Raw genomic sequence first — 55,587 nt, forward strand, 5'->3', positions numbered from 1 at the left:
GGTGGACGGCATCCGGCCCTCGGGCAGCAGGTGGACGAAGGGCTCGTCGGCGTAGGCCTTCTCGTACGCGGCGCGCAGCGATTCGGCGGTGGTGCCGGGGAGCGCCTTGGCCGAGCACGTGGCGAGGATGCCGCGCGCCATGGGCACGAGGGTCGGCGTGAAGGAGACCGAGACGCGCTCCCCCGCGAGCGGGCTGAGGTTCTGCACCATCTCGGGCGTGTGGCGGTGTCCGCCGCCCACGCCGTACGGGGTCACCGAGCCCATCACCTCGGCGCCGAGGAGGTGCGGCTTGAGGGCCTTGCCCGCGCCGGAGGTTCCGGTGGCGGCGACGATCACGGCCTCCGGCTCGGCGAAGTTCCCCTGGTAGGCGGGGAAGAGCGCGAGGGAGACGGCGGTGGGGAAGCAGCCGGGGACCGCGATGCGCCTGGTCCCGGTCAGTGCCTCGCGGGCGCCGGGCAGTTCGGGAAGCCCGTAGGGCCAGGTTCCGGCGTGCGGGGCGCCGTAGAAGGCGTCCCAGTCGGCGGAGTCCTTGAGCCGGTGGTCGGCGCCCATGTCGACGACGAGGACGTCCTCGCCGAGCTGGGCGGCGACGGCGGCGGACTGGCCGTGCGGCAGGGCGAGGAATACGACGTCGTGGCCGGCGAGGACCTCGGAGGTGGTCGCCTCCAGGGTGCGTCCCGCGAGCGGCACGAGGTGCGGTTGCAGCGAGCCGAGGAGCTGTCCGGCGTTGGAGTTGCCGGTGAGGGCGCCGATCTCCACCTCGGGGTGCGAGAGCAGGAGGCGCAGGACTTCTCCGCCCGCGTACCCGCTCGCTCCGGCCACCGCTACACGTACCACCATCGGACCCTCCTCATCGATGGCATGACTATACGTACTTACGCACGTTTATGCAATGCTCTTGATCGCGGCGGGGAGGGGCGCGCCGAAGGACCGGGCGCTCGCGGCACCCTCAGGAAGATATGTAGCAGGAAAGGGTGCGCTCCGACGCCGTTTCCGCCGGTTGCGGCGGCCTCGGCTACGCCGGGGCCTGGAGGCAGAGGTGCCAGTCGCCGGACCAGCCCGTGAGGGTCATCGTGGACAGCGGGCGGACGTCCACGTTCCAGTAGGTCAGCGGGGGCGCCTTCAGCGCGTACACCAGGGCCGCCCGGACCACCGAGGGCTCCGCCACCGCCACGATCGCGCCGCCGTCGTCGGCCGGCCGGGTGTCGAGCCAGCCGCCGATGCGGGAGATGAAGGCGAGCAGGGACTCGCCCCCGTGCGGGGCGGACCGCGGATCACTGAGCCACAGCTCCACCGCCCCGGGTTCGTGGGCGGCCACCTCGGCCAGGGTCAGCCCCCGCCAGCGGCCCATGTCGCACTCGCGCAGCGCGGGCTGGGCGAGGGGCGCGTATCCGAGGGCCTCGCCCGTGGCACGGCTGCGCGGGGTCGGCGAGCAGTAGCGCAGTTCGGCCGCGCCCAGGGGTACGAGGCCCTGCGCGGCGGACTCCACCGACCGCCAGCCGGGTCCGTCCAGCGGGCGGTCGTCGTCGAAGCGCTCGGTTAGCAGGGAGGAACTGCGGGCTGCGGCGACGAGCGAAACCCGAACATGCATGCGGTGATGGTGATCCGCATACCGCGGCGGGTCAAGCGTTCGGACCGAGGCCGTCCGCGAGGCCGGTACGCAGCCGCTGGACCGCCTCGACCAGTTCGCCGGGGCCCGCGACCCCGGCGAAGCTCAGCCGGACGTGCGGGCCCGGCGGCTCCGCGCAGAAGTACGGGCGGCCCGGAGCCACCGCCACCCCGGCGCGCAGGGCGGCCGCCGCGAAGGCAGCGTCGTCGCCGTACCCGGTCGGCCGGACCCACAACTGGTATCCGCCGTAGGGCAGGTGCGGCAGCTCCAGGGAGGGCAGCTCCCGGCGCAGGGCACCCGCGAGCACATCCCGCCGGTGGCGCAGCTCGGCGGCCACGGTCCGCAGGTGGCGCGGCCAGGCGGGCGCGCCGACCAGCTCCAGGGCGGCCTCCTGGAGCGGCCGGGACACGAAGAAGGAGTCCACGATCTGGATCGCGCGCAGCCGGTCGACCACCGGGCCGCGGGCGGCCACCGCGCCGACCCGCAGGCTGGGCGAGGTGACCTTGGTCAGCGACCGGACGTGCACCACGACCCCGTCCGTGTCCTCGGCGGCCAGGGTCGCGGGCAGCGGACCCGCGCCCTCGTGGGCCAGGGACCGGGCGTAGTCGTCCTCGACCACGAAGGCCCCGGCGGCCCGCGCGATGCGCAGCACCTCGGCCCGCCGCCCCGGAGCCAGCACCGCTCCGGTCGGGTTCTGGAACAGGGGCTGGCATACGAACACCCGTGCGCCGGTCGCTTCGAAGGCGGCGGCCAGCAGCTCCGGACGGACCCCCTCGGCGTCCACCGGGACGGGCACGGGCCGGCATCCGGAGGCCCGGGCGATCGCCAGCAGCCCGGGGTAGGTCGGGGACTCCACCAGGATCGGCGCCCCGGGCGGGGCGAGCGCCCGCAGGGCGGTGGCCAGCGCGCTCTGCCCGCCCGCGGTGACCAGTACGTCGGCGGCGACGACCGCGCCGCCGATCTCCCGGGCGAACCAGTCGCGCAGCTCGGGCAGCCCTTCCAGGGGTGGCCGCCCCCAGGCGCCGGGCCGCCGCCCGGCCCGGGCCAGCGCGGCCGCCATGGCCCGCTCGGGCTGGAGGGAGCGGTGCAGGTAGCCGCTGTTGAGCTCGATCACCCCGGACGGCGGCACGGCCAGGCAGCCCAGCACTCCGGTGGCGTCGACGGACCGCGGGACGATCTCCCCGGCGCCCTCCGCGCTGAGGGCGACCTCCTGCCAGGAAGTGTCCCCGGGCGCGGGGGCCGCCGTACGCGGTGCGGCGCGGAAGACCCCCGCGCCGGGCCGGGTGACGACCAGGCCCTCGGCGGCGAGCTGCGCGAGAGCCCGGGAGACGGTGACCGGGCTGACCCGGTAGCGCTCAACCAAGACGCGGCTCGACGGGAGCTTTCCACCTATCGAGTAGCGGTTGAGTTCGGCCCGCAGGGATTCGGCCAGCTCTGCCACACTGCTACGCTCGTACATGACAGCACAGAATAGCGCTACTCTCCCGACCACGATAGCGGTCACGAACCCGGTGCGCCGGGGTACCGCCCTCGCCCTGCTCGGCGTCGTCGCCTTCTCGCTGACCTTCCCCGCGACCGCCTGGGGACTGGAGAGCTTCGGCCCGTGGTCGCTGGTCGCGCTGCGCAGCGTCCTCGCCGCCGCCATCGCCGGGGCCTTCCTGCTGGCCCGGCGGGTCCGACTGCCCGCCCGCGAGCACTGGGCGGGGCTCGCCGTCGTCGCCGCCGGGGTGGTCGTCGGCTTCCCGATGCTCACCACCCTCGCGCTGACGACCTCCACCACCTCGCACGCCGCCGTGGTGGTCGGCCTCCTGCCGCTCACCACCGCCGCGCTGTCCGCGCTGCGCACCGGAGCCCGCCCCTCGCGCGCCTTCTGGGCCGCGGCCCTCGCCGGGGCCGCGGTCGTGATCGCCTTCACGCTCACGCAGAGCGGCGGCGCCCTCTCGGCGGGCGACGCGTACCTGTTCGGCGCACTGCTGGTGTGCGCCGCCGGGTACACCGAGGGCGGCCGCCTCGCCCGGCTGCTGCCCGGCTGGCAGGTGATCGGCTGGGCGCTGGTCCTGTGCCTGCCGCTCAGCCTGGCCGGCTCCGCGGCCGGGCTCGCGTACGAGCCGGTGCACCTCGGCTTCCACGGGCTCGCCGGGCTGGTCTGGGCGGCCGCCGGCTCCACCTTCCTCGGCCTGTACGTCTGGTACCGCGGCATGGCCGAGATCGGCGCGCCGCGGGCCAGCCAGCTGCAACTCGCCCAGCCGCTGCTGACCCTCGTCTGGTCGGTGGCCCTGCTGGGCGAGCACCTCTCCCCCGCCGCGCCGGCCGCCGCCTGCGCGGTCCTGGTCTGCATCGCGGTGACCCAACGGGTCAAATAGCCGCATGACGACCTAAACTGCAAGCACCGGATCGGACCGCCACCGAGGAGGTCAGTTATGCGCGCGACCGAGGGCGACCAGCTGGTGCAGCACGGCAGGATCGTCGGACAGCACGACAAGGTGGGCGAGATCACCCAGGTCCTGGGCGAGAACGGAACCCCCCCGTACCGGGTCCGCTTCCAGGACGGACACGAGGCACTGATGGCTCCCGGACCCGACTGCACGGTCCGCCACCCCTCAGAGCCCACTCACTGAATCAGCGCCGGGACGCCGCCGGGCCGTAGTGGTCGGCGACCACCCGGGCCATCGCTCCGTTGGGATCCGCGGCCACCTGCTTCGCCGAGAAGTACGCGTGGCCGCGGACCTCCGGGTACCCGCGGGCGAACGTCAGGTGCTTCGACAGCTCCCCGGGGTCGCGCCAGGCCTCGGTGGAGCTGTCCTCGTCGCAGCGGTACAGGGCCTCCCCCACGTACAGGTCCACCTTCGTACCGGCGACGGTCCGCGCCCACCAGGGCACGATGTCGGCGTAGTCCGCGGTCGGGTGCCCGATGTGCCAGTAGGCCTGCGGCACGATGTAGTCGATCCAGCCCTCCCGGACCCACTTGCGGGTGTCCGCGTAGAGGTCGTCGTACGTCCCGAGGCCCGCCCGGGTCGGCGAACCGGCCGGGTCGCGGTCGGAGTTGCGCCAGACGGCGAACGGGCTGATCCCGAAGCGGAGCGCCGGCCTCAGCGCCCGCAGCCGTGCGGACATCTCGCGGACCAGGGTGTCGATGTTGCCCCGGCGCCAGGCGGCGCGCGAGGCGAAGCCCGCCCCGTACTCCTCGAAGGCCTCGTCGTCGTCGAAGTACTCCTCCGCCACCGGGTACGGGTAGAAGTAGTCGTCCCAGTGCACGGCGTCCAGCGGGTAGCGGGAGACGGCGTCGAACATGGCGTCCTGGACGAAGCGCCGCACCTCGGGCAGGCCCGGGTTGTAGAAGAGCTTGCCGCCGTACTCCACCGTCCAGCCGGGATTGCGCCGCGCCGGGTGCGTGGACGCCAGCCGGTCGAGGTCGGTGTGGTTGGCCACGCGGAACGGGTTGAACCAGGCGTGCAGCTGCAGCCCGCGGGCGTGCGCCTCCTTGACGGCCGTGCCCAGCGGGTCCCAGCCGGGATCGACCCCCTGCTGCCCGGTCAGCCACTGCGACCAGGGCTCCAGCTTCGAAGGCCAGAGGGCGTCCGCCGCCGGCCGGACCTGGAGGATCACCGCGTTCAGGCGGCGCTCGACGGCGGAGTCGAGGAGGGCGAGCAGCTCCGCGCGCTGCCGCGCCGCGGAGAGTCCGCTCTCGGAGGGCCAGTCCACATTGGACACGGAAGCGATCCACATCCCCCGGAAGTCGGCGCCGGCCCGCCGCTCGGGGAGCTCCGCGGACGTCCGCGGCGCCGCGGCCGCCGACCCGGCCGTGGCGGCGGCGATCACCCCCACGGCTCCGGCCAGCAGTGCCCGTCGGCCGATGTACGTCATGTGACATCTCCGTTTCGCTGAGTGACATTGCACGGTGTCCGCTCAGCATGCCCGCCCCGGCCCGCCGCCCGCCGCAAGGTCGGGAGTAACGTCGGGGGGCGTGGCGGGCGCCGGAATCGTACGGGGGACCCGCCGACGGATGAGCTGCGAAAGGCACGAAGTGACTGACCTCCCTTCCGACATCACACGGGTCGGCGTAGTGGGCTGTGGCCAGATGGGTGCGGGTATCGCCGAGGTGTGCGCCCGCAGTGGCCTTGAGGTCAAGGTCGCCGAGACCACCGGCGAAGCCCTGGAGATCGGCCGTACCCGGCTGCACAACTCCCTGACCAAGGCCGCCGAACGCGGCAAGATCACCGAAGAGGAGCGGGACGCCACCCTGGCCCGCCTCACCTTCACCACCGACCTCGGCGAGTTCGCCGACCGCGACCTCGTCATCGAGGCCGTCGTCGAGAACGAGCAGGTCAAGACGGAGATCTTCCAGGTCCTCGACCAGGTGATCACCCGCCCGGACGCGATCCTGGCCTCCAACACCTCCTCCATCCCGCTGGTCAAGCTGGCCGTCGCGACCTCGCGGCCGGACCAGGTCATCGGCATCCACTTCTTCAACCCGGCCCCGGTGCAGAAGCTCGTCGAGCTGATCCCGGCGCTGACCACGGGCGAGGAGACGGTCAAGCGGGCCGAGGCCCTGGTGCGGGACGTGCTGGGCAAGCACGCGGTCCGCGCCCAGGACCGGTCCGGGTTCGTCGTCAACGCGCTCCTCGTCCCGTACCTGCTGTCCGCGATCCGGATGTTCGAGTCGGGCATCGCCAGCCGCGAGGACATCGACAACGGCATGGAGCTGGGCTGCGCCCACCCGATGGGCCCGCTCAAGCTGTCCGACCTGATCGGCCTCGACACCATCGCGTCGATCGCCGACTCGATGTACGCGGAGTACAAGGAGCCGCTGTACGCCGCTCCCCCGCTGCTCCAGCGCATGGTCGACGCCGGCCGCCTGGGCCGCAAGACGGGCGCGGGCTTCTACCCCTACGGCTGATCCGTCCGGCCGGCGCTACGGCCGGCCGAGCCGCAGGTGGTGCAGCAGGAGCAGCCCGGCCGCCATGTTGGCGGCCGGGATCTCCCCGCGGGAGATCATGTCCGGCACGAACTTGAGCGGGACCCACTCCCGGCGCGAGGACTCGAAATCGTCCTCGGGATGCCCGGTGTAAGTGGCCCCGTCCGCCCAGTAGAGGTGGTGCCGGGCATCGGTCAGCCCGCTGGACGGCTCGACGGTCATCAGGTGGTGGAGCGGGCCTGGCCGCCAGCCCGACTCCTCCTCCATCTCACGGGCCGCCGCGACCGCGATGTCCTCGCCGTCCTCGACCACCCCGGCGGGCAGTTCCCAGCCCCAGCTGTCGGTGATGAAGCGGTGCCGCCAGAGCAGCAGCACCTCGTCGGCCTCGTTGACGGCCGTGGCGACGGCGACCGGGCGCAGCCGGATCACGAAGTGGTCCAGGTGCCGGCCGTCGGGAAGTTCCACATCGGCGAGGTTCACGTCGAACCAGCGGTTCTTGTACACGGTCTGCTCACTCAGGTTCGTCCACTGCACGGTTGTGCCACCTTCTTCCGTTCGAGTAGGTGGCAACATGGCAGCACCCCGGCCCGTCACAGCGGAACGCGCAGCGCCCCGTCGATGAGCCGCGCGGTCTCCTCCGCGCCCGTACAACCGCTGGTCAGAAGCTGTTCGCGGACCGCCCGCAGCCGGTCGCGCAGCCGCAGCGACTCCATGCCCTTGGCCCGCTCGGCCATCTCGGCCGCGGACGCCGCGGCCCGGTCCGCCTCCCCCTGGCGCAGCTGGATCTCGCACAGCATCGCCAGCCGGTGCACCCGGCCGCGGTCGTGCGCCGGCGTGCCGACAGCGGCGGTCGCCTGGACCCGGGCGGCTTCCAGATCGCCCAGGCTGAGCAGCGCCTCGGCGACCTGGACGTTGACCAGCCCCGGCTGTACGTAGCCGGTCTCGTCCGGTTCGCTGCCCGGGCGGATCCGCTCGGCGGCCGCCTCCGCCTTGCGGATGCAGGCCAGTGCGGCCGGGGTGTCGCCGAGCTGGGCGTACGCCTTGGCCTGCATCGCGTACAGGTCGGCGGCCAGCGCCGGGGTGGTGTGCCGCCCGGCGGCCCGCAGCGCGGCCTCGGCGAAGGCGACGGCCTGGCGGTACTCCCGCAGGTGCAGGGACTGGTTGACGATCAGTGCGATGACGTACGCCCCGAGCCCCCGGTCCCCGCTCGCCTTGGCCAGGCGCAGGGCCTGGTGGAAGTAGCGCTGGGCCAGGCCGTGGGCGTCCGAGTCGTACGCGCAGATCCCCGCCACCGCCACCAGGGACCCCGTGGCCCGGTGCAGCCGGCGGCCGAGGTCGTCGGAGTAGCTCCCGCGCAGCATCGGCGCGGTCTCACTGCCCAGGAAGCGCACGATCCGGTCCCGTGTGGCGAGACCGCCGGCCCGGCGGTACATCAGCTCGTAGTGGGCGCGGGCCGACTTCAGGATCTCGATGTGCTCGGGACCGATCGGGTTCGGACCCTCGCGGGAGACGTCGGCGTCCTCGGGCGGATTCTCCCACTCCCACACCGGTATGACGGCGGGCGTCCCGGTGACCGCCCCGGCGGCCAGCAGCTGGGGCCGGGCCTGGACGTCGGAACGCCACAGGGCGGCGGCCCGGTCCACGAACCCGTTGAGCGGCGAGGCGTGCAGCGGAACGGGCTGGTCGGCCGCGCCGAGCCCGATGTCGTCCAGCCCGAGGGGACGCCGCAGCCGCCCGCCGAGCACCTCGCAGATCAGGTCGGGAACCTGGCCCCGGGGCCGCTGACCCTTCAACCACCGCGTCACGGCGGTGTGTTCGTAGCGCAGGGCGAGTCCGCGGGTGCGGCCTGCCTGGTTCACGTACGCGGCGAGTCCGGCATGGGACATGCCCGCCTCGGCGAGGAGGGCGTCGAGCAGGACATTGGGCTGCATGGGCCCCTCCAAGGGCTCGTCGGTCTCAGGCTAGTGGGTGCGCGGTTCACACGGGGTGTGAACCGTGTACGCGCATAAATGCGATGCGCACTCTGCCGCACGGACCCGTGGAGGCGCTTCACTGAAGAGCCTCGCCAAGAGGTAGCTCGGGTCGTCGGCTCCCCCTCGTACAGTGCGACGACCCGTCACCGCGCCGCCCGTTCTGCTGTCTGCCCGACACTCCATGGCAGGCGGGCGGCGCGTTCCGGCCCCGCCGGCGCCCGGTTGGTCGCCGCGCCCCGGCAGGGGCCGGGCCGAGAGCGCGCGCCGGGCTCATCCACCGGGCCCGGCGCGCGTGTCCGGGGCCGGTGGTCAAGGCCGGTCGTCGCCGAGCACCGGCAGAGCGGCGTGCCCGCCCGCCACCAGCCGCGCGGGCGTGGCCGCCGCCTCCTGTGCCAGGACGCCCGCCGGTACGGGCACCAGCCCGAGCGGCGGCAGCAGCTGCGCGGGGATCCCCCAGGCCACCGCCGCGGCCCGGGAGGTGCCCCCTGGACGGGCCGGAAGAACTCCACGCGTGATTGTGCCGACCGACCGGCACCCCGGGCACGGGCCATCGGGGTTCTCACCCGAACGGGTGAGGGGCACGTCCGGTGGTCCGGACGTGCCCCTCACGCGTGTACGAAGCGGCTACGCGCCCCGGAGCACCGCCCCGGTCCGCTCGCCCGCCAGGGCCACCGCCGCGTCGCGCGCGGCCGTGGACTCCTCGGCGGTCAGCGTCCGGTCGGCCGCGCGGAAGCGCAGCGCGTAGGCGAGGGACTTCTTGCCCTCGCCGACCTGCTCACCGGTGAACACGTCGAACAGCCGCAGCGATTCGAGGAGTTCGCCCGCGCCCTTGCGCAGCGCGGCCTCCACCGAGGACGCCGGGACCGACGCGTCGACGATCAGCGCCACGTCCTGGGTCGCCACCGGGAAGGAGGAGATCCGCGGCGCCTGGAGGGCCTCGCCACCGGCCGCCGCGAGGCGGTCCAGGTCGATCTCCATCGCGCTGGTGCGGGCCGGCAGGCCCATCGCCTTGACCACGCGCGGGTGCAGTTCACCGGCGTGGCCGATGACCTGCTCGACCCCGCCGAGGGTGACGACCAGCTCGGCGCAGCGGCCCGGGTGCCAGGGGCCGTACTGGCCCTGGCGGACCACCAGCTCGGCGCCGGCCTCGACGGCCAGCGCGCGGGCGGCCTGGACGGCGTCCGCCCAGTCGGCCGGACGGCCCTTGCCCCACCAGCCGGCCTGCTCGCGCGCACCGGCCAGCACGACCGCGGCGTACCGCGGCTGCGCGGGCAGGGCCGCGTTCAGGGTGGCGATCTCCTCGTCCGTGGGACGCCGGTCGACGGGCAGCCGTACGGCGACACCCGGCTGCGCGGCGGCCCGGAAGACCGAACCGGTCTCGAACAGCGCGAGGTCGTGGCTGCCCCGGCTGTCGTTGCGGCGCAGCGCGCCGAGCAGACCCGGCAGCAGCGTGGTGCGCAGCGCCGGCTCCTCGTCGGAGATCGGGTTGACCAGCTTGACGACCTGGCGGGCCACGTCGTGCGCGGGGAGCTGGAGCTGGTCGAAGACGCCCTCACCGATGAACGGGTAGCTCAGCGCCTCGACGTAGCCCGCGCCGGCCAGCGCGCGGCCGACCCGGCGGTGCAGCTGCTGCCGGGCGGTCAGACCGCGGCCGGAGGGCACCTGCGGGAGGGTCGACGGGAGGTTCCCGTAGCCCTCCAGCCGGATGACCTCTTCGGCGAGGTCGTTGGGCGCGGCGAGGTCGGGCCGCCACGAGGGGACGGTGACGACGAGCTCGTCCTGGCCGTAGACGTCGCAGCCGATCTCCTGGAGGCGGCGCACGACGGTCTCGCGGCCGTACTCCATGCCCGCCACCCGGTCCGGGTGGTCCGCGGGCATGGCGATGGTGCGCGGCGCGCCCGGGGCGACGACCTCGGTGACGCCCGCCTCGGCGGTGCCGCCCGCGAGGAGCACGAGCAGGTCGACGGTCCGCTGCGCGGCCGCGGCGGCGGCCTGCGGGTCGACGCCCCGCTCGAAGCGCTTGGAGGCCTCGGAGGACAGCTTCAGGCGGCGGGCGGTGCGCGAGATCGACACGGAGTCGAAGTGCGCGGCCTCGATGACGACGTCCGTGGTCCCCGTGACCTGGCCGGTCCCGGGGTCGGTGACGGAGTCGGCGATCTCGGTGTTGGCGCCGCCCATGACACCGGCGAGGCCGATCGGCCCGCTGTTGTCGGTGATCACCAGGTCCTCGGCGTCGAGCGTGCGCTTGACCCCGTCGAGGGTGGTGAACTTCTCGCCCTGCTCGGCGCGGCGGACACCGATGGTGCCCTCGACGCTGGCGCGGTCGTACGCGTGCAGCGGCTGGCCGAGCTCCAGCATCACGTAGTTGGTGATGTCCACGGCGAGCGAGATCGGGCGCATGCCCGCCTTCTGCAGGCGGCGGGTCAGCCAGATCGGGGAGCGCGCGTCGGGGTCGAGACCGGTCACCGTGCGGGCGGTGAAGCGGTCGCAGCCGGCCGGGTCGTCGACCTTGACCGGGTAGCCGTACGAGTTCGGCGCGGGCACGTCGAGCAGCGCCGGGTCGCGCAGCGGCAGGCCGTAGGCGGTGGCCGCCTCACGGGCGACACCGCGCATGGACATGCAGTAGCCGCGGTCCGGGGTGATGTCGATGTCGAGGACCTCGTCGACGAGCTGGAGCAGCTCGATCGCGTCGGTGCCGACCTCGTGCTCGGGCGGCAGCACGATGATGCCGTGCGTGCCGTCGTCGCCCATGCCCAGCTCGTCGCCGGAGCAGATCATGCCGTGCGAGGTGCGGCCGTAGGTCTTGCGCGAGGCGATCGCGAAGTCGCCGGGCAGGACCGCGCCGGGCAGCACCACGACGACCTTGTCGCCGACGGCGAAGTTCCGGGCGCCGCAGACGATCTCCTGCGGCTCGCCGGTGCCGTTGGCCTGGCCGACGTCGACCGTGCAGAAGCGGATCGGCTTGCGGAAGCCCTCCAGCTCCTCGATGGTCAGCACCTGGCCGACGACGAGCGGGCCCTTGAGGCCGCCGCCGAGCTGCTCGACGGTCTCGACCTCGAGGCCGGCGTCGACCAGCTTGGCCGCCACGTCACGGGCGGTTTCACCCGCGGGGAGATCGACGTACTCCCGCAGCCAGGAAAGCGGGACGCGCATCAGATCTCACTCCCGAACGGCCGGGTGAAACGCACGTCACCCTCGACCATGTCTCGCATGTCTTCGACGTTGTGGCGGAACATCAGCATCCGTTCGATGCCGAACCCGAAGGCGAATCCGCTGTACTTCTCGGGGTCCACACCGCAGGCGACGAGCACCTTGGGGTTGACCATGCCGCAGCCGCCGAGCTCGATCCAGCCCTCGCTGGAGCAGGTACGGCACGGACGGTCGGGGTTGCCCACCGACTCGCCGCGGCACACGTAGCACTGCATGTCCATCTCGGCGGACGGCTCGGTGAAGGGGAAGAAGTGCGGGCGCAGGCGCGTCGTGGTGCCCGCACCGAAGAGCTCCTGGACCATGTGGTCCATGGTGCCCTTGAGGTCCGCCATGGTCAGGCCCTCGTCCACGGCGAGCAGCTCGACCTGGTGGAAGACCGGGGTGTGCGTCGCGTCGAGCTCGTCGGTGCGGTACACCCGGCCCGGGCAGACGATGTAGACGGGGGGCTTGCGCTCCAGCAGCGAGCGCGCCTGCACCGGGGAGGTGTGGGTGCGCAGCACGACGCCCGACTCGTCGCCCTGGGTGCCCTCGGGCCCCTGGACGAAGAAGGTGTCCTGCATCTGGCGCGCCGGGTGGTCGGGCGTGAAGTTGAGGGCGTCGAAGTTGAACCACTCCGCCTCGACCTCGGGCCCCTCGGCGACCTCGTACCCCATGGCCACGAAGATGTCCGCGATGCGGTCCATCAGCGTGGTCAGGGGGTGCCGGGCGCCGGCGGGGACGCGGTCGTAGGGCAGCGTGACGTCCACGGCCTCCTCGACCAGCACCCGCTCGTCACGCTCCGCCTCCAGCGCGACCGTGCGGGCCCCGAAGGCCTTGTTCACGGCGCCGCGGGCCTGTCCCACGCGCTTGCCCGCCTCGGCCTTGGCCTGCGGGGGCAGCGCGCCGATCTCGCGGTTGGCGAGCGCCAGGGGCGAGCGGTCGCCCATGTGCGCGGTCTTCGCCTCACGCAGCGCGTCGAGGTCGCCGGCGGACGCGAAGGCGGCGAGCGCCTCGTCCCGCATGCGCTCGATCTCTTCCGGTTTCAGTGCCTCGACCTCGACAGGGTCGTACGACTTGTTCGGTGCCGACATCTCTTCCCGTACTTCCGATGGCTGGCTGGTTGGGTCCCCCGCGCGACGCGCAGGACGCGCTCGGCACAAGGACACAAAGGTGCCAAAGGTCGAGTCTAAAGGTCGCTGGGGGTGGAGGAGCCCGTGGGCCGCCTGCCGAGACGCTCCGCAGGGCTACTGCGTGAGGTACGCGGGGGCGCTCACGGGCAGGATAAATCGGAACTCGGCGCCGCCGCCGGGGCCGCGGCCGACCGTGATGGTCCCGCCGTGGGCTTCCACGATGCCCTTGACGATGTACAGGCCCAGGCCGGTGCCGCCGCGCTTGCTCCCCCGCCAGAAGCGGGTGAAGACGCGGCCCATCGACTCCTCGGGGATCCCGGGGCCTTCGTCGGTCACGGTGACGGCGGTTCCCTTCTCATGTGGCGACACACCGATGGTGACCGTTCCCTCTCCGTGGCGCACCGCATTTTCCAGGAGGTTGCCGAGGATCTGGTCGATCTTGTCCGGGTCGGCCCACAGATCGGGGAGCGGGCGGCTCACGCTCACGAGGAACCGCTCGGGGTCCTGCCCGTTCGCGGTGAGTGCCTGTACGTGGCGGCCGACGGCGGTGGCGATGTCCACCGGCTGGCGGCGCACCTCCAGGCGGCCGGAGTCGATGCGGGAGATGTCGAGGAGCTCGGCGATGAGGCGGGTGACGCGGTTGGCGTCGGCGTCGACGGTCTCCAGCATCAGTCGCTTCTGGTCGTCGGTGAACCGCTCCCACTTGGCGAGCAGGGTGGCCGTGAACCCCTTGACCGAGGTCAGCGGGGAGCGCAGCTCATGGGCCACGGTGGCGATGAGCTCGGCGTGGCTGCGCTCGGTGCGCCGGCGGGCCTCGGTACCGCGCAGGGTGACCACGAGGCGGCGCAGCGGGCCGGTGGGGTGCGTACGGACGTAGCTGGCGGAGACCAGCACCTCGCGGCCGCCGGGGAGCAGCAGGTTCCGCTCCGGCTGGCCGCGGCGGGTGGCGAGGCCCCCGTACGGGTCGGTCAGCGCCCACCAGCGGCGGCCTTCGAGGTCCTCCAGCGGGAGCGCCCGCTCGATGCGGGTGCCGAGCGCCTGGGCGGGGTCGATCGCGGTCATCCGGGCCGCGGCCCGGTTGAAGCAGATCACGTGCCCGGTCGCGTCGGCGACGACGAGCCCGTCGGGCAGGCAGTCGGGGTCGATCCCGAAGGCGAGCCCCTCACCGGTGGCTCCGGCACCCAGGACCGCCCCGCGCGGCGCGCCCTGCGGCGGTACGCCGCGCAGCGCGTCGGAGGGGAGTACGGGGGGCACGGCATCGGCGGGCCCGCCCGTACGGGCGCAGGGGCCGACCGGCACCGGCGGACCGGCCGTCGTGCCGGCCCCCGGCGAGCTGTTCGTACCGACGGTCATGTCCCCGTACCCCACATCTCCGAGTAGCGCAGTGGGCCCCCCGGGCCGCCACACTACTAGCTGGGGGTCACGGAGCGGCACCCTCCGGGCGCCCGCTGTGCTCGCGCGGACGCGTAGAGGCACACGGCGGCTGCCGTCGCCAGGTTCAGGCTCTCGGCCTTTCCGTGGATCGGGACCCGTACGACGGCGTCCGCGAGGGCCCTGGTCTCCTCCGGCAGACCCCAGGCCTCGTTGCCGAAGACCCAGGCGGAGGGCCCGCCCATGGTGCCCGCGTCCAGCTCGGCGTCGAGGTCGTCCGCACCCGCGCCGTCGGCCGCCAGGATCCGCACCCCGGCCGCCCGGAGCCCCTCGACGGCCTGCTCGACCGGAACGCCGACCGCGACCGGGAGGTGGAAGAGGGAGCCCACGGAGGCCCGTACCGACTTGGGGTTGTAGAGGTCCACGGAGGCGTCGGTGAGCACCACGGCGTCGGCGCCGGCGGCGTCGGCGCAGCGCAGCACCGTACCGGCGTTGCCGGGGTCGCGGACGTGCGCGAGGACGGCGACGAGCTTGGGCCGGGCCCCCAGGATCTCCTCGAACGGGGAGTCCAGGAAGTGGCAGACACCGACCAGGCCCTGCGGGGTGACGGTCTGGGAGACCTCGGCGAGCACCTCGTCGGAGGCGTAGTGCACGCGGGCACCCGCGTCCAGGGCGGCCTCGATGATCCCGGAGTAGCGCTCGGCGGCCTCGACGGTGGCGAACAGCTCGATCAGGGTCGACGCGCCCGTGGGACCGCGGTGCTCGACGGCCTCGCGGACCGCCTGCGGACCCTCGGCGATGAAGCGGCGCTCCTTGGTGCGGAAGTTGCGCCGCGCCAGGCGCCTGGCGGCGGCCACCCGCGGGGATCGGGGGGAGATCAGCTCGTCGGGGTGACCCATGGTGTGTGCGGTTCTCTCTCGGGGTTCCGGGCTCGGGGTTCCGGGCGGGACGGGACGGGACGGGCGGCGCGGGGCTGCGGCGCGGGGCGGAAAGCACACGGACCCGCAGGCGAATGCCTGCGGGTCCGTGGGGGCCGGCCCCTGGTGAGCTGGGCCGGCTAGCCCTTAGGCAGCGGCCTTGGGGGCGTTGACGTCGGCCGGAAGCGCCTTCTGCGCGACCTCGACGAGCGCGGCGAACGCGTTGGCGTCGTTGACGGCCAGCTCCGCGAGGATCTTGCGGTCCACCTCGATGTTGGCGGCCTTCAGACCCTGGATGAGGCGGTTGTACGTCATGCCGTTCTGGCGGGCAGCGGCGTTGATGCGCTGGATCCACAGCTGACGGAAGTCGCCCTTGCGCTTCTTGCGGTCGTTGAAGTTGTAGACCAGCGAGTGGGTGACCTGCTCCTTGGCCTTGCGGTACAGGCGCGAACGCTGACCGCGGTAGCCGGAGGCCGCCTCGAGGATCGCCCGGCGCTTCTTGTGGGCGTTTACTGCCCGCTTGACGCGTGCCACTTTTTAACTCCTTGTAGCGGGGCCGCGGGTGTCTTCACACGGCCCGAAATTCGATGGGGTCCCGGTCTCGACGTGCGTCCGCTCCCGGCAGGGGGAGCGGAGACGTCAGATGCCGAGAAGCTTCTTGATCTTCGCGGCGTCGCCGGGGGCCATCTCCGCGTTGCCGGTGAGGCGGCGGGTGACACGGGACGACTTGTGCTCGAGCAGGTGGCGCTTGCCGGCGCGCTCGCGGAGCACCTTGCCGGAGCCGGTGACCTTGAAGCGCTTCTTGGTACCGCTGTGCGTCTTGTTCTTCGGCATGGCGCCGTTATCTCCTCGTCGGTGGCGCTCCCACCGGTCCGGTACGGGACCGGCTTACGGGAGCGTCATGTTGTGTCGGGTGATCCGGGACGGAGTGTCCTGGAATCAGGCCTCGGCGTTCGCCTCGTCGGCCGGAGCCTCTTCGGCAGCGGCCTCGGTGGCCTCGGCGGAGGCGACCTCGGTGGTGTCATCGACCTCGACGGCGGCGTCCTCGGAAGGAGCCTCGCCTTCGGTGTGGGCGACACCCTGGCGCTCCGCCTTGCGGGCGGCCTGCGCCTCGCGGGCTTCGGCCATCGCCTCGGTCTTCTTCTTGTGCGGACCGAGGACCATGATCATGTTTCGGCCGTCCTGCTTCGGGTTCGACTCGATGAACCCGAGGTCCTCGACGTCCGAAGCGAGACGCTGCAGCAGTCGGTAGCCGAGTTCCGGCCGGGACTGCTCGCGACCACGGAACATGATCGTGATCTTGACCTTGTCGCCCTGCTTGAGGAACCGAACGACGTGACCCTTCTTGGTGTCATAGTCGTGCGGGTCGATCTTCGGCCGGAGCTTCATTTCCTTGATGACCGTGTGCGCCTGGTTCTTGCGCGCCTCACGGGCCTTCATGGCCGACTCGTACTTGAACTTGCCGTAGTCCATGAGCTTGCAGACCGGCGGGCGTGCGGACGCCGCGACCTCGACCAGGTCGAGGTCGTACTCCTGCGCGAGCTCAAGCGCCTTGGCAAGCGGCACGATGCCGACCTGCTCGCCGCTGGGACCGACAAGCCGTACCTCGGGAACGCGAATCCGGTCGTTGATGCGGGGCTCGGTGCTGATGGATCCTCCTCGGTAGCACCACACGGCTGCCTGGCAGACAGCCGCTGACGTGTATTTCCGTCAGACCGACCGCAGCGGGAGAATGAAAAAAGCCCCGCCGGGCACAGGCAGGGGCTCCAAAACAACCGGAACACCGCCGCGTGCGAACCGCGGGGCGTAGACTCGGGCAGCTTTCCATCGTCCGTACGGAACGATGGATGCCGCCTGACCGGTGACCCGCCGCCCCGGAGGGCAGTCAGGTGGGAGAACGGAGCCTCCACTTGTGGGCCGGGCACATAAGTGTCCGGCCGGTCGAAGTACATACTAGCACCCGCGCCGCAAGCCCGCCGCACGGCATATCGTGGGCGCATGACTGACGCGACACCCCCCACCGAACCCACTGCCGACGGCGCCCCCGACTACGACACCATGACCCGCGACATCGCGGACGTGCCCGCCGTCGAGGTGATCACCACGGTGGCCGTGCACCTGCTGAGCGCCGCGGCGGTCAACCTGGGCCTGGACAAGCCGGACTCCGAGCACAAGGACCTCGACGAGGCCCGCAAGCTGATCACGGCCCTGGCCGGCCTGGTCACCGCGAGCGCCACCGAGATCAGCTCCTTCCACGCCGCCCCGCTGCGCGACGGCCTGAAGTCGCTCCAGCTGGCCTTCCGCGAGGCCTCGATCGTGCCGGACGAGCCGGGCCAGGGGCCGGGCGAGAAGTTCACGGGTCCCGTCTTCGGCTGAGCCCGTACCGGAGAGCCGCACGACGACGGCCGGTGCACCCCGCGCGGGGTGCACCGGCCGTCGTCGTGTCCGGGAACCGCGCGGCCGCGGCCCGGGCTCAGCGGGCGAACAGGGGCTCGCCGGGCGGAGCCGGCGCGTCCGGCGGAAGCAGCGCCAGGTCCAGTCCGCGGACCAGCCGGGCCCGCAGGGTGGTGTCCGCCGCCAGCGCCTCGGCGACGCGCCGGGCCGCCGCGGACGCCTGCGCGCCCCCGGCCAGCACGATCGCCAGGGTGCCGTCGGAGTCGGCGCCGCCCGGGCCGAGGTGGGCGCGCAGCACGGCCGGCTCGGCGGACACCGCGGCCCGTACGGCCTCCCGTACGGCCGGATCGGCCAGCGGGCCCGCGTCGGTGCGGCCCTCGGCGAGCGCGAGGAGCGCGGAGCCGGTCAGCTGGTAGGTGACGGGGCCGGCCAGGTCCAGGACCACGGTGTCGGCCTTCTCGTGCGCGGCGGCGGCCAGCGCCTGGTGCAGCGGGACGGCCACCGGCCGGGCCGCGGGGTCCCAGAGCGCGAGCGAGGCGATCGAGGTGAAGGCCGGCAGCGCCCGCCGGTCGCCCGCCCGCAGGGTCGGGACGGCCATGTCGCTGGTCTTCTCGCGCTTGAGGCCCGTCTCCGGGTCGGTCTCCACCTCACCGAGGACGGCGACCACCGGGACCAGCAGGCGGGCGCCCTTGAGCGCGGCCAGCACCTCCGGCTCCTTCGCCCGGTCCTCGGACCAGGCGGCCAGGGCCGCGGTCAGCCGGGGATCGGCGGAGCCGTCGTCGTCGGAGAAGCCCGGGTCGGGAATGTTCTTGTTCGCCATGTTCGCCACAGTTACCCGACCCTACTGTGCCGCGTACGGGTCCTGGCCACGGCCCCGGGCGCCCCGGCGCGGGCGCCGCGCGAGGACGGCGGCGAGTGCGAGCAGCACCGCGCCCGCGACCGCTGCGGCCGGGGCTCCCAGCCGGGCGCCCCGCTCGGGCGGGCGGACCGGTTCGGGGCCGGGGCCGAAGTACGTGCTCCCGGCCGCGGCGGGCACGGGCGCCGGAGCCTCCGGGCGCATGCCCTCGGCGGCCTGGAGGGCGGCGACGGGATCGACCAGCCCGTGACCGCGGGCGTCGTCGCGGCCGCCGGCCGGGGAGTCGGAGGCGGTCGCCTCCAGCAGCTTCTTCACCTGGGCCGGGGTCAGCTCGGGGTGCGCGGCCAGGACCAGGGCCACGGTGCCGGAGACGAAGGCCGCCGCGGCGCTGGTGCCCCAGCCCTCGTAGTACGAGCGGTCGGGGTCTGCGATGACGACGTCGACGCCGGGGGCGCTGACGGTGGCGTACCAGTTGCGGGTGGAGAACTTGGCCTTCTTGCCGCGGCGGTCGACGGCGGTGACGGCGATGACTCCCGGATAGGCCGCCGGGTAGGAGACGCGGTCGCCGGCTTCGCCGCCGTTGCCCGCGGAGGCCACGACGACCACGCCCTTGGCGAGGGCGTACTGGACCGCCTCGTCCTCCCCCGCCTCGTGGTGGGCGGAGTCGCTGTCGTCGCCGAGGGACAGGTTGATCACGTCGGCGCCGTGGTCCGCGGCCCAGCGGATGCCCTCGGCGAGGGCCCCGCCCTTGCTGTCGCGGGCCTGCGAGCGGCCCGGGTCGCCCTCTTCGAGGATCACCCGGACGGGGAGGATCCGGGCCTGCGGGGCCATGCCGAGGACTCCCTGGCCGCGGCTGGGGCCGTGTCCGTGACCGGCGATGATGCTCGCCATGGCGGTTCCGTGGCGGGCCCAGGCGCGGTCGCCGGGGCCGGCCCCCATGCCGATGAGGTCGGTGCCGGGGAGGACCTGGCCGGAGAGGTCGGGATGGGATTCGTCGACGCCCGTGTCGAGGACGGCGACGGTCACTCCGGCGCCCCGGGTGGTGCCCCAGGCCTCCTCGGCGCGCAGGGCCAGCAGGCCCCACTGGCGGTCGCGGATGTTGTCGGCGGCGGCGGGGGTCGCGGTGGCGGACACGAGGAGGGTCGCGGCGAGCAGGGCGGCGGCCGCCTGCCCGGAGGCCCGGCGGATCATCGGGTGGGCTCCGGGGCGGTCGGTGCGGTCGATGCGGGTGTGGCGGAGGGTGCCGGCGGTGCGGCGAGGAAGGCGAGGCCGCGGCCGACGCGGTCGGCGAGCGCCCGCGCCTCGTGGCCGAGGCCGGCCTGGGCGGCGGCTCCCGTGGCGTCCTTCTTCATCAGGTCCTCGGCCGGGCGGGGGGCGTCCAGGGGGCGGCCGTCGGCGAAGGCGGAGACGGCGTAGACGACGACGGGTGCCTCGGCGGGTACGGAGGAGGCCCAGGCGGCGCGCTGCGCGTCGGTGAACCCGTACGCGGGCGGGGCGGGGATCCGGCCCGCGAGGGCGGTCATCGCGGGGGCGTCGGCGGGGGTGAAGACCATGCCGACGGTGATCAGGGAGCTGCGGGTGGCGTCGGTGTAGGTGGCGCGCAGCACGCGGGTGCAGCCGGTGGCGGCCAGCAGGGCCTGCCAGTCGGCGGCGAGGGCGGCCGGGCAGTCGGCGTCGGGGGCGAGCGCGATCCGGGTCCAGGTGCGGTGGGAACCGCCGGGGCCGGCGGAGGGGCCGGTCAGGACGGGCGGGAGCAGGCTGTCGACGGGGGCGGCCCGCCACAGGGACCCGGCCTTGCGGTAGGCGGCGTCGGCCGGGAGGGGGCGGGCCGCGGCGCGGTGTTCGGCCCAGGTGGTGAGGGCGGCCCCGCCGACGAGGCCGGTGCCGAGGAGGACGCAGAGCGTGGCTGCGAGGACCCGTGCGGGGTGGCGGCGCGTGTGCGTGTCGGCGTGCGCGGGCTGGGCGGTCGGTTCGGGCTCGCCCAGGATTGCGGTCCGCGGTGTCGTCGTGGTCATCCGGCGGCTCCGCCCCCCGTTCCGTACGGCTGCCTGCCCGTACTCTACGGCGTCGGCACGACAAGGCGCTTGCCGGTACCACACCGATACACCCCCGCCGGCGTTTGACGCGCGGGACGCGGGCGGCCGGCCGCACCGAATCAGCCCCACCGGCATTCGAGGCGCGGGAATCCGGGGCGGCCGGCCACACCGATCCAGCCCCGCCGGCGTTTTGAGGCGCGGGGGTCCGGGGCGGCCGGCCGCACCTAATCAGCCCCGCCGGCGTTTGAGGCGCGGGGGTCCGGGGCGGCGCCTCGGGAAATGGGGAAAGGGCGGGGCGGGGAAGCACTACCCACCGGTAGACACCTCTGGCAAGCTGCCGCCCATGAACTCCCCCGCCACCGACCGCGCCCGGTACGACCGGGCGACCGCGCACCTGGACGCGCCGCTGGCCATCGTGGATCTCGACGCCTTCGACGCCAACGCCGACGATCTCGTCCGCCGCGCCGCCGGCAAGCCGGTCCGGGTCGCGAGCAAGTCGGTCCGGTGCCGCGCGCTGCTGGAACGGGTCCTCGCCCGCCCCGGGTTCGCCGGGATCATGTCGTACACCCTCGCCGAGTCACTGTGGCTGGCCCGGTCCGGGTTCGAGGACGTGCTCCTCGCCTATCCCTCCACCGACCGGGCCGGCTTCGGCGAGCTGGCGAACGACGCCAAGCTGGCCGGCGCGGTCACGGTGATGGTGGACGATCCGGCGCAGCTGGACCTGATCGACGCGGCCCGGGACGGCGGCGCCGAGGAGATCCGGGTCTGTCTGGAGCTGGACACGTCCCTGCGGCTGCTCGGCGGCCGGGTACGGATCGGTGCCCGCCGGTCCCCGCTGCGCCAGCCCGCGCAACTGGCCGGGCTGGCCCGGGCGGTGGCCGCCCGGCCCGGGTTCCGGGTCGTGGGCCTGATGGCGTACGAGGGTCATGTCGCCGGGGTCGGGGATTCGCTGTCCGGTCGCCCGCTGCGGTCCCGGACGATCCGGCTGATGCAGGCCGCGGCCCGCAAGGAGCTGGCGGAGCGGCGGGCCGAGGTGGTGCGGGCCGTGCGGGCCGTCGTACCGGATCTGGAGTTCGTCAACGGCGGCGGTACCGGCAGCGTGCAGCAGACGGCCGCCGAGGACGCGGTGACCGAGATAGCCGCGGGTTCGGGGCTGTACATGCCCCGGCTCTTCGACAACTACACGTCGTTCAGCGGGCGTCCGGCGGCCCTGTTCGCCCAGCCCGTGGTGCGCAGGCCCGGGGTGGGTGTGGTGACGGTGCTCGGGGGCGGCTATCCGGCCTCCGGTGCGGCCGGGGCGGACCGGCTTCCGGTCCCGTACCTGCCGCAGGGGCTCCGCTACGACCCCCAGGAGGGCGCGGGCGAGGTGCAGACCCCGCTGCTGGGGAGCCCGGCCGACGATCTGCTGATCGGCGACCGGGTCTGGTTCCGGCACGCGAAAGCGGGCGAGCTGTGCGAGCGGTTCGACACCCTGCACCTGATCGAGGGCGACCGGGTCTCCGAGAGCGTGCCGACCTACCGGGGTGAGGGGCGCACCTTCCTCTAGGCCGTCTCTTCCGGATCTTGCCGGGCCCGCGACGCCCGGCACCGCACCTGGCCGCGTTGTCGGGGCACCCGAGTACGTCCAGTACACGGCGCGCCCCTCCGCCTTGCCAAGCACGGCACCGGACGCCGCCGGCTCGGCCGACAAGATCCGAAAGAGACGACCTAGTACACGGAGTCCGTCTGGTCGGGGACGACGCTGCCGTCGCCCCGCCGGACCGGTCCCTTGGTGCCGTCGTGGTCGACGTAGCCGGTCGTCGCGCACGGGTAGGGGTCGGTCTTGCGCTTCTTCGGCTCGATGAACATGGGGTTGACGATCCAGCGGCCGTCGGTGTTGTCGTACGCCCAGCACATCAGCTCGTTCTTGTTGCGGTTCACGACGAGCCGCAGGGCCGTGGCGTCGCGCAGGAAGGAGATGTCGGTGTCGGAGTCGCCGGCGGCGAACACCTGGCGGCGGGCGGCGGGCAGGACCCTCTCCGCGGCCGCTCCGCGTACGCCGAAGATCTCCTTGTTGATCCAGCAGCGCTTGCCGTCGATGTAGGTGATCATCGAGTCGGCGCCGTCCCGGACGGATCCGCAGCCCTGGAGGTGGGGGGTGAACTTCCCGCCGTACGTGGTGGTGTTGCGGATGCCGATGACGTGGTCGGCCGCGATGCCGGCGCCCTGGGCCCAGACCTCGACCACGGGCTGCGGGGAGGCGGAGCTGATCCACACGTCGAAGCCGGCCTTCTGGAGGCCCTTGATCAGGTCCTTCTGCTGGTCGTAGTAGCGGACCCAGCCGGTGGCGGTGCCGCTGCCGACCCGTTGCGTGCTGCCGACGGGTGCGGCGAGGTTCTCGGTACGGGCGGCGGCGGCGAAGCCGCGGATCTCTCGGGCGGTCCAGCCCTGCATCAGCTGGGGGAGCCAGGCGTAGGAGGGTTCGGTGGTGCGGCGGTCCCAGCCGGCGAACGCGGGGGCGCCGGCGCGGGTCGCGGCGGTGCCGTAGACGGCGTTGATCTCGTCGGCGCAGGCCGCTCCGGCGGGGGTTCCGGTGAGCAGGGGGGTGCCGGGGCGGGCGAGGCCGGCGCAGGCGTCGGCCAGGGCCTTCGTGGCGGCGGGGGTGAGGAAGCGGCTGGTGGTGGACCAGTCCCCGGCGGCGGGCTGGCGGATCCGGCCGTTGCGCAGGAGCCAGAACATGGTGGCGTCGCCGACGTCGTTCTTGACGACGGTGTTGTCCCAGTCGAAGACGGCGACGGGCTTGGTGCGGCCGGGCCGGTACGGGTTGCAGCTGCCGTACCGGTCGATGAGCTGCTGGAGGCGGGCCTGGTTGTCCCCGTACCAGCCGGAGCCGACGGTGACCCGGGGACAGGGGGTGTGCGCGGCCGCGGCCGGCGGGGCCGCGAGGAGGCCGGATCCCGTGACCGCGGCGAGGGCGAGGGGGGCTGCCCATTTTCTCTGCATGCTGGCTCCTTCGAGGATCGGGACAGCCCGAAGGGGCCGGCCGGGCACCTCGCGGTGCGCGGCCGGCCGGGATGTGGTGGTGGCGGGACCTACAGCGGGGTCACGTACGCGCCGGAGATGCCGCCGTCGACGAGGAAGTCGGTGGCGTTGATGAAGGAGGAGTCGTCGCTGGCGAGGAAGGCGACGGCGGCGGCGATCTCGGTGGGCTCGGCGAAGCGGCCCAGCGGGATGTGGACGAGGCGGCGGGCGGCGCGCTCGGGGTCCTTGGCGAACAGTTCCTGCAGCAGGGGGGTGTTCACGGGCCCCGGGCACAGGGCGTTGACGCGGATGCCCTCGCGGGCGAACTGCACGCCGAGCTCGCGGGACATGGCCAGGACCCCGCCCTTGGAGGCGGTGTAGGAGATCTGGGAGGTGGCGGCGCCCATGATGGCGACGAAGGAGGCGGTGTTGATGATGGAGCCGCGGCCCTGGCGCTGCATGTAGGGCAGGGCGGCCTTGCAGCACAGGTAGACGGAGGTGAGGTTGACGTCCTGGACGCGCTTCCAGGCCTCCAGGCCGGTGGTGAGGATGGAGTCGTCGTCCGGGGGCGAGATGCCCGCGTTGTTGAAGGCGATGTCCACGGAGCCGTAGGTGTCGAAGGCCGTCTTGAAGAGCGCCTCGACCTCCTCGGGGCTGGTGACGTCGACCTTGACGAAGGTCCCGCCGACCTCTTCGGCCGCGGCCTTGCCGGCGGTCTCGTCGATGTCGGCGCAGACGACGTTGGCGCCCTCGGAGGCCAGGCGGCGGGCGGTGGCCAGGCCGATGCCGCTGCCGGCTCCGGTGATGACGGCGGTACGGCCGACCAGGCGGCGGCAGACGATCTCTTCGTTGGACATGTGCTTCAGGCCTCCGTGCTGATGAAGACGTTCTTGGTCTCGGTGAAAGCGGTGAGGGCGTCGGGTCCGAGCTCACGGCCGAGCCCGGACTGCTTGTAGCCGCCGAAGGGGGTCCAGTAGCGGACGCTGCTGTGGGAGTTGACGGACAGGTTGCCGGCGGCGACGGCGCGCGAGACGCGCAGCGCGCGGCCGATGTCGCGGGTCCAGAGGGAGCCGGAGAGGCCGTACTCGGTCGCGTTGGCCAGGCGGACGGCGTCCTCCTCGTCCTCGAAGGGCAGGACGACGGCGACCGGCCCGAAGACCTCCTCGGCGGCCACGGGCGCGGTGGGGGCGACGTCCGTGACGAGGGTGGGCGGGTACCAGAAGCCGGGGCCCTTGGGGGCGTTGCCGCGGATCGCGGTGAGGTCGTCGGTGACGAAGGACCGTACGCGGTCCAGCTGGGTCCGTGAGATCAGCGGGCCCATCTGCGTCTTCTCGTCGAGCGGGTCGCCCACGGCGACGGCCGCGATGCCGGGGGCGACGAGCTCCAGGAAGCGGTCGTAGACGGAGCGCTGTACGAGGATGCGGGTGCGGGCGCAGCAGTCCTGGCCGGTGTTGTCGAGGAAGGCCATGGGGGCGGCGGCCGCCGCCGCTTCGAGGTCGGCGTCGGCGAAGACGATGTTGGGGCTCTTGCCACCGAGTTCGAGGGTGACGCGCTTCACCCGGTCGGCGCACTTGGCCATGATCTGCTTGCCGACGCGGGTGGACCCGGTGAAGACGATCTTCGCGACGCCGGGGTGTTCGACGAGTGCGTCGCCGGCGACGTCCCCGCGGCCGGGGAGCACCTGGAAGAGGTGTTCGGGGATCCCGGCTTCGAGGGCGAGTTCGGCGAGGCGCAGCGCGGTCAGCGGGGTGGTCTCGGCGGGCTTGAGGATGACGGCGTTGCCGGCGGCGAGGGCCGGGGCCAGGCCCCAGGCGGCGATCGGCATGGGGAAGTTCCACGGGGCGATCACGCCGATGACGCCGAGGGGTTCGAGGAAGGTGACGTCGATGCCGCCGGCGACGGGGATCTGGCGGCCGGAGAGCCGTTCCACTCCCCCGGCGGCGAAGTCGAGCAGGTCGCGTACGTTGCCGGCTTCCCAGCGGGCGTTGCCGATGGTGTGGCCGGCTTCGCGGACCTCCAGCCGGGCCAGTTCCTCGATGTGGCCGTCGACGACCGCGGCGAAGCGGCGCAGCAGCCGCGCCCGGTCGGCGGGGGCGGCCGCCGCCCAGGCGCGCTGGGCCGCGGCGGCCCGGGCGACTGCGGCGTCGACGTCGTCCCGTGTGGCGGCCGGGACGACGGCGACGGTTTCCTCGGTGGCCGGATTCAACACTTCCAGCGCGTCGGACACGTGGTGCCTCACAGTTTCGTTCGGTGGCGTGCGGTGGCTACAGGCGTTCGAAGGAGCGGCGCAGCTCCCAGTCGGTCACCGCGGAGTCGTAGGCGTCGAGTTCCACGCGGGCCATGTTCCGGTAGTGCGCGACCACTTCGGGGCCGAACGCGGCCTTGGCGATCTCGCTGTTCTCCCAGAGTTCGGCGGCCTCGCGCAGGGTGGCGGGGACGTGTGCGTAGTCGGCGGTGTAGGCGTTCCCGCCGCAGACCTCGGGAAGTTCCAGGCGGTTCTCGATGCCGTAGAGCCCGGCGGCGACCAGGCCGGCGACGGCGAGGTACGGGTTGACGTCGCCGCCGGGGAGGCGGTTCTCGAAGCGCATGGAGCGGCCGTGGCCGACGACCCTGAGCGCGCAGGTCCGGTTGTCCACGCCCCAGGCGACGGCGGTCGGCGCGAAGGATCCCGGCCGGAAACGCTTGTACGAGTTGATGTTCGGGGCGTAGAGAAGGGAGAAGTCGCGCAGCGCGGCCAGCTGGCCGGCCAGGAAGTGGCGCATCACCGGTGACATGCCGTGTGGGTCGTCTCCGTCCCCGGCCATCGCGTTGCGTCCGTCGGCGTCGGCGAGGGAGAGGTGGATGTGACAGGAGTTGCCTTCGCGCTCGTCGAACTTGGCCATGAAGGTGAGCGAGACACCTTCCTGGGAGGCGATCTCCTTGGCTCCGGTCTTGTAGACGGAGTGCTGGTCGCAGGTGGTGAGCGCCTCGTCGTAGCGGAAGGCGATCTCGTGCTGGCCGAGGTTGCACTCCCCCTTGGCCGACTCGACGATCAGGCCCGCGGCCTGCATCTCGTTGCGGATCCGGCGCAGCAGGGGTTCGATGCGGCCGGTCCCGAGGACGGAGTAGTCGATGTTGTACTGGTTGGCCGGGGTCAGGCCGCGGTAGCCCGAGTTCCAGGCCTGTTCGTAGGTGTCCTGGAAGACCATGAACTCCAGCTCGGTGCCGACCATCGCGGTGTAGCCGGCCTCGGCGAGGCGCTCCAGCTGGCGGCGCAGGATCTGCCGGGGCGCGGCGACGACGGGCGAGCCGTCGTTCCAGGCGAGGTCGGCGAGGAGGAAGGCGCTGCCGGGGTTCCACGGGATGCGGCGCAGGGTGGCGAGGTCGGGGTGCATGGCGAAGTCGCCGTAGCCCCGGTCCCAGGAGGACATCTCGTAACCGTCGACGGTGTTCATGTCGGTATCGACGGCGAGGAGGTAGTTGCAGCCCTCGGTACCGTGCTCGAGGACCTCGTCGAGGAAGAACTGTGCGGCGAACCGCTTGCCCTGGAGCCTCCCCTGCATGTCGGGGAAGGCCAGGACGACTGTGTCGATCTCACCACTGGCGACGAGGGAGCGGAGCTCCTCGGGCGCGAGCGGCGGCTTGCGGTCTACCACTGGAATCTCTCCTTCGGTGAGCCGAGGAGGCCTAAGGTATTGAATAGAACCATTGCTTGGGAAGGGGAGGAGCCGAGATGACCGATACGACGAGCGAAGGCGACGCCGTCGCGCGACTGAATCCCGTGCTGCGGCAGGTGCGGGCGGGCAACGGTTTCGAGGAGGCACTGCAGCAGATCCTCCAGGTGGTCCGGCTGGGTCTGGTCCCGGGCGGCGAACGGCTTCCGCCCGAGCGCGAGCTGGCCGAGCGCATGGGGATCAGCCGGGTGACCCTGCGCGAGGTGCTGAAGGTGCTGCAGGACCAGGGGCTCGTGGAGGCCCGGCGCGGGCGGTACGGCGGAACGTTCGTGCTGTCCCGGCCCGACACCCCGGCCGGCGGCGCCGAGGAGGAGCTGCGCCGGCGTGTCGCGGGGGTGGACATCGAGGACGTCCTGCGGTTCCGCGAGGTCCTGGAGGTGGGGGCGGCCGGACTGTGCGCCTCCCAGGGACTGACCGAGGAGGGCACCGAACGGCTGCTCGGCGCCCTGGCCGCCACCCACGACGCCCCGCTCGCCGACTACCGCCGCCAGGACACGCTCTTCCACCTCACCCTGTGCGAACTGGCCGGGTCCGCCACCCTGACGGCCCAGTACGCCGCCGTCCGGGCCACCGTGAACGACCTGCTGGACTGCATCCCGCTGCTCGTGCGGAACCTGGAGCACTCCCAGCAGCAGCACAGCACGCTGGTGGAGGCGGTGCTGGAGGGCGACGCGGCCGGGGCCCGGGAGACCATGCGCGAGCACTGCTGCGGCACGGCCGCGCTGCTGCGGGGCTTCCTGACCTGAGCGCCCCCGGAGGCGGGCCGAGAGGGTTTCGTAACTTCTGTTTAACGCAGAGGTCTTGCGCACTCCACTCCTCTAAGGCAAAGGTACGCCCCACAACCATTGCCCTGAGGCAGGAGCGCACGATGGCCGACGACATCGAGGCACGGCTCGCCGCCGTACCCGCACCCACCACATCCCCCGACGGCGGGGACAGCCCCGACGAGTACCTCGCGCGCCGGACGCTGCGCCGCGGCAGCGCCGGCTGGCTGCTGCTCACCGGCCTCGGCGTCGCCTATGTCGTCTCCGGGGACTTCTCCGGCTGGAACGTCGGCCTCGACAAGGGCGGCTTCGGCGGCCTCGCCATCGCCACCGTCCTCATGGGCGCCATGTACGCCTGTCTGGTCTTCTCGCTCGCCGAGCTGTCCACCATCCTGCCGACCGCGGGCGGCGGCTACGGCTTCGCCCGCCGCGCGCTCGGCCCGTGGGGCGGCTTCCTCACCGGCACCGCCATCCTCATCGAGTACATCCTGGCCCCGGCCGCGATCGTCATCTTCATCGGCGACTACGTCGAGTCCCTCGGCCTCTTCGGACTCACCTCCAGCTGGCCCGTCTACCTCGGCTGCTTCGTCATCTTCATCGGCGTCCACCTGTGGGGCGTGGGCGAGGCGCTCCGCTTCAGCCTCGTCGTGACGGCGATCGCCGTCGCCGCGCTGCTGATCTTCGCCGTGGGGGCCTTCACCGAGTTCGACGCCTCCGGCCTGAACGACATCCCCGTCGACGCGGACGCCTTCGGCTCGAACTCCTGGCTGCCGCTGGGCGTGCTGGGCATCTGGGCCGCGTTCCCCTTCGGCATGTGGTTCTTCCTCGGCGTGGAAGGCGTACCGCTGGCGGCCGAGGAGGCCAAGGACCCGGTCCGCTCGATGCCGAGGGCCCTCTCCATCTCCATGGGCATCCTCGCCCTGCTCGCCCTGATCACCTTCTTCGCCGCGACCGGCGCCCAGGGCGCCGACGCCGTCAAGGCCGCCGGGAACCCGCTGGTCGTGGCCCTGGAAGGGGACGGCGGTCCGACCGCGCTCAGCCGCTTCGTGAACTACGCGGGCCTGGCCGGCCTGGTGGCCTCGTTCTTCTCCCTCATCTACGCGGGCTCGCGCCAGCTCTTCGCCCTCTCCCGGGCCGGCTACCTGCCCCGCTTCCTCTCCCTCACCTCGAAGCGCAAGGCCCCGTACCTGGGTCTGATCATCCCCGGCGCGATCGGCTTCGCCCTCGCCGCGGCCACCGGCGACGGAGCCCGCATGCTCAACATCGCGGTCTTCGGCGCCACCATCTCCTATGCCCTGATGGCCCTCTCGCACATCGTGCTGCGGCGCCGGGAGCCGGACCTGGAGCGCCCGTACCGCACCCCGGGCGGGATCCTGACCTCCTCGGTGGCCTTCGTACTCGCCCTGTCGGCCCTGGTCGCCACCTTCCTGGTGGACAAGGACGCCGCGTTCATCGCCCTGGCCGTGTACGCCGTCGCCCTCGCCTACTTCGCGATCTACAGTCGGCACCACCTCGTGGCCTCGGCGCCGGAGGAGGAGTTCGCGGCCCTCGCGGAAGCCGAGGCGGAACTGACCCGCGACTGAAACCCTGTTCCTGCCCTGCTCCGCCCCTGCTGGAGGTAACGAACGTGCCCAGGCCGCTCATCGGCATCACCACCTACGTCGAGGACTCCACCCGCTACGGGGTGTGGGACCTCCCGACATCCCTCGTACCGACCGGGTACTACGAACTCGTCCAGGCGGCGGGCGGCGCGGCCGTGCTGCTCCCGCCGGACGAGCCCGGGTCGGCGGCGGAGGTGCTGAGCCGGGTGGACGGCCTGGTCGTCGCGGGCGGCCCGGACCTGGACCCGGTGCACTACGGGGCCGCGCGCGACTCCCGTACGGGCGCCCCCGCCACGGTCCGCGACCACTGGGAACTGGCCCTGATCGCCGCCGCGCTGGAGGCGGACCTGCCCCTGCTCGGCATCTGCCGGGGCATGCAGGCCCTCAACGTCGCCCTGGGCGGCACCCTGACCCAGCACATCGACGGCCACTTCGAGACCCCGGGCGCCATCTCCTGGCACCCGGTCCGCCCGGTCCCGGGCACCCGGTACGCGGAGCTGGTCCCGGAGGAGGCGCAGGTCCCGACCTACCACCACCAGGCCGTCGACCGGCTGGGCCGCGGCCTGGTGGTCTCGGCCCACGCGGTCGACGGCACGGTGGAGGCGATCGAAGTGCCCGACCCGGAGCGGTGGGTGCTGGGCGTCCAGTGGCACCCGGAGCGGGACAAGGACACGCGGGTGATGTCCGCCCTGGTCGAGGCGGCCGCCGTCCGCACCGCGGTACCGGTGGGCTGACGCCCGCCCCCTCCGCCCCTCGCCTCGCGCCCGACGGCGGGGGGCGGAGGCCGGCCGGCCCGATTGGCCGGTCCCCCGCCGGGCGGGCAGGCTGGAAGGATGCGGACCGAAGCGGAGGGCACGGCATCCGGCCCGGTCTCCAGGCTCCTGGAGAACCCGGTCATCGGAATGGCCCCGTGGATCGTCTTCTCACTGCTGGTCGGCCCGGGGCGGTTCGAGCTCGCGGTCGGACTGGCGCTGGCCACGGCCGTCGCGCTCATCGCGGCGAGCCACCTGGTCAACCGCGGCAGCAGCTGGAAACTCCTGGAACTGGCCGACGTGGTGTTCTTCGCCTCGATGGCCGCCGTCGGAGCCCTGGCGAGCGAGGGGACCCTGCGCTGGCTGGAGACGTACGCCGGCGAGGTCGCGAACATCACCCTTGCCGTGATCGCCTTCGGCTCGATGGCCGTGGGGACGCCCTTCACCCTCCAGTACGCCCGCGAACAGGTCGATCCGTCGCACTGGCACGCCCCCGGCTTCATCCGCGCCAACTACGTGATCACGGGTGTGTGGGGTGCGGCCTTCGTGGTGGCGGCCCTCGCGGGTGCCTACGGGGACCTGGTCCTGCACAACCCGAACAACATCTGGACCGGCTGGATCATCCAGATCCTGGCCATCGTCGCCGCGCTGAAGTTCACCGCCTGGTACCCGGACGTCGTCCGCGCCCGCGCGGTCCGCGAGGCAACCGGCGAGGGCCCCGAACCGCCCGGCCGGGCCGGACTGTTGCTGCCGCTGGCGGGCCTGCTGGTGCCGATCGGGATCGCCGTCCTCATCTTCGACAACATGTGGTGGCTGGGCGTCGCGCTGATCGTCGCGGGCTCGCTCCTGACGAAGCGGCTCAGCTCCCAGAGCTGAGCCGCCCCGCGCGGCCGCGGGCCCTTCAGGCGTTCCTCACTCGGGTCGGACGAAGACCACCGACCGCAGTTCGAGGCGCTCCGTGCCGTAGCCCGTGCGCGGCCGCAGCCTGAACTCCCGGCCCGTGCAGTCCGGCTCCGTGAACACGAGCGCCACCTCGTCGGTCCGGTTGCGCGGCGAGTGCGCCGGGGAACTGGCCGAGGGGTCGGCCACCTCGGGCAGCGTGATGCACTCCCCGCTCGGCGGGTTCTCCAGTACGACCGTCAACGGCGTGCCGTCGAGACCGGAGACCGTGTACTGGAACTGCCCCTCCGCGGCCGAGGCCGAGGTCGGGATCGTGAGCAGCAGGGTGACGGCGCCGAAGGCGGCGACGGCGGCATGGCGAAGACGCATCTGGGTTCTCCTCGGGAGAGCGACAAACGTGCAGGAGCCACCTTTCCGGCGTCGCACACGCCGGTGACCGCCCGCACCGCGCCGAATCGATCCCTCTTCCCCCGAACGGACTAGATCCGGCGGTGCGTCAGGGAGAGCAGGTCACGGGCCGGGCCCGCCGGGCGGGCACCGGTCGGCCAGACCGCCCGCAGGGCCCGGTCGAGCGGCGCGCCCGACACCGGGACCTCCACCAGCCGGCGCGCGCCCAGTTCGTCCCCGACCGCCAGCTCCGACAGCACGCACGGCCCCGCACCGCTCAGCGCCGCCGCCTTCACCGCCGTGGTCGACGCCAGTTCCAGCAGCGGCTCTGCCAGCCCGCCGGCCGAGGCCAGCGCGGCGTCCAGGACCTGCCGGGTGCCCGAGCCCCGCTCGCGCAGGATCAGCGGGGTCGAGGCCAGCTCGGCCGCCGCCACCCCCTTGGCGCGGCGGGCCCACGGGTGCCCCGGGGCCACCGCCACGACCAGGCGGTCCTGCGCGATCACCGCCGAATCCAGTCCCTCGGGCACGGTCAGCCCCTCGACGAAGCCGAGGTCGGCCTCGTGCGCGAGGACCCGTTCGGCGACCACCGCCGAGTTCCCGGCGTGCAGGGACACCGCCGTGTCCGGGCGCTGCCCGCGCAGGGCGATCAGCCAGCCCGGCAGCAGGTACTCCGCGATGGTCATGCTGGCAGCCACCCGCAGCCGCGAGTCCCGGCGCCCGCGCAGCGCCTGCGCGCCCGCGTCGAAGGCCTCCGCCGCCTCCACCACCCGCCGGGCCCAGTCCGTGACGAGCGCGCCCTCGGCCGTCAGCGTCGACCCCCGCGGCGAGCGGTCCACCAGGGCCACGCCGAGCCGGGTCTCCATCGCCCGGATCCGGCTGCTCGCCGCGGGCTGGGTGATGCCCAGCCGCCGGGCCGCCCCGCTCAGGCTGCCGACCCGCGCGACCGCGAGCAGCAGTTCCAGCGCGCCCAGGTCCGGTACCCGGTGTGCCAGCGGAACCCACTCCTCATTACCCATAACATCAGTTTATGGCCTCATAGGCAGATGACCTCTGCCGCCCCGGTCGCCCCGGCGTGAGGCTGGACCCATGGCCACCACCCTCGTGCGACCCCGCACCCACACCACTCCCGCGGTCCGGGCCCACAAGGCCCCCGCACTGCGGCACCTCGGCCCCAACTGGTACGCCTGCGTCATGGGCACGGCGATCGTCGCCAACGCCGGCGCGACCCTCCCGTACCAGCTCCCCGGCCAGCGCGTGGCCTGCCAGCTGCTCTGGGCGCTGTCCGCCATCCTCCTCGCCGCCTTGCTCACGGCCCGCGCCGGGCACTGGCTCCACCACCGCGACCAGGCCCGCGCCCACCTCCTGGACCCGGCCGTCGCCCCGTTCTACGGCTGCCTCGCGATGGCGCTGCTGGCCGTCGGCGGCGGCACCCTGATCGTCGGCAAGGACCTCATCGGGACCGGCGCCGCCGTCGCCGTGGACGCCGTGCTCTTCACCACCGGTACCGTGATCGGCCTGGTCATGGCCGTGGCCGTGCCCTACCTGATGGTCGTACGGCACAAGGTCGAGCCCCAGCAGGCCACCCCCGTCTGGCTGCTCCCCCTCGTCGCCCCCATGGTCTCCGCCGCCCTGGGCCCGCTGCTGATACCCCACCTGCCCGCCGGCCAGCCCCGCGAGACCCTGCTGCTCGCCTGCTACGCCATGTTCGGCATCAGCCTGCTGGCGACCCTGCTGATGCTGCCCCTGATCTTCGGCCGGCTGATCGTCGTCGGCCCCCTCCCGCCGGCCCTGACCCCGACCCTGTTCCTGGTCCTCGGCCCGCTCGGCCAGTCCACCACCGCCGTGAACCAGCTCGCCGACGTCGCCCCCGGGGCGATCGACGGCACCTACGCCGGCGCGCTGGGCGCCTTCGCCGTCGTCTACGGGGTCCCCGTGATGGGCTTCGCCCTGCTGTGGCTGGCACTGGCCACGGCCATGCTGGTCCGGGCGGCCCGGGGCGGCATGGGCTTCGCGATGACGTGGTGGGCCCTGACCTTCCCCCTCGGCACCTGCGTCACCGGTGCCGCCGGCCTCGCCCACCACACCGGCCTGACCGCCTTCGCCTGGCTCGCGACCGCCCTCTTCCTCGGCCTGCTGACCGCCTGGCTCCTGGCCGCCACCCACACCCTCCGCGGCCTCCTCTCCGGCCGCCTCCTGACCGGCTGACCCTCCCCGGGCGGGGCGGGCAGGTCCGCGGGGCCATCCCCTCGGGCGGGGCGGGCAGGTGCGGGCCGGTCCGCACCGGTCCGCGGGCCGGGATCCGGGCGCGGTGCGGGCCGGTCCGCGGGGCCGGGGAGGGGTGTCTCCTCGGCTCGGCGCGTGCGGGCATGTCTCGGCTGTGCTCGGTGGTCGCGCGCTCGTCCTGCGGGGACACCCCTCCCCGTCCCCGCTCCCCACGCGTCGGGGCGGCTCCGGGGCACTGCCGGAGCCTGCCGTGGGGCGGGGACACGGCGGAGTGTCCCCGCAGGACGAGCGCGCACCACCGGGCACCACCGCGACATGCCGCACCGCGCGAGCCGAGGAGACACTCCGGCGGGGCACCGCCCCACACCACCCAGCCCCGCCGGCGCTTGAGGCGCGGGGTCCGGGGCGGAGCCCCGGCACCACCGACCGGCCGGAGCCGGACCGCAGAGCCCCGGCACCACCGACCGGCCGGAGCCGAGGAGCTACCGCGCCGCGCGCAGCGCTGCCGCCAGCACCCCCGGCGCCCCGGCCAGCGAGGGCCCGTACCAGGTCAGGTGCCGGCCGTCGACGAGCGCGGCGGGCAGGCCCGGGAAGGCCTCCGGGCCGTCCTCACGCGTGAAGCGGTACGGCTCGTCCGGGAGCACCACCAGATCGCAGCCGGCCCCCGCGAGTTCCTCCACCGGCACGCGGGGATACCGCTCCGGGTGCCCGGCGTAGACGTTGCGGACCCCGAGCCGCGCGAGCAGGTCCCCGGCGAAGGTGTCCCGGCCGAGCACCATCCACGGCCGCCGCCAGATCGGCACGAAAGCGGTGAGCTCCGCGAGCGGCTCCACCCGGGCCCACGCCCGCTCCGCGTCCGTCAGCCACCCCGGCCTCGTCAACCCCAGCGCCCCCACCAGCACCCGGTCAAGCTCCCGCAGCGCCTGCGGCAGGTCCCGGACCTCGGTGACCAGCACCTCCACCCCGGCCGCGCGCAGCGCCGCCAGGTCCGGGGCCCTGTTCTCCTCCTCGTTGGCGATCACCAGGTCCGGCCGGAGCTCCGCGATCCCGCGCACGTCGGGGTTCTTCGTCCCCCCGATCCGCACCGCGTCCCCGAGGTCCCCGGGGTGCGTGCACCAGTCGGTGACCCCGACCAGCAGCCCCGGTGCGCTCACGGCCACCGCCTCGGTCAGCGAGGGCACCAGCGAGACGACCCGCCGCACGCCGCTCAGTGTCCCGGGGACGGGGGCTCGGACGTCGCGTGGATGTGCTCGCCCACCGCGACGACCAGGATCCGGGTCTCCTCGGTGACCGCCCGCCAGCGGTGGCGCACGCCGCCGGACAGGAACAGCGCGTCCCCGCTCTCCAGCCGGTAGGCCCGCCCTTCCGCTTCGACCTGGCAGGCGCCCTCGACCACGTACATCAGTTCGTCGTTGCGGTGCTGGTACTCGCGTCCGGCGTCCTGGTCCCCGGTGAACTCCATCGCGTGCAGCTGGTGGTGCCCGCGCACCAGGGGCCGTACGCCCGGGAACGGGGTGAGCCCGGAGGAGTCACCGGCCCGTACGAGGTCCACCGTGCGCGCGGTGTCGGAGGCGGCCAGCAGCTCGACGGCCGTCGTCTCCAGCGCGTCCGCGACCCGCTCCAGGGAGCGCATGCTGGGCCTGGCCCGCTCGTTCTCTATCTGACTCAGGAAGGGCACCGACAGGCCGCTGCGCGCCGACACGGCGGCCAGCGTGAGGTGGAGCGCGCGGCGCCGCTTGCGTACGGCCACGCCCACCCGGAGCGGCTCCTTGCCGTCCTTGTCCTTGCTCTTGTCGTCCTTGTCGTTCAGCTTGCGGTCCATGCCGTCAATGCCGTCGGTGCCGTCCCTGTCGTTCATGTCGGGGCTGCCCTCCCCATGTCTGTCGCACATCGGTGTGCTGTAAGCACCTTACGCAGCAACCGCCTCCGGTTTCGCGTGCACGGCTCTTCCCGTACCCGTCCGCTCACTGTCCGTCGCGGCGGGGTTGTCCTGACGGCCGGGACCTCCGCCGGGGTGCGTTGCGGCATCATCGACTCCGTGACGACACGACGCCTGATGCTCCTGGACACCGCCTCCCTCTACTACCGCGCCTACTTCGGTGTGCCGGACTCGGTGAAGGCCCCCGACGGCACCCCGGTCAACGCCGTGCGCGGGCTGCTCGACTTCATCGGCCGGCTCGTCCAGGACCACCGGCCGGACGATCTGGTGGCGTGCATGGACGCCGACTGGCGGCCGCACTGGCGGGTGGAGCTGATCCCCTCCTACAAGGCGCACCGAGTGGCCGAGGAGACCGAGACCGGCCCCGACGTGGAGGAGACCCCGGACACGCTCGCCCCGCAGGTGCCGATCATCGAGGCGGCGCTGGACGCCTTCGGCATCGCCCGGGTCGGGGTCGCCGGATACGAGGCGGACGACGTGATCGGTACGCTCACCGCCCGCGCGAGCGGCCCGGTGGACATCGTCACCGGCGACCGGGACCTCTACCAGCTGGTGGACGACGCCCGGCAGCGACGGGTGCTGTACCCGCTGAAGGGCGTGGGCACCCTGCAGGTGACCGACGAGGCGTGGCTCCGCGAGAAGTACGGGGTGGACGGCCCCGGTTACGCGGATCTGGCGCTGCTGCGCGGCGACCCGAGCGACGGCCTGCCGGGCGTCCCCGGCATCGGCGAGAAGACGGCCGCCAAACTCCTGGACGCCTACGGCACCCTGGCCGGGATCATCGCGGCGGTCGACGATCCGAAGTCGAAGCTGACGCCGACCCAGCGCAAGCGGCTGGACGAGTCCCGGCCCTATCTGGCGGTGGCCCCGAAGGTGGTCCAAGTGGCCTCTGACGTGCCGCTTCCGGCGTTCGACCCGGCCCTTCCGACGGCTCCGGCGCAGCCCGAACTGGTGGATGCGCTAGCCCATCGGTGGGGTCTGGGGGGTGCAGTCGCTCGCCTGAGCAGCGTGCTGCGCCCATGAGGTGATAACTTAGGTAAGGCTAAGTTTCATGGAGTCAGGGGAGTCACCGTGGCAGAAGGACGCGCCCGCACCGTCGGCACCGCCGTCGTCGTACGCACCGAGCGGCTGTCGCCGCACATGGTGCGCCTCGTGCTGGGCGGTGAGGGCCTCCGGGAGTTCGGCGCGGGCGAGTACACCGACCATTACGTCAAGCTGCTGTTCGCCCCGGTGGGCGTCACCTACCCCGCGCCGTGGGACCTGGACCGGATCCGCGCGGACTTCCCCCGCGCGCAGTGGCCGCGCCAGCGCGCGTACACGGTACGGAGCTGGGACCCCGCGCACCTGGAGCTGACCCTCGACTTCGTGGTCCACGGCGACGAGGGCCTGGCCGGCCCCTGGGCGGCGCGGGTGCAGCCGGGCGAGCTCGTGCGCTTCCTCGGCCCGGGCGGCGCCTACGCCCCGGACCCGGTGGCCGGCTGGCACCTCCTGGTGGGCGACGAGAGCGCCCTGCCGGCGATCGCCGCCGCGATGGAGCGGATGCCGGCGGGCGCGCGGGTCCACGCCATCGTCGAGATCGACGGCCCGGCCGACGAGCTGAAGGTCGCCACCCCGGACGGCATCGTCCCGGTCTGGCTCCACCGCGGCGACCGCCCGGTGGGCGAGGCCCTCGTGGAGGCCGTCATGGCCATGGAGTTCCCGAGCACGGACGTCCACGCCTTCGTCCACGGCGAGGCCGGCTTCGTCAAGGACCTGCGCCGCCACCTCCGCATGGAGCGCGGCGTCCCGCGCGAGCGCCTGTCGATCTCGGGCTACTGGCGCCTGGGCGAGACGGACGAGGGCTGGCGCGCGATCAAGCGCGACTGGAACGCCTCGGTGGAAGCCGAACAGGAACACCGCGCGGCCGCGTAAAGGTTTTTCCCCCGCCCCACCCAGCCCCGCCGGCGTTTGAGGCGCGGGGTCGGGGGCGGAGCCCCGGTCTTTTCAGCCCCGCCAGGGGGCACCTCTCAGCGGTGGCTGGGGGAGTTCGAGGCGCGGGGGTCCGGGGGCGGCGCCCCCGGCAACGGCGCCGCACGCGCCCACCGCCGGACGGCAACGGGCGCCCCGCGGCCCCCGGCAGGACAATGGCCCCATGCGTACGCTCCCGTCGCTCGGGGCAGCAGGGGCCGCCGTCCTCCTGACCGCGGCGGTCGGCGTCACGGCCACCGCCGCACCCACCCCGCCCCCCGCCCCGACGCCCCAGATCACGGACGCCGCCGTCGACAAGGCCGTCGCCCGCCTCGACCGCACGGTCGAGGACATGATGCGCCGCACCGGTGTCCCCGGCGTGTCCGTGGCCGTGGTCCACGACGACAAGGTCGTCCACATCAAGGGCTACGGGCTCCGCAGGACCGGCGAGAGCGCCGAGGTCGGGCCCGACACCGTCTTCCAGATCGCCTCGCTCTCCAAGCCGGTCTCCTCCACCGTCGTGGCCGGCACCCTCACGGACCCCGAGGAGTGGGACGACCGCGCCGTCCTGCCCGGGTTCTCCCTGAAGGACCCCTGGGTCACCGACCACGTCACCACCGCCGACCTGTTCTCCCACCGCAGCGGCCTCCCCGACCACGCCGGCGACCTCCTCGAAGACCTCGGCTACGACCAGGCGTACATCCTGGACCACCTGCGCCTGGAGCCCCTCGGCCCGTTCCGGGCGAGCTACGCCTACACCAACTTCGGGTTCACCGCGGCCGCCGAGGCCGTCGCCCGCGCCAAGGGCACCAGCTGGCAGAAGCTCAGCGCCGACACCCTCTTCAAGCCCGCCGGCATGACCCGTACGAGCACCGAGTTCTCCGCCTTCGCCCACTCCCCCGACCACGCCGCCACCCACGTCAAGAACGCTGATGGCACCTGGAGCCCGCGCTTCGTCCGCGACCCGGACGCCCAGGCCCCGGCCGGCGGTGTCAGTTCCACGGCCACCGACATGGCCCGCTGGCTGCGGCTGCAGCTGGCCGGCGGCACCCTCGACGGGAAGCGGATCATCCCCGCCGACACCCTCGCCCGGACCCACCTGCCCGAGATCGTGTCGCAGCCGACCAACGCCGTCGGCACCACCAGCTTCTACGGTCTCGGCTGGAACGTCGGCTACGACGGCGCCGGCCGCGTGCGCCTGAGCCACTCCGGCGCCTTCGAGCTCGGCGCGAACACCAACGTCACCATGCTCCCGCTGGAGCAGCTCGGCATCGTCGTGCTGACCAACGGCGCCCCGGTCGGCCTGCCCGACGCCGTGGCCCTGGACTTCCTCGACTACGCCGAGCACGGCAAGGTCTCCACGGACTGGCTCGCCCTCGCCGCCTCCGCCTACGCGACGGCTCTCGCACCCCCGGACGGGTCGACCACCGACTACGCCCACCCGCCCGCCGGGGCGCAGCCGGCCCGGGACAGCGCCGCGTACACCGGAACCTACGACAACCCCTACTACGGCAAGGCCACCGTGACCGCCGACGACAACGGCGCGCTCACCCTCGCGCTCGGCCCCGAGCCGCTGCGCTTCCCGTTGACCCACTACGACGGGGACACCTTCAGCTTCATGACCGCGGGCGAGAACGCGGTCGGCCGCACCGGGGTGATCTTCGCCGACGGCACCCTGCGCATCGAATACCTCGACGCCGACCACCTGGGCACTTTCACCCAGCGGTAGCCGCATAGCCTGTTCCCCGATGAGACGCAGAGCCCAGCCACCCCCCTCGCCCCTCCCCCAGCGCGCCGGCATCGACCCGGTCCGGCTGCGGCTCCCGCCCGACTCGGACGGGACGTGGCCGGATCTCGGCGACTACCTCGCCGCGCGCTACGCCGGCACCCGCGGCGCCGACTCGGTCGCCCGCCTGCTGGCGGCGGGCCGGGTGGTGGGCGCCGGCGGACGGGTCCTGCGCGCGCAGGACCCGTACGAGCCGGGCGCCTACCTGTGGTTCCACCGGGACATGGAGCCCGAGCCGCGGGTGCCCTTCCCCATCTCCGTCGTCCACCGGGACGCACACCTGCTGGTCGTGGACAAGCCGCACTTCCTGGCCACCACCCCGCGCGGCTCCCACATCACCGAGACCGCCCTGGCCCGGCTCCGCGAGGAGCTGGACCTGCCCGGCCTCAGCCCCGCGCACCGGCTGGACCGGCTGACGGCGGGACTGGTGATGTTCAGCGTCCGGCCGGAGGACCGCGGCGCCTACCAGCTCCTCTTCCAGCGGCGCGAGGTGCACAAGGAGTACGAGGCCCTCGCCCCGCACGACCCGGAGCTCGCCCGCACCCTCCCGCGGACGGTCCGCAGTCGGATCGAGAAGGCCCGCGGGGTCATCGCGGCGGTCGAGGTGCCCGGCGGCGAGCCCAATGCCGAAAGCCTCGTCGAATGCGTCGAGGCCCGCGACGGGCTGGGCCGCTACCGGCTGACCCCGCGCACCGGCCGCACCCACCAGCTGCGGGTCCACATGAACAGCCTGGGCCTGCCCATCCTCGGCGACCCGGTGTACCCGCAGGTCACCGACCCGGCCCCGGACGACTACCGCCGGCCGCTGCAACTCCTGGCCCGGGTCCTGGCGTTCACCGACCCCGTGACGGCGCGCGCGCACCGCTTCGAGAGCGGCCGCACCCTCCAGGCCTGGGACGACCGCGCGGGCTGGGAGGCCGGATCCGGCGGTTAGTCCCCGAGCGGGCCGACGCCCGCGATCCGCAGCGCCGCGTCCGCGGTGGCCTCCGCGAAGGCGGTCACCGGGCGCGCCGGATCCGTGCGGTGGATCAGCATGACGCCCTCGATGAGCCCGAAGACCAGGTCGCCCCGGAGCGTCAGCCCCGCCTTGTCCCCGGCCAGTTCGGTGCCGACGCGGGTCCCGGCGAGCAACACCCGGTAGGCGTCCTTGAGTTCCCCCCGCATCCGGCGGAACCGGGTGAAGCGCGAACCGCCCAGCTCGGGCAGCAGGTAGAGCGCCCCCAGGTCGTACGGCCCGCCGCACAGCAGCAGCACGTCGGAGCGGCACAGCTCCCACAGCCGCCGCGCGGCGCTCCGCCCGCCGTCCGCGAGCAGCCGGCGGGCCAGCACCAGCGAGGGCGCGACCGTGGACTCCAGCAGTTCGGCGAGGAGTTCCTCCTTGCCGCCGAAGTAGTGGTACATCGTGGCCTGGCGCATCCCGGCGCGTTCGGCGACGGCCCGCGTGGTGGTCGCCGCGTATCCCTGGACCGTGAACAACTCGGCCGCCGCGCAGAGGAGTTCCTCGCGCGGCGGCCGGCCGCTCTCCGGTCTCAGCCGGTCGGCACGCGGCCGACCGACCCGTCTCGGACCATCGTCCGCTCCCCCGCTCATGGCATCGATCGTCGCACAGAGCACGCCGATTCGATCATGGCAAGAGATCAGATCAGGCCATCCCCACCCTCGGAGGAAGCCCCAAAACCGCCTAGCCGACCGAGCTGTAGGCCACTACACCCCGAAGCAGCGCGTCCACGGCCTTGCGGGCATTTCGCGCCACCGTGCTCCCGCCGTCACCGGAGGCCGCCGGAGCCGCCGCCGCGACCTGCCCGAGCACGTCGATGACCTGCTTGCACCAGCGCACGAAGTCACCGGCCGGCATCTCCGCCTCGCGCAGCACCTCGTCCAGGCTCTTGTCGGAGGCCCACTGGTACGCCGCCCACGCGAAGCCGAGGTCCGGCTCGCGCTGGCCCACGCCCTCCGCCTGGTTGATGCGGTGCTCCTCCTCCAGCGCGTCGAGGCGGCCCCAGATCCGGACCATCTCGCCCAGCGCCTCCTTCGCCGCGCCGCCGGGCACCTTCGGCGCGACCGCGTCATCCGACTGCCGCGCCTCGAACACCAATGCGGAGACACAGGCGGCCAGTTCGGCCGGGCTGAGCCCCTCCCACACCTTGGCGCGCAGGCATTCGGAGGCCAGCAGGTCCAGCTCCCCGTACAGCCGGGCGAGCCGCTTGCCGTGCACGGTGACCTCGTCCTCGCGCAGGTAGTCCAGCTCGGTCAGCAGCGCGTGGATCCGGTCGAAGGTGCGGGCGATGGTGTTCGTCCGGCCCTCGATCCGCCGCTCCAGCTGCTGGGTGTCCCGCTTGAGCCGGTGGTAGCGCTCCGCCCAGCGGGCGTGGTCCTCGCGCTCGTCGCAGCCGTGGCAGGGATGCGCCCGCAGCTCGGACCGCAGCCGGGCGATCTCGCGGTCGTCGGCCGCCGCGGCCCGGCCGCGGGAGCGCCGCTCCGGCGTGATGTGCCCGGCCTTGCTCCGCAGCTGCGAGGCCAGGTCCCGCCGGGACTGCGGCGAGCGCGCGTTGAAGGTCTTGGGGATCCGCATCCGGTCGAGCGCCTCCACCGGGACCGGGAAGTCGATCGCGGCGAGCCGCTTGACCTGCCGCTCGGCGGTGAGCACCAGCGGGCGCGGGCCCTCCGCGTACTCGTACCCGCGGGCTCCGTGGACCCGCCCGGCCGGCACGCCCGGGTCCAGGACCAGCGCGAGCCCGGCGAACTTGCCCGTCGGCACGTGGATGATGTCGCCCGGCTTGAGCTTCTCCAGCGAACTGGCCGCCTGCACCCGGCGCTGCGCCGCGCCCTGCTTGGCCAGGTCCGTCTCGCGGTCCTTGAGGGACCGGCGCAGCTGCGCGTACTCCTCGAAGTCCCCCAAGTGGCAGGTCATGCCCTCCTGGTAGCCCTGCAGGCCCTCCTCGTTGCGCTGGACCTGCCGGGAGATGCCGACGACCGAGCGGTCTGCCTGGAACTGCGCGAAGGAGGTCTCCAGCAGCTCGCGCGAGCGGTGCCGCCCGAACTGGCTGACCAGGTTCACGGCCATGTTGTAGGAGGGCTTGAAGCTGGAGCGCAGCGGATACGTACGGGTACCCGCGAGCCCGGCGAGCCCCGCCGGGTCCATGCCGCGCTGCCAGAGCACCACCGCGTGGCCCTCGACGTCGATGCCGCGACGCCCGGCCCGGCCGGTCAGCTGCGTGTACTCGCCGGGGGTGATGTCGGCGTGCTGCTCGCCGTTCCACTTGACCAGCTTCTCCAGGATCACCGTGCGCGCGGGCATGTTGATGCCCAGCGCCAGGGTCTCCGTGGCGAAGACGGCCTTGACCAGGCCGCGGACGAAGAGCTCCTCCACGACTTCCTTGAAGGTGGGCAGCATGCCCGCGTGGTGCGCGGCGATGCCGCGCTCCAGTCCTTCGAGCCACTCGTAGTACCCCAGGACGTGCAGGTCCTCGGTGGGGATGGAGGCGGTGCGCGCCTCCACGATCTCGCGGACCTTGAGCCGCGCGGACTCGTCGTTGAGCCGCAGGCCCGCGAACAGGCACTGCTGGACGGCGGCCTCGCAGCCGGCCCGGCTGAAGATGAAGTTGATGGCGGGCAGCAGCCCGTCGTTGTCGAGGCGGGCGATGACCTCGGGGCGGGACGGGGTCCAGATCCGGCCGCGGGAGCGCCGCTCGCGCTCGCGGTCGGCCTCGCGGACCATCTTGCCGCGCCGCCGGTCCTTCGGACTGTAGGTGCGGCTGTTCTCCTCGCGCGCCATGCGCAGCAGGTCGGGATTGACCTCCCGGCGCGCGGAGCCGCGGCCGCCGTGGTCGGACTCCTCCTCGAAGAGGTCGTAGATCCGGCGGCCGGCCATGACGTGCTGCCACAGCGGTACGGGCCGCTCCTCGGAGACGATCACCTCGGTGTCCCCGCGCACGGTGTCCAGCCAGTCGCCGAACTCCTCGGCGTTGGACACGGTGGCCGACAGGGAGACCAGGGTCACCGACTCGGGGAGGTGGATGATCACTTCCTCCCACACGGCCCCGCGGAACCGGTCGGAGAGGTAGTGGACCTCGTCCATCACGACGTAGCCGAGGCCGAGCAGCGACTGGGAGCCCGCGTACAGCATGTTGCGGAGCACCTCGGTGGTCATCACGACCACCGGCGCCTCGGAGTTGACGCTGTTGTCACCCGTCAGCAGGCCCACCTTGTCGGCGCCGTAGCGCTTGACGAGGTCGGCGTACTTCTGGTTCGACAGCGCCTTGATCGGCGTCGTGTAGAAGCACTTGCGGCCCTGCCGGAGTGCCAGGTGCACGGCGAACTCGCCGACGATGGTCTTGCCCGAGCCGGTCGGGGCGGCGACGAGGACGCCTTTGCCGGCCTCCAGCGCCTTGCAGGCCTCGACCTGATAAGGGTCCAGGTCGAAGTCGTACATCTCGCGGAAGGGGGCCAGGGCAGAGGCCTCTTCGGCGGCGCGGATCCGGGCAGCGGCGTACCGCTCGGCGGGTGAGAGTTCTTCGGTCATCTTGCTGTCGAGCCTACCCGCCACCTCTGACAACAGTCGCGATCATTTAAGTGAGCAGCCGGACCGCGCGGGGAACGCACGCGGCGGTCACCGGCAGCGCCCCCAGCGGCTCGCCGTCCGCGTACGCGCTCAGGCCCGCCGCCTCCAGGGTGATCTTCCTGGCCCGGTGGACGGTCACCTTCGGATGGCCGAGGTGGCGGCCCTTGTAGACCTGCGGGAACACCTTGAGCAGGGTGGCCCGGCTGCAGTCGCCGACCACCGTGACGTCGAAGAGTCCGTCGTCGGGGACGGCGTCCGCGCAGATGCGCATGCCCCCGCCGTAGGAGGAGCCGTTGCCGACGGCCACCAGCGTGGCCTCGGTCTCGATCACCGGCCCGTCGTCGAGGGTGATCCGGTACGGGAACGGCCGGAAGGCGGCCAGCTCCGCGATCATCGCCAGGTCGTACTTGAACCGCCCGGCCGGCAGCCGCATCCGGTTGCCCCGGTCGTTGACCCGCGAGTCGAAGCCGGAGCACAGCACGGTCCCGAACCACTTCTCGTAGCCGGCGCCGCTCACCCGGCCCAGGTCGATCTCCCGGATCCGGTTCTCCTTGACGGCCTCGGCGGCCATCCGCCCCGCCCGCGCCGGCTCCCGTACGGGCAGCCCCATCGCGCGCGCGAAATCGTTTCCGGTGCCCACCGCGACCACCCCGAGCGGCACCGGCGTCCCCGCCAGGGCCTGGAGGGCCAGGGAGACCATCCCGTCGCCGCCCACCGCGATCACCGCACCGGTGCCCTCACGGACGGCGGCCGTCAGCCGGGCCAGCGCGTCGGGCGCGTCGGCGCCGACCACGGTCCGTACGGAGAATCCGGCCTCCCGGACAGCGGAAGCGGCCGGCTGCGCGGCGTGCGCGCCCCGGCCGCGTCCGGCTGTGGGATTGACGAAGAGGGTGACCTCGTGGCTCATCCACGGGAATGTACCCGAGGCCGTTCCCGGACCTCGATCGCCCCTGGGGCGCCTCCCGGCGGTGGCCGGGGGCGCACCTGTCAGGTGGCGTCGTCGTACCCGTTGATCCGCTGGCGTCCGCCGTCGGCCTGTTCGGGCAGCGCCGCGGGAGCCGGGACGGATTCCAGCTCGCCGATCGGCGACGGGGTGAGGTCCAGCCGGGAGGCCTCGTCGTCGCTCAGATCCGCGTCGGGGTCGTTGCGCCTGCGCCTGCGGTCGTTGAGGAGGCAGATGCCGAGGGCGGCGAAGTAGAGGGCCACGATGGGCACGGCCAGCGCGAGCATCGTCGGCGGGTCACCGGTGGGCGTCGCGAAGGCGGCGAAGATCGTGATGCCGAGGACCATGCCCCGCCACCAGCTCGCCAGCCGCTTGCCGGAGAGCACACCGGTGAAGTTCAGCAGGATCAGCAGCAGCGGCAGCTCGAAGGCCAGGCCGAACACGATCACCATGCGGGTGACCAGGTCGAGGTAGTCGTCGACCGGCAGCAGGTTGCGCGCGTGGTCGGGGGTGAACTCGAGCATGATCGTCGCGGTCTGCGGGAGGATCTTGTACGCGATCACCGCACCGGTCAGGAAGAGGGGCGCGCCGACGGCGACGAAACTGCGCGCGTACTTCTTCTCGTGGCTGTGCAGCCCGGGCGCGGCGAACGCCCACAGCTGGTACAGCCACACCGGGGCGGACAGCACCACACCGGCCATCAGCGCGACCTTCAGGGCGATCGAGAACGCCGAGATCAGGCCGTTCACGGTCATGTCGGCGCAGGGGCGGCCGTTGCGCTGGGTCACCACACCGTCGGTACAGCCGACGGAGTCCAGCATCGGCTTCAACAGGAAGTTGATGATTTCCCGGTAGAAGAACGCGGCGACGATCGTGATCACCACGATCGCCAGGACCGACTTCAGCAGGCGGTTCCGAAGCTCACGCAGGTGCTCGACGAGAGGCATGCGCCCTTCGGCGTCCTTCGCCTGCCGTTCCTTCTTCTCCTGCTTGCGGGCAGAGTTGAGCAACCCACGTCCCTTGTCTCGTTGCAGATGACTGGCGTGTACGGCGGGTGTCAGCCCTGGGCGGTGCGGTTCGGCTCGCCGACCGGACGCGAGCTGCTGACGTCACCCGGAGCGGCCTGGATGGTACGCGGGGCGACGGGCTGCGCGGACTGGTCCGCGGGCGCGGCGGCGGCGACGTCGTCGCTCTCGCCGTCCTTCTTCATGGCCTTGGCCTCGCTCTTGAGGATGCGGGCCGACTTGCCGAGGGAGCGGGCCATGTCAGGGAGCTTCTTGGCGCCGAACAGCAGGATGACGAGTCCGACAATGACGAGGATTTCCCAACCCCTGAAGTTGCCCATAGGTATCTTCCTTCTTCTCCGAGGTTCGCGGCACGCCGGACGGGCGCCTAGGACTTGCTCTACCGAGGATCGTAACCCCAGGGGGTTAACGCCCGGCAATCCCCGGGCGTCCCCTCGCTTGCACCTGGGCAGGTTCATCATGGCCCGGTCACACGCGTTCGCCCCGCATCAGGGACGTACGCCGTGTCCCGCCCGGGCCAGATCGACGGCCGCCCGCTCGAGATCCGCCGACGCGTCGGTGATCCGGCGACTGGCCTGCGCCACCTGGGAGGCCAGCCTGCGCACCTCCACGTACACCCGCACGGCGAGCACGGCGAGCACGGCCACTCCGAGGAACCCCAGGACAATTGCGAACATCGGCCACAGCATGGGGCGAGCCTAGGCCACCCGCCCGGTCAGATGCTGCGCAGGGTGCTCACGCCACCACCGGTGAGCAGTTCCACGATCCGCTCGCCGGCGGGTTTGCGTACGGCGGCACCGCATTCGGGACAGGTGAAGGAATAGAAAGTCGTCCGCCTGCTCCCGCCGATGGCCAGCCGCAGGGCGCCCGCGTCCAGCTCGAAGCGGGCCCGGCAGTCGGGGCAGGAAGCCTTGAAGGCGACGGGCCCGGACGTTGGCGACATCGACCGCGCTCCCCTCAGACCTGTTCCCCGTACCCCGCCAGCGCCTCCCGGGCGGCGCTGCGCGCGCTGTCCGCCAGCTCGGCCGGAGCGACGATCCGGCCCTCACGGCCCAGCCGCAGCGCCAGCCGGCGCAACGAGGCCGGGTCCGGGCTGCGCAGGGTGATCCGCAGACCGCCCCCGGTCAGCTCCTCCGCGCTGTCGTGCGGGTAGTACTCGGCGACCCAGCGCCCGCCCGGCCCCACCTCGACCACGACCTCCGGGTCCTCGGCGGCCGGCTGGACCAGGCCCTCGGACAGGTCGCGCGGCTCGATGGCGGGCGGCTCGGCCCGCTCGTCCAGCAGCCGGATCTCCGCGACCCGGTCGAGGCGGAAGGTGCGCCGCGCCTCGGAGAGGTGGCACCAGCCCTCCATGTACGTGTGCCCCACCGCGAAGAGCCGGATCGGGTCGACCGTGCGCTCGGTCAGCTCGTCCCGCGCGGGCGAGTAGTAGCGCAGCCACAGCCGCCGGCGCTCCGCGATGGCCCGGTCGACGTCCGCGAAGACCCCGCCCTCGGACTCGAAGGTCACCGACAGCCGGGAGCTGGCCCCGGCCACCTCGCCCGCGGCCGCCTCCAGCTTGGCCGTGGCCCGCAGCAGGGCGTCCCGGTCGCTCTCGCGCAGCCCGGGCAGGGTGGCCACGGCACGCGCGGCCACCAGCAGCGCGGTCGCCTCGTCGGCGGCCAGCCGCAGCGGCTCGGCGGTGGACTCCCCCGAGGCGTCGGGGTTGCGCCACCAGATGCGCTCCCCGTCGGTGTCGATGTCGAGCAGGTCCCCGCCCCGGAAACTGGTCCCGCACATGGGCAGCACGTCGAGGTCCGAGATCAGCTCGTCCTCCGTGATCCCGAAGGCGCGCGCGACGTCCGCGACGTGCGCACCGGGGCGCTCGCGCAGGTAGGTCACCAGGGACAGCATCCGGCGGGTCTGGTCGATGGCGTTGGCAGCCATGCTGGTACGTCTCCCCCTCAGGGCACGTCTGTGGATGTCGCTCTTGTGCAACGGTGCGGCCGCGGATCGGCCGCCGGGCCCGCGGGCCCCGGAAATCGGGCCCCGGTCAGGCCCCGGCGACGGCCCGCAGCCGGTCCACCACGTCCGCCCGCAGGTCGGCCGGACCGACCACGACGACGTCGGGCCCGAACTCCACCAGCCAGGCGTCCAGCCCGTGCCCGTAGGGGATCTCCAGCTCGTCCCAGCCGTCCCCGCCCTCGCGCACCGCGGTGGCCTTGGCCCGCAGCGGGTAGCCCGCCCCGGCCCGCAGCCGGATCAGCGCGCTGCGGTCCGCGCTCTCCCCGGCCCAACTCGCCACGGTCTCCCGCACGGTCACCACGTCCGGCACCTCGGCGGTGTACTTCGCGGCCCGGGAGCGGACCTTGCCCGTGATCCGGGAGAGCCGGAACACCCGCTCCGCCCCGCGGTCGCGGTCGTAGCCGGCCAGGTACCAGTGGCCGCGCCAGCACTCCAGCGCCCAGGGCTCCACCTGCCGTGTCTCGGGCCGGGCGGCGGTGGACTTGCGGTAGTCGAAGACGACCGGCCGGCGGTCCCGGCAGGCCAGCATCAGCGGCTCGAAGGCCGCCTCGTGGACCGGGATGCGCGGCTCGATCGCGCTGTGCTGCCCCTCGTACGGGTCCTCCGCCTCGGGCATCCCGCCCGCACGCAGCTTCTGCAGGGCCCCGCTGGCGGCCCCCGCCAGCCGCGCCTGCTGCCAGACCTTGGCCGCCAGCCCCAGGGCGGCGGCCTCCTCGGCGTCCAGCGAGACGGGAGGCAGCCGGTTGCTGTCCCGGCGGGCCAGGTAACCGGTCTCGCCGTCCAGGTTCTCCACCGTCTCGATGACGAGGCCGAGTTCACGCAGGTCGTCCTTGTCCCGCTCGAACATGCGGTTGAAGGACTCGTCGTTGCCGGCCTCCATGTAGGCCTCGATGGAGCCGCGCAACTCCCGCTTGCTGAGCGGCCGGCGGGTCCCCAGCAGACACAGCGCCAGATTCATCAGCCGCTCGGCCTTGGCAATCGCCATCGACGCCCTTCCGCCCTTCTCCGTCTGCACATCCGTCGGACCGTCATACGAGCCGCGACCGGATGCGGACGGACCCATTGACCGTTGACCGTACCGCCCCGGCGCGCCCGGGCAAAAGCGAGGGGCCCCCGCCGGACGGCGGGGGCCCCTGCACCGATCGCGGATGGCCGGATCAGCCGACCTTGACCAGGTCGCAGACGAAGATCAGCGTCTCGCCCGGGGCGATCGCACCGCCCGCGCCACGGTCGCCGTAGGCCAGGTGCGCCGGGATCGTCAGCTTGCGGCGGCCACCGACCTTCATGCCCTGGACACCCTGGTCCCAGCCGGCGATGACCTGACCGACACCGAGCTGGAACTGCAGCGCGGAACCACGGTTCCAGGAGGCGTCGAACTCCTCACCGGTGGAGAAGGCCACGCCCACGTAGTGCACGGAGACAAGGTCGCCCTTCTTGGCCTCCGCGCCGTCGCCGACCCATTCGTCCTTGATCACGAGGTCCTTGGGGGCGTCGCCCTCAGGGAAGTCGATCTCGGGCTTCTGGAGGTCACTCACGGAACTTCTCCTCATACGTACGAAACGGTCAACCGGAACAGTCTTACATCACCGCGAGGATGTCGAGGCTGAAGACCAGCGTCGACTTCGCCGGGATGGTGCCCTGCTCCTTGTCCCCGAAGGCCTGGTCCGGCGGGATGACCAGCAGGATGCGGCTGCCGACCTTCTTGCCGACGATGCCGTCCTTCAAACCCTTGACCGAGAGCTCACCCAGCGGCCAGGTGATCGCCTGGTCACTGGTGTAGGTGCTCTCGAAGGACTTGTCGTCCTTCCACGTCTTGCCGTTGAACTTGACGACGACGCTGTCGGTGTCCTTCACGACCGCGCCGTCACCCTCCAGGACGTAGTCCGAGACCAGCTTGGTGGGCTCCGCGGTGTCCTTCGGGACGGTCACGGAGACTTCCTTGCCGTCCGCGTTCGTGCCGACCTTGGGCAGGTCCTTGTTCTCCTGGGCGACTTCCTTGCCCGTGGCCGAGGCCGGGACGGTCGTGCCCTTGACGATGTCCACGACGAAGACCAGCGTGGCGTTCGGCTTGATCTTCGGGGGCGAGCCCTGGGCCCCGTAACCGAGCTCCGGCGGGATCACCAGCTCGACACGGCTGCCGACCTTCTGGCCCTCCAGACCCTGGTCCCAGCCCTTGATGACCGCGCCCGCACCGATGGTCACGTCGAAGGGCGCGGGCCGCCCGAAGCTCTTGTCGAACGAATCGTTGCCGTCCCACACCTGGCCGAGGTAGTGGACCTGCGCGATGTCGTTCTTCTTGAGCACCTGCCCGGCGCCCTCGCTGATGGTCACCACCTTGAGCTCCTTGGGCGGCGCGCCCTTCCCCTTCGACAGGGTGGGCGTCTCCCCGAAGGCGGCACCCTTGGTGATCGCGGGAGCCCCGTTCTTCATCTGGGCGGAGTCGGAGCCGCTGTCGTCGCCACACGCTGCGGTCGTCAGCAGCAGCAGGGGTACGACAAGCAGGCCGGCAAGTCGGCGCACGTGTTCCTCAGATCTCAGACGGCAAAGCGGTCGCTCGCCACTCTAAGCCGTGCACAGGGCCCCGTACGAGAGACGTACGGGGCCCTGGCGAGGAGTGCGATGTCACACTGCGGCCACTCGGCGGGTCCTACATGCCCGCGATCAGCTTCTCCACCCGGTCGTCCACCGACCGGAACGGGTCCTTGCACAGCACCGTCCGCTGCGCCTGGTCATTGAGCTTCAGGTGCACCCAGTCGACCGTGAAGTCCCGCCGCTGCTCCTGCGCCCGCCGGATGAAGTCCCCGCGCAGCCGCGCCCGCGTCGTCTGCGGGGGCACCGACTTGCCCTCGAAGATCTTCAGGTCGTTGCAGATCCGCGCCGCCTGCCCCTTGCGCTCCAGCAGGTAGTACAGCCCGCGCCGGCGGTGGATGTCGTGGTACGCGAGGTCTATCTGGGCCACCCGCGGATTCGACATGGTCATGCCGTGCTTGGCCCGGTACCGCTCGATGAGCTGGTACTTCATGACCCAGTCGATCTCGGTCCCGATCCGGTCCAGGTCCTCCGCGTCGATCGCGTCGAGCGTGCGGCCCCACAGCTCCAGCACCTGGTCCACCACCCCGGTACGGATCCCCCGGCGCTCGGCGAAGTCCACCGCCTTCTCGTAGTACTCCCGCTGGATCTCCAGCGCCGACGCCTCCCGCCCGCTCGCCAGGCGCACCTTGCGCTGACCCGTGATGTCGTGGCTGACCTCGCGGATCGCCCGGATCGGGTTCTCCAGGGTCAGGTCCCGCATCACCGTGCCCGCCTCGATCATGCGCAGCACCAGGTCGGTGGCCCCGACCTTGAGCAGCATGGTCGTCTCGGACATGTTCGAGTCACCCACGATGACGTGCAGCCTGCGGTAGCGCTCGGCGTCCGCGTGCGGCTCGTCCCGGGTGTTGATGATCGGCCGCGAGCGGGTCGTGGCGGAGCTGACGCCCTCCCAGATGTGCTCGGCCCGCTGACTCACGCAGTAGACCGCACCCCGCGGCGTCTGCAGCACCTTGCCTGCGCCACAGATCAGCTGGCGCGTGACAAGGAACGGAATGAGAATGTCCGCCAGGCGGGAGAATTCCCCGTGCCGGGCCACCAGGTAGTTCTCGTGGCAGCCGTACGAGTTGCCCGCCGAGTCGGTGTTGTTCTTGAAGAGATAGACGTCGCCCGCGATTCCTTCCTCGTGCAGGCGTCGTTCGGCGTCGACGAGCAGACCTTCGAGAATGCGCTCGCCTGCTTTGTCGTGAGTGACCAACTCGGTCACGTTGTCGCATTCGGGAGTGGCATATTCCGGATGCGAACCCACGTCGAGGTACAGGCGGGCGCCGTTCCGCAGGAAGACATTGCTGCTGCGGCCCCATGACACAACACGGCGGAAGAGGTAGCGCGCCACTTCGTCAGGAGACAGTCGGCGCTGTCCCCTGAACGTGCACGTGACGCCGTACTCGTTCTCCAGCCCGAAAATGCGGCGGTCCATGACTGAACATTACGCCTTCTGCCCTCTTCTGAAACCGGGTTCGGGAGCGCCGTTTCGATCAGCCCCCCTCAGCGGGGCGATCGGCACCCCGATCACGGCCCGATCGGCCCATCCGGCGCACCCGCCGATCACGGCGCCGACGGCACCTCCGACGGCACGTCAGGAGCCGTCTCCGACACACCGTCAGCCGAGCCCGCCACCGCGCGACTGCGCCCGCCGGTTGCCAGCACCCGCTGAGTGACCATCAGAACCAGCAGCGCCGAACCGCCCGCCACGCTCGCCACACCGAACCCCGCCGCGGTACCGCCCAGCTCCACCGCCGGCCCCGCCGCCGCCGTACCGATCGCCGCACCCACCCCGAAGAACGTCACCAGCCACGAGAACGCCTCCGTCACCGTGCCCGCCGGAGCGTGCCGGTCCACCACGATGAACGCACACGCCAGCGCCGGCGCCAGGAACACACCCGACAGCGCCGACAGCGCCGTCATCGCCACCGCGCCCGGCACCAGCATCAGCGGCAGATAGCAGACCGCCAGCAGAGCCACCAGCGCCCGCAGCCGCCGCTCGGGCGCACCGGCCCACTGCCGCGCACCGTAGAACACCCCACCGATCAGCGCACCCAGCCCCAGCGCCGCCATCAGCCAGCCGTACACCGCCTGCCCGCCGTGATCGTCCGCGTACGCCACACCCGCCACCGTGATCGAGCCCAGCGCCATACCCACGAAGAAGAACGCACCCAGCAGCGCCAGCAGCCCGCGCGAACGCAGCGCCCCCAGCCAGTGCGCCTCCCGCGGCGCCGAACGCCACTTCCGCGACGGCTCGCTGACCACCACGGACAGCGCGCCCAGCACACCGATCGCGTTCAGCGCCAGCAGCGCCCCCGCCGGCGACCACATCGCCACGAACAGCGTCACCAGCAGCGGACCGACGGTGAACATGACCTCCTGGGCCACCGCGTCCATCGCGTACGCCGCGTGCACCTTCTCCTCCTCCTCACGGCCGCCCAGCACCGCCGGCCACAGCGCCCGCAGGCCGCCCTCCAGCGGCGGCGTGAACAGCCCCGCGACCACCACCGCGGCGTACGCGGCCACCGCCGACCCCGTACCCGCGAGCGCCAGCCACACCATGCCCAGCGCGGAGACCACCGCGGCCGGCAGCTGCACCCGCGGCTGCCCGAACAGGTCCACGGCCCGCCCCAGCAGCGGCTGACCCACCGCGTTCGCCAGCCCGTACGCGGCCGCCAGCGCCCCCGCCAGGCTGTAGCTGCCGCCCTCGGCACGCGTGAACAGCACGATCGCGATCGGCCCCGTGGCATTGGGCAGCCGGCCCACGAGCGTGCCCGCCAGCAGCCTCGCGGCGTGCCTGGTCCTCAGCAGCTCCGCGTATCCCGCGGCCATGTCCGCCCCCTTCTGCCCGGATCCAGCCGGGAACAACCGAAGTAATACGTATAACTAGACCGGTCATACGTACCATGGCCGCAGTCCGCCGGTCCACCCCGCGGACCCCGCCACACCCCCCGACCTCGCACTTCAGGAGCACCCTGTGACGAGACCCACCAGCCGCGACGTGGCCACCGCCGCCGGGGTCTCCCAGGCCACCGTCTCCCTCGTCCTCGGCGACAAATGGCCCGGCCGCGTCTCCGAACGCACCGCCGCCCACGTCCGCGAAACCGCCACCCGCCTCGGCTACCGCCCCAACCTCGCCGCCCGCAACCTCCGCCTCGGCACCACCCGCACCGCCCTCCTCGTCGTCCCCGCCCTCACCAACGAATTCTTCGCCCGCGTCTACACCGGAGCCGCCCGCGTCGCCGCCGAACACGGCTTCGGCGTCGTCCTCTACCCCTCCCCCGACGGCACCGGCCCCGCCCGCGACCCCTTCGCCTCCGCCCGCGCCGCCCTCGACGGAGTCATCGCCTCCTCCATGGCCGCCCACACCCTCGACGCCATCGGCGGCAACGCACTCCCCCTCGTCATGCTCGACAGCGACCCCGCCGCCGACACCGCCGCCGCCCACGTCAACCTCGCCATGGCCGACGGCATGCGCCAGATCACCGAACACCTCCTCGCCCTCGGCCACCGCCGCTTCCTCCACCTCGCCTCCGCCGTCGACTCCTGGACCTTCGAGACCCGCGCCGAAGCCCTCACCGCCCTCCTGGGCCCCGACACCGAGCTGCGCACCGTACGGGCCCCCCTCACCGTCGACGCCGCCCGTACGGCCATGGAGACCGCCCTGGCCACCCCCCAGGACCGCCCCACCGCCATCGTCTGCGACGACGACATCCTCGCCGCCGGCGCCTGCAAGGCCGCCCGCCGCCTCGGCCTGCGCATCCCCGAAGACCTCTCCGTCACCGGCTTCGACGACCTCGCCCTCGCCACCGCCGTCGAACCCGAACTCACCACCGTCCACCTCCCCGCCGAACGCGTCGGCGAACAAGGCATGACCGCCCTCCTCGCCGTCCTCGAAGGCACCCCCTGGACCGCCCCCGACATCCCCGTCCACCTCGTCGTCCGCGACTCCACGGGCCCCGCCCCGGCGCCGTAGCCGGCCGCACACGACGAAGCCCCGGCCCGCCGAGAACGGCGAACCGGGGCCCCTCACACACTGCGCCTACTCGGCGTCGTCCTCCGGCGCCTCGTCGTTCGACACGGCATCGGCCTGCACCGCCGCCGTCACGTCCGCCTCCAGCAACCGCGACAGCTGCCGACCGCGGATCCGCTTGAACTTGCGCTGCTGCGCACGCGTACGGTCCAGCACCGCGACCTCCAGCCGCTCCGCCGGAATCGTCTTGTCAGCGCCGTTCGCCTGGCTGGACAGCGCCTGCACCGCCAGCTTCAACGCCTCGGACAGGGTCATCCCGTCCTGGTGACGCTGATCCAGGAAGGTACTGATCTGCTCGGCATTGCCACCGACCGCGACCGAACCGTGCTCGTCCACGATCGACCCGTCGTGCGGCAGCCGGTAGATCTGGTCACCCGCGGCGGTCGCACCGACCTCCGCGACCACCAGCTCCACCTCGTACGGCTTCTCACCGGCCGAGGAGAAGATGGTGCCGAGCGTCTGCGCGTAGACGTTCGCCAGCCCACGGGCCGTCACGTCGTCACGGTCGTAGGTGTACCCGCGCAGATCCGCGTACCGCACACCGCCGATCCGCAGGTTCTCGTACTCGTTGTACTTGCCGGCGGCCGCGAAGCCGATCCGGTCGTAGATCTCGCTGAACTTGTGCAGCGCACGGGACGGGTTCTCGCCGACGAACACGATGCCGTCGGCGTACTGCAGCACGACCAGGCTGCGACCGCGGGCAATGCCCTTGCGGGCGTATTCCGCCCGGTCGGCCATGGCCTGCTGGGGTGACACATAGAACGGAGTCGACACCGGCTGTCCGTCCCTTTCTTCTGGGCTCCTACGGGGCGGCGGATGGTCAGAGCAGGGCGGCGCGCGGGCCGTCGGGCTGCTCCAGCCGACGGTTGGTGACCGTACGGGCGAGCTCCTGCGACTCGTCGTCGGTCAGCCTGCGGAACCCCTCGTCCGTGATCACGGTGACGATCGGGTAGATGTGGCGGTACAGGTCCGGCCCACCGGTCGCCGAGTCGTCGTCGGCCGCGTCGTACAGCGCCTGGACGACCAGGGTGGTGGCCTGCTCCTC

55 protein-coding genes (2 of these 55 running past the window's edge) are annotated in these 55,587 nt (G+C 72.7%); 15 read left to right on the forward strand and 40 right to left on the reverse strand.

What is annotated here, in order from left to right:
* From argC to JYK04_RS11125, 3 genes are all read right to left on the reverse strand, one after another.
* Positions 1-840: the 5' portion of an N-acetyl-gamma-glutamyl-phosphate reductase gene (gene argC, locus JYK04_RS11115; RefSeq protein ID WP_189740080.1), read on the reverse strand. Its footprint begins 189 nt before the window's first position; 840 of the gene's 1,029 nt are visible here — the first part of the coding sequence; the start codon lies at positions 838-840; its stop codon lies beyond the left edge, outside the window.
* Positions 841-1,015: 175 nt separating this feature from the next.
* Complete coding sequence (locus tag JYK04_RS11120; protein WP_189740077.1) at positions 1,016-1,591, reverse strand: histidine phosphatase family protein; 576 nt, start codon at positions 1,589-1,591, stop codon at positions 1,016-1,018.
* 31 nt (positions 1,592-1,622) lie between these two features.
* Positions 1,623-3,068: an aminotransferase-like domain-containing protein gene (locus JYK04_RS11125; protein ID WP_189740075.1), complete on the reverse strand. Its 1,446-nt coding sequence runs from the start codon at positions 3,066-3,068 to the stop codon at positions 1,623-1,625.
* On the opposite strand from JYK04_RS11125, the gene JYK04_RS11130 reads away from it, so the two are divergent.
* The gene (locus tag JYK04_RS11130) at positions 3,067-3,972 is read left to right on the forward strand and encodes a DMT family transporter (protein WP_189740073.1); all 906 of its coding nucleotides are present in this window, start codon (positions 3,067-3,069) and stop codon (positions 3,970-3,972) included. The genes JYK04_RS11125 and JYK04_RS11130 overlap by 2 nt on opposite strands.
* Positions 3,973-4,029: 57 nt before the next feature.
* On the forward strand, positions 4,030-4,227 hold the full coding sequence (locus tag JYK04_RS11135; protein ID WP_030010502.1) for a DUF1918 domain-containing protein: 198 nt from the start codon (positions 4,030-4,032) through the stop codon (positions 4,225-4,227).
* A gap of 1 nt (position 4,228) precedes the next feature.
* Here the strand turns inward: JYK04_RS11135 and JYK04_RS11140 are convergent, their stop codons facing one another.
* A complete protein-coding gene (locus tag JYK04_RS11140; RefSeq protein ID WP_189740070.1) occupies positions 4,229-5,473 on the reverse strand; it encodes a glycoside hydrolase family 10-like protein in 1,245 nt (414 codons plus the stop codon).
* Positions 5,474-5,612: 139 nt separating this feature from the next.
* Here JYK04_RS11140 and JYK04_RS11145 point away from each other — a divergent pair, with 139 nt between their 5' ends.
* On the forward strand, positions 5,613-6,506 hold the full coding sequence (locus JYK04_RS11145; RefSeq protein WP_189740067.1) for a 3-hydroxybutyryl-CoA dehydrogenase: 894 nt from the start codon (positions 5,613-5,615) through the stop codon (positions 6,504-6,506).
* A gap of 15 nt (positions 6,507-6,521) precedes the next feature.
* Here the strand turns inward: JYK04_RS11145 and JYK04_RS11150 are convergent, their stop codons facing one another.
* The 10 genes from JYK04_RS11150 to infC form a co-directional block, all read right to left on the reverse strand.
* Positions 6,522-7,058: an NUDIX hydrolase gene (locus JYK04_RS11150; RefSeq protein WP_189740064.1), complete on the reverse strand. Its 537-nt coding sequence runs from the start codon at positions 7,056-7,058 to the stop codon at positions 6,522-6,524.
* Between the two features lie 56 nt (positions 7,059-7,114).
* A complete protein-coding gene (locus tag JYK04_RS11155) occupies positions 7,115-8,455 on the reverse strand; it encodes an NsdA family TPR-like regulatory protein (RefSeq protein WP_189740061.1) in 1,341 nt (446 codons plus the stop codon).
* 351 nt (positions 8,456-8,806) lie between these two features.
* Positions 8,807-8,959: a hypothetical protein gene (locus JYK04_RS11160; RefSeq protein ID WP_189740058.1), complete on the reverse strand. Its 153-nt coding sequence runs from the start codon at positions 8,957-8,959 to the stop codon at positions 8,807-8,809.
* Between the two features lie 162 nt (positions 8,960-9,121).
* The gene (gene pheT / locus JYK04_RS11165; RefSeq protein ID WP_189740055.1) at positions 9,122-11,650 is read right to left on the reverse strand and encodes a phenylalanine--tRNA ligase subunit beta; all 2,529 of its coding nucleotides are present in this window, start codon (positions 11,648-11,650) and stop codon (positions 9,122-9,124) included.
* A complete protein-coding gene (gene pheS / locus JYK04_RS11170; RefSeq protein WP_189740052.1) occupies positions 11,650-12,777 on the reverse strand; it encodes a phenylalanine--tRNA ligase subunit alpha in 1,128 nt (375 codons plus the stop codon). Before pheS ends, pheT begins: the two co-directional genes overlap by 1 nt.
* 153 nt (positions 12,778-12,930) lie before the next feature.
* Positions 12,931-14,169, reverse strand: a complete 1,239-nt coding sequence (locus JYK04_RS11175) for a sensor histidine kinase (protein WP_229875719.1) — start codon at positions 14,167-14,169, stop codon at positions 12,931-12,933.
* Between the two features lie 56 nt (positions 14,170-14,225).
* A complete protein-coding gene (locus tag JYK04_RS11180) occupies positions 14,226-15,086 on the reverse strand; it encodes a TrmH family RNA methyltransferase (RefSeq protein ID WP_189740049.1) in 861 nt (286 codons plus the stop codon).
* Between the two features lie 165 nt (positions 15,087-15,251).
* Positions 15,252-15,638, reverse strand: coding sequence for a 50S ribosomal protein L20 (gene rplT, locus JYK04_RS11185; RefSeq protein ID WP_007263143.1), 387 nt, complete (start codon positions 15,636-15,638; stop codon positions 15,252-15,254).
* A 105-nt stretch (positions 15,639-15,743) separates the two neighbouring features.
* Entirely contained in the window at positions 15,744-15,938 is a 195-nt protein-coding gene (rpmI, locus tag JYK04_RS11190) for a 50S ribosomal protein L35 (RefSeq protein WP_030012385.1), read from the reverse strand.
* 105 nt (positions 15,939-16,043) lie between these two features.
* A complete protein-coding gene (infC, locus tag JYK04_RS11195; RefSeq protein WP_189740046.1) occupies positions 16,044-16,778 on the reverse strand; it encodes a translation initiation factor IF-3 in 735 nt (244 codons plus the stop codon).
* Between the two features lie 324 nt (positions 16,779-17,102).
* Here infC and JYK04_RS11200 point away from each other — a divergent pair, with 324 nt between their 5' ends.
* On the forward strand, positions 17,103-17,480 hold the full coding sequence (locus JYK04_RS11200; RefSeq protein WP_030012387.1) for a DUF1844 domain-containing protein: 378 nt from the start codon (positions 17,103-17,105) through the stop codon (positions 17,478-17,480).
* A 97-nt stretch (positions 17,481-17,577) separates the two neighbouring features.
* Here the strand turns inward: JYK04_RS11200 and JYK04_RS11205 are convergent, their stop codons facing one another.
* Genes JYK04_RS11205 through JYK04_RS11215 form a run of 3 tightly spaced genes read right to left on the reverse strand, consistent with a single transcriptional unit; the run spans position 17,578 to position 20,369 of the window.
* Positions 17,578-18,318, reverse strand: coding sequence for an SseB family protein (locus JYK04_RS11205; protein WP_189740043.1), 741 nt, complete (start codon positions 18,316-18,318; stop codon positions 17,578-17,580).
* Between the two features lie 21 nt (positions 18,319-18,339).
* Positions 18,340-19,545 carry a type VII secretion-associated serine protease mycosin gene (gene mycP / locus JYK04_RS11210; RefSeq protein ID WP_189740040.1) on the reverse strand — a complete coding sequence of 402 codons (1,206 nt, stop codon included), beginning with the start codon at positions 19,543-19,545 and terminating at the stop codon, positions 18,340-18,342.
* Positions 19,542-20,369 carry a hypothetical protein gene (locus JYK04_RS11215; RefSeq protein ID WP_189740037.1) on the reverse strand — a complete coding sequence of 276 codons (828 nt, stop codon included), beginning with the start codon at positions 20,367-20,369 and terminating at the stop codon, positions 19,542-19,544. The genes mycP and JYK04_RS11215 overlap by 4 nt, the downstream gene beginning before the upstream one ends.
* A 364-nt stretch (positions 20,370-20,733) precedes the next feature.
* Here JYK04_RS11215 and JYK04_RS11220 point away from each other — a divergent pair, with 364 nt between their 5' ends.
* Positions 20,734-21,936 carry an amino acid deaminase/aldolase gene (locus JYK04_RS11220; protein ID WP_189740034.1) on the forward strand — a complete coding sequence of 401 codons (1,203 nt, stop codon included), beginning with the start codon at positions 20,734-20,736 and terminating at the stop codon, positions 21,934-21,936.
* Between the two features lie 161 nt (positions 21,937-22,097).
* Here the strand turns inward: JYK04_RS11220 and JYK04_RS11225 are convergent, their stop codons facing one another.
* The 4 genes from JYK04_RS11225 to JYK04_RS11240 all read right to left on the reverse strand — a co-directional run bounded on the left by JYK04_RS11225 (position 22,098) and on the right by JYK04_RS11240 (position 27,025).
* Positions 22,098-23,372 (reverse strand): haloacid dehalogenase-like hydrolase, encoded by a 1,275-nt coding sequence (locus JYK04_RS11225; protein WP_189740031.1) that lies wholly within the window; start codon positions 23,370-23,372, stop codon positions 22,098-22,100.
* Positions 23,373-23,461: 89 nt separating this feature from the next.
* Entirely contained in the window at positions 23,462-24,247 is a 786-nt protein-coding gene (locus tag JYK04_RS11230) for a 3-oxoacyl-ACP reductase (RefSeq protein ID WP_030011343.1), read from the reverse strand.
* A 5-nt stretch (positions 24,248-24,252) separates the two neighbouring features.
* Positions 24,253-25,617, reverse strand: coding sequence for an aldehyde dehydrogenase family protein (locus JYK04_RS11235; protein WP_189740028.1), 1,365 nt, complete (start codon positions 25,615-25,617; stop codon positions 24,253-24,255).
* 37 nt (positions 25,618-25,654) lie between these two features.
* Positions 25,655-27,025, reverse strand: a complete 1,371-nt coding sequence (locus tag JYK04_RS11240) for a glutamine synthetase family protein (RefSeq protein WP_189740025.1) — start codon at positions 27,023-27,025, stop codon at positions 25,655-25,657.
* 77 nt (positions 27,026-27,102) lie between these two features.
* On the opposite strand from JYK04_RS11240, the gene JYK04_RS11245 reads away from it, so the two are divergent.
* From JYK04_RS11245 to JYK04_RS11260, 4 genes are all read left to right on the forward strand, one after another.
* The gene (locus JYK04_RS11245; protein WP_189740022.1) at positions 27,103-27,849 is read left to right on the forward strand and encodes a FadR/GntR family transcriptional regulator; all 747 of its coding nucleotides are present in this window, start codon (positions 27,103-27,105) and stop codon (positions 27,847-27,849) included.
* A 122-nt stretch (positions 27,850-27,971) separates the two neighbouring features.
* Positions 27,972-29,450 carry an ethanolamine permease gene (gene eat, locus JYK04_RS11250; RefSeq protein ID WP_189740019.1) on the forward strand — a complete coding sequence of 493 codons (1,479 nt, stop codon included), beginning with the start codon at positions 27,972-27,974 and terminating at the stop codon, positions 29,448-29,450.
* A gap of 44 nt (positions 29,451-29,494) precedes the next feature.
* Positions 29,495-30,202, forward strand: a complete 708-nt coding sequence (locus JYK04_RS11255) for a gamma-glutamyl-gamma-aminobutyrate hydrolase family protein (protein ID WP_189740017.1) — start codon at positions 29,495-29,497, stop codon at positions 30,200-30,202.
* Between the two features lie 99 nt (positions 30,203-30,301).
* A complete protein-coding gene (locus JYK04_RS11260) occupies positions 30,302-31,096 on the forward strand; it encodes a hypothetical protein (RefSeq protein ID WP_189740014.1) in 795 nt (264 codons plus the stop codon).
* 36 nt (positions 31,097-31,132) lie between these two features.
* Here JYK04_RS11260 and JYK04_RS11265 read toward each other — a convergent pair whose 3' ends face one another.
* On the reverse strand, positions 31,133-31,489 hold the full coding sequence (locus JYK04_RS11265; RefSeq protein ID WP_189740012.1) for a hypothetical protein: 357 nt from the start codon (positions 31,487-31,489) through the stop codon (positions 31,133-31,135).
* A gap of 110 nt (positions 31,490-31,599) precedes the next feature.
* Positions 31,600-32,523, reverse strand: a complete 924-nt coding sequence (locus JYK04_RS11270) for a LysR family transcriptional regulator (RefSeq protein ID WP_189740009.1) — start codon at positions 32,521-32,523, stop codon at positions 31,600-31,602.
* A gap of 70 nt (positions 32,524-32,593) precedes the next feature.
* Between JYK04_RS11270 and JYK04_RS11275 the strand changes: the two genes are divergently transcribed.
* Positions 32,594-33,712, forward strand: a complete 1,119-nt coding sequence (locus JYK04_RS11275; protein WP_189740006.1) for a TDT family transporter — start codon at positions 32,594-32,596, stop codon at positions 33,710-33,712.
* 500 nt (positions 33,713-34,212) lie between these two features.
* On the opposite strand, the gene JYK04_RS11280 is transcribed toward JYK04_RS11275, so the two are convergent.
* On the reverse strand, positions 34,213-34,932 hold the full coding sequence (locus JYK04_RS11280; RefSeq protein ID WP_189740003.1) for a helical backbone metal receptor: 720 nt from the start codon (positions 34,930-34,932) through the stop codon (positions 34,213-34,215).
* 5 nt (positions 34,933-34,937) lie between these two features.
* Positions 34,938-35,552 carry a helix-turn-helix domain-containing protein gene (locus tag JYK04_RS11285; protein WP_189740512.1) on the reverse strand — a complete coding sequence of 205 codons (615 nt, stop codon included), beginning with the start codon at positions 35,550-35,552 and terminating at the stop codon, positions 34,938-34,940.
* A 234-nt stretch (positions 35,553-35,786) separates the two neighbouring features.
* Between JYK04_RS11285 and JYK04_RS11290 the strand changes: the two genes are divergently transcribed.
* From JYK04_RS11290 to JYK04_RS11305, 4 genes are all read left to right on the forward strand, one after another.
* Entirely contained in the window at positions 35,787-36,692 is a 906-nt protein-coding gene (locus JYK04_RS11290) for a 5'-3' exonuclease (RefSeq protein WP_189740509.1), read from the forward strand.
* Between the two features lie 48 nt (positions 36,693-36,740).
* Positions 36,741-37,580: a siderophore-interacting protein gene (locus tag JYK04_RS11295; RefSeq protein ID WP_189740000.1), complete on the forward strand. Its 840-nt coding sequence runs from the start codon at positions 36,741-36,743 to the stop codon at positions 37,578-37,580.
* A 220-nt stretch (positions 37,581-37,800) separates the two neighbouring features.
* Complete coding sequence (locus JYK04_RS11300) at positions 37,801-39,345, forward strand: serine hydrolase (protein WP_189739997.1); 1,545 nt, start codon at positions 37,801-37,803, stop codon at positions 39,343-39,345.
* A 19-nt stretch (positions 39,346-39,364) separates the two neighbouring features.
* A complete protein-coding gene (locus tag JYK04_RS11305; protein WP_189739994.1) occupies positions 39,365-40,336 on the forward strand; it encodes an RluA family pseudouridine synthase in 972 nt (323 codons plus the stop codon).
* On the opposite strand, the gene JYK04_RS11310 is transcribed toward JYK04_RS11305, so the two are convergent.
* The 13 genes from JYK04_RS11310 to JYK04_RS11370 all read right to left on the reverse strand — a co-directional run bounded on the left by JYK04_RS11310 (position 40,333) and on the right by JYK04_RS11370 (position 53,341).
* Positions 40,333-40,992, reverse strand: coding sequence for a TetR/AcrR family transcriptional regulator (locus JYK04_RS11310; protein WP_189739992.1), 660 nt, complete (start codon positions 40,990-40,992; stop codon positions 40,333-40,335). The genes JYK04_RS11305 and JYK04_RS11310 overlap by 4 nt on opposite strands.
* A 91-nt stretch (positions 40,993-41,083) precedes the next feature.
* Complete coding sequence (locus tag JYK04_RS11315; RefSeq protein ID WP_189739989.1) at positions 41,084-43,924, reverse strand: DEAD/DEAH box helicase; 2,841 nt, start codon at positions 43,922-43,924, stop codon at positions 41,084-41,086.
* A gap of 46 nt (positions 43,925-43,970) precedes the next feature.
* The gene (locus JYK04_RS11320; protein ID WP_189739986.1) at positions 43,971-44,870 is read right to left on the reverse strand and encodes a diacylglycerol kinase; all 900 of its coding nucleotides are present in this window, start codon (positions 44,868-44,870) and stop codon (positions 43,971-43,973) included.
* Between the two features lie 80 nt (positions 44,871-44,950).
* Complete coding sequence (tatC, locus tag JYK04_RS11325; protein ID WP_189739983.1) at positions 44,951-45,916, reverse strand: twin-arginine translocase subunit TatC; 966 nt, start codon at positions 45,914-45,916, stop codon at positions 44,951-44,953.
* 47 nt (positions 45,917-45,963) lie between these two features.
* On the reverse strand, positions 45,964-46,251 hold the full coding sequence (tatA, locus tag JYK04_RS11330; protein ID WP_189739981.1) for a Sec-independent protein translocase subunit TatA: 288 nt from the start codon (positions 46,249-46,251) through the stop codon (positions 45,964-45,966).
* A gap of 168 nt (positions 46,252-46,419) precedes the next feature.
* Positions 46,420-46,620: a hypothetical protein gene (locus tag JYK04_RS11335; protein WP_030723392.1), complete on the reverse strand. Its 201-nt coding sequence runs from the start codon at positions 46,618-46,620 to the stop codon at positions 46,420-46,422.
* A 26-nt stretch (positions 46,621-46,646) separates the two neighbouring features.
* The gene (locus JYK04_RS11340) at positions 46,647-46,874 is read right to left on the reverse strand and encodes a CpXC domain-containing protein (RefSeq protein WP_030011077.1); all 228 of its coding nucleotides are present in this window, start codon (positions 46,872-46,874) and stop codon (positions 46,647-46,649) included.
* Positions 46,875-46,888: 14 nt separating this feature from the next.
* The gene (locus JYK04_RS11345) at positions 46,889-47,857 is read right to left on the reverse strand and encodes a helix-turn-helix transcriptional regulator (RefSeq protein WP_189739978.1); all 969 of its coding nucleotides are present in this window, start codon (positions 47,855-47,857) and stop codon (positions 46,889-46,891) included.
* Positions 47,858-47,963: 106 nt separating this feature from the next.
* Positions 47,964-48,920, reverse strand: coding sequence for a helix-turn-helix transcriptional regulator (locus JYK04_RS11350; RefSeq protein ID WP_189739975.1), 957 nt, complete (start codon positions 48,918-48,920; stop codon positions 47,964-47,966).
* Positions 48,921-49,092: 172 nt separating this feature from the next.
* Positions 49,093-49,485, reverse strand: coding sequence for an FKBP-type peptidyl-prolyl cis-trans isomerase (locus tag JYK04_RS11355; RefSeq protein WP_033226511.1), 393 nt, complete (start codon positions 49,483-49,485; stop codon positions 49,093-49,095).
* Between the two features lie 28 nt (positions 49,486-49,513).
* The gene (locus JYK04_RS11360) at positions 49,514-50,455 is read right to left on the reverse strand and encodes an FKBP-type peptidyl-prolyl cis-trans isomerase (protein WP_189739972.1); all 942 of its coding nucleotides are present in this window, start codon (positions 50,453-50,455) and stop codon (positions 49,514-49,516) included.
* A 127-nt stretch (positions 50,456-50,582) separates the two neighbouring features.
* Entirely contained in the window at positions 50,583-51,944 is a 1,362-nt protein-coding gene (pafA, locus tag JYK04_RS11365) for a Pup--protein ligase (RefSeq protein WP_189739969.1), read from the reverse strand.
* Between the two features lie 128 nt (positions 51,945-52,072).
* A complete protein-coding gene (locus tag JYK04_RS11370; RefSeq protein ID WP_189739965.1) occupies positions 52,073-53,341 on the reverse strand; it encodes an MFS transporter in 1,269 nt (422 codons plus the stop codon).
* A gap of 145 nt (positions 53,342-53,486) precedes the next feature.
* Between JYK04_RS11370 and JYK04_RS11375 the strand changes: the two genes are divergently transcribed.
* Positions 53,487-54,485, forward strand: a complete 999-nt coding sequence (locus tag JYK04_RS11375; protein ID WP_189739962.1) for a LacI family DNA-binding transcriptional regulator — start codon at positions 53,487-53,489, stop codon at positions 54,483-54,485.
* Positions 54,486-54,551: 66 nt separating this feature from the next.
* Here JYK04_RS11375 and prcA read toward each other — a convergent pair whose 3' ends face one another.
* Together prcA and prcB are read right to left on the reverse strand one after the other, a co-directional pair.
* Complete coding sequence (gene prcA / locus JYK04_RS11380; protein WP_030016342.1) at positions 54,552-55,316, reverse strand: proteasome subunit alpha; 765 nt, start codon at positions 55,314-55,316, stop codon at positions 54,552-54,554.
* A gap of 46 nt (positions 55,317-55,362) precedes the next feature.
* Positions 55,363-55,587: the 3' portion of a proteasome subunit beta gene (gene prcB / locus JYK04_RS11385; RefSeq protein WP_030016344.1), read on the reverse strand. It continues 615 nt past the right edge of the window; 225 of the gene's 840 nt are visible here — the last part of the coding sequence; its start codon lies beyond the right edge, outside the window; it ends in the stop codon at positions 55,363-55,365.

This window comes from Streptomyces nojiriensis (assembly GCF_017639205.1).
Classification (GTDB): Bacteria; Actinomycetota; Actinomycetes; order Streptomycetales; family Streptomycetaceae; genus Streptomyces; species Streptomyces nojiriensis.

Excerpts from the sequence above, each read along its gene's own strand:
- JYK04_RS11120 (WP_189740077.1), bottom strand. The coding sequence starts at position 1,591 with ATGCATGTTCGGGTTTCGCTCGTCGCCGCAGCCCGCAGTTCCTCCCTG.
- JYK04_RS11130 (WP_189740073.1), top strand. The coding sequence starts at position 3,067 with ATGACAGCACAGAATAGCGCTACTCTCCCGACCACGATAGCGGTCACG.
- JYK04_RS11125 (WP_189740075.1), bottom strand. The coding sequence starts at position 3,068 with ATGTACGAGCGTAGCAGTGTGGCAGAGCTGGCCGAATCCCTGCGGGCC.
- JYK04_RS11135 (WP_030010502.1), top strand. The coding sequence starts at position 4,030 with ATGCGCGCGACCGAGGGCGACCAGCTGGTGCAGCACGGCAGGATCGTC.
- JYK04_RS11140 (WP_189740070.1), bottom strand. The coding sequence starts at position 5,473 with ATGACGTACATCGGCCGACGGGCACTGCTGGCCGGAGCCGTGGGGGTG.
- JYK04_RS11145 (WP_189740067.1), top strand. The coding sequence starts at position 5,613 with ATGAGCTGCGAAAGGCACGAAGTGACTGACCTCCCTTCCGACATCACA.
- JYK04_RS11155 (WP_189740061.1), bottom strand. The coding sequence starts at position 8,455 with ATGCAGCCCAATGTCCTGCTCGACGCCCTCCTCGCCGAGGCGGGCATG.
- pheT (WP_189740055.1), bottom strand. The coding sequence starts at position 11,650 with ATGCGCGTCCCGCTTTCCTGGCTGCGGGAGTACGTCGATCTCCCCGCG.
- pheS (WP_189740052.1), bottom strand. The coding sequence starts at position 12,777 with ATGTCGGCACCGAACAAGTCGTACGACCCTGTCGAGGTCGAGGCACTG.
- JYK04_RS11175 (WP_229875719.1), bottom strand. The coding sequence starts at position 14,169 with ATGACCGTCGGTACGAACAGCTCGCCGGGGGCCGGCACGACGGCCGGT.
- JYK04_RS11180 (WP_189740049.1), bottom strand. The coding sequence starts at position 15,086 with ATGGGTCACCCCGACGAGCTGATCTCCCCCCGATCCCCGCGGGTGGCC.
- rpmI (WP_030012385.1), bottom strand. The coding sequence starts at position 15,938 with ATGCCGAAGAACAAGACGCACAGCGGTACCAAGAAGCGCTTCAAGGTC.
- JYK04_RS11200 (WP_030012387.1), top strand. The coding sequence starts at position 17,103 with ATGACTGACGCGACACCCCCCACCGAACCCACTGCCGACGGCGCCCCC.
- JYK04_RS11205 (WP_189740043.1), bottom strand. The coding sequence starts at position 18,318 with ATGGCGAACAAGAACATTCCCGACCCGGGCTTCTCCGACGACGACGGC.
- mycP (WP_189740040.1), bottom strand. The coding sequence starts at position 19,545 with ATGATCCGCCGGGCCTCCGGGCAGGCGGCCGCCGCCCTGCTCGCCGCG.
- JYK04_RS11215 (WP_189740037.1), bottom strand. The coding sequence starts at position 20,369 with ATGACCACGACGACACCGCGGACCGCAATCCTGGGCGAGCCCGAACCG.
- JYK04_RS11220 (WP_189740034.1), top strand. The coding sequence starts at position 20,734 with ATGAACTCCCCCGCCACCGACCGCGCCCGGTACGACCGGGCGACCGCG.
- JYK04_RS11225 (WP_189740031.1), bottom strand. The coding sequence starts at position 23,372 with ATGCAGAGAAAATGGGCAGCCCCCCTCGCCCTCGCCGCGGTCACGGGA.
- JYK04_RS11230 (WP_030011343.1), bottom strand. The coding sequence starts at position 24,247 with ATGTCCAACGAAGAGATCGTCTGCCGCCGCCTGGTCGGCCGTACCGCC.
- JYK04_RS11245 (WP_189740022.1), top strand. The coding sequence starts at position 27,103 with ATGACCGATACGACGAGCGAAGGCGACGCCGTCGCGCGACTGAATCCC.
- eat (WP_189740019.1), top strand. The coding sequence starts at position 27,972 with ATGGCCGACGACATCGAGGCACGGCTCGCCGCCGTACCCGCACCCACC.
- JYK04_RS11260 (WP_189740014.1), top strand. The coding sequence starts at position 30,302 with ATGCGGACCGAAGCGGAGGGCACGGCATCCGGCCCGGTCTCCAGGCTC.
- JYK04_RS11265 (WP_189740012.1), bottom strand. The coding sequence starts at position 31,489 with ATGCGTCTTCGCCATGCCGCCGTCGCCGCCTTCGGCGCCGTCACCCTG.
- JYK04_RS11270 (WP_189740009.1), bottom strand. The coding sequence starts at position 32,523 with ATGGGTAATGAGGAGTGGGTTCCGCTGGCACACCGGGTACCGGACCTG.
- JYK04_RS11275 (WP_189740006.1), top strand. The coding sequence starts at position 32,594 with ATGGCCACCACCCTCGTGCGACCCCGCACCCACACCACTCCCGCGGTC.
- JYK04_RS11285 (WP_189740512.1), bottom strand. The coding sequence starts at position 35,552 with ATGGACCGCAAGCTGAACGACAAGGACGACAAGAGCAAGGACAAGGAC.
- JYK04_RS11290 (WP_189740509.1), top strand. The coding sequence starts at position 35,787 with ATGCTCCTGGACACCGCCTCCCTCTACTACCGCGCCTACTTCGGTGTG.
- JYK04_RS11300 (WP_189739997.1), top strand. The coding sequence starts at position 37,801 with ATGCGTACGCTCCCGTCGCTCGGGGCAGCAGGGGCCGCCGTCCTCCTG.
- JYK04_RS11305 (WP_189739994.1), top strand. The coding sequence starts at position 39,365 with ATGAGACGCAGAGCCCAGCCACCCCCCTCGCCCCTCCCCCAGCGCGCC.
- JYK04_RS11310 (WP_189739992.1), bottom strand. The coding sequence starts at position 40,992 with ATGAGCGGGGGAGCGGACGATGGTCCGAGACGGGTCGGTCGGCCGCGT.
- JYK04_RS11315 (WP_189739989.1), bottom strand. The coding sequence starts at position 43,924 with ATGACCGAAGAACTCTCACCCGCCGAGCGGTACGCCGCTGCCCGGATC.
- JYK04_RS11320 (WP_189739986.1), bottom strand. The coding sequence starts at position 44,870 with ATGAGCCACGAGGTCACCCTCTTCGTCAATCCCACAGCCGGACGCGGC.
- tatA (WP_189739981.1), bottom strand. The coding sequence starts at position 46,251 with ATGGGCAACTTCAGGGGTTGGGAAATCCTCGTCATTGTCGGACTCGTC.
- JYK04_RS11335 (WP_030723392.1), bottom strand. The coding sequence starts at position 46,620 with ATGCTGTGGCCGATGTTCGCAATTGTCCTGGGGTTCCTCGGAGTGGCC.
- JYK04_RS11340 (WP_030011077.1), bottom strand. The coding sequence starts at position 46,874 with ATGTCGCCAACGTCCGGGCCCGTCGCCTTCAAGGCTTCCTGCCCCGAC.
- JYK04_RS11345 (WP_189739978.1), bottom strand. The coding sequence starts at position 47,857 with ATGGCTGCCAACGCCATCGACCAGACCCGCCGGATGCTGTCCCTGGTG.
- JYK04_RS11350 (WP_189739975.1), bottom strand. The coding sequence starts at position 48,920 with ATGGCGATTGCCAAGGCCGAGCGGCTGATGAATCTGGCGCTGTGTCTG.
- JYK04_RS11355 (WP_033226511.1), bottom strand. The coding sequence starts at position 49,485 with ATGAGGAGAAGTTCCGTGAGTGACCTCCAGAAGCCCGAGATCGACTTC.
- pafA (WP_189739969.1), bottom strand. The coding sequence starts at position 51,944 with ATGGACCGCCGCATTTTCGGGCTGGAGAACGAGTACGGCGTCACGTGC.
- JYK04_RS11370 (WP_189739965.1), bottom strand. The coding sequence starts at position 53,341 with ATGGCCGCGGGATACGCGGAGCTGCTGAGGACCAGGCACGCCGCGAGG.